General features: G+C 59.7%; 53 protein-coding genes, 2 pseudogenes and 1 riboswitch (2 of these 56 only partly in view). Of the genes and pseudogenes, 26 read left to right on the top strand and 29 right to left on the bottom strand.

Annotated elements, in window-relative coordinates:
• The 7 genes in view from FHX08_RS18445 to FHX08_RS18415 are tightly spaced (at most 52 nt apart) and all read left to right on the top strand, a layout consistent with a single transcriptional unit that may run on beyond the window.
• A protein-coding gene (locus FHX08_RS18445) for a dihydrodipicolinate synthase family protein (protein ID WP_184327516.1) crosses the window boundary here: on the top strand, window positions 1–738 show its 3' portion. 147 nt of this gene lie to the left of the window's left edge; 738 of the gene's 885 nt are visible here — the last part of the coding sequence; its start codon lies beyond the left edge, outside the window; it ends in the stop codon at window positions 736–738.
• A gap of 23 nt (window positions 739–761) precedes the next feature.
• Window positions 762–1421 carry a GntR family transcriptional regulator gene (locus FHX08_RS18440; protein WP_184327514.1) on the top strand — a complete coding sequence of 220 codons (660 nt, stop codon included), beginning with the start codon at window positions 762–764 and terminating at the stop codon, window positions 1419–1421.
• 52 nt (window positions 1422–1473) lie between these two features.
• Window positions 1474–2805: an ABC transporter substrate-binding protein gene (locus FHX08_RS18435; protein WP_132654834.1), complete on the top strand. Its 1332-nt coding sequence runs from the start codon at window positions 1474–1476 to the stop codon at window positions 2803–2805.
• Complete coding sequence (locus FHX08_RS18430) at window positions 2805–3743, top strand: carbohydrate ABC transporter permease (RefSeq protein ID WP_132654832.1); 939 nt, start codon at window positions 2805–2807, stop codon at window positions 3741–3743. Before FHX08_RS18435 ends, FHX08_RS18430 begins: the two co-directional genes overlap by 1 nt.
• Window positions 3743–4564 carry a carbohydrate ABC transporter permease gene (locus FHX08_RS18425; RefSeq protein ID WP_132654830.1) on the top strand — a complete coding sequence of 274 codons (822 nt, stop codon included), beginning with the start codon at window positions 3743–3745 and terminating at the stop codon, window positions 4562–4564. The genes FHX08_RS18430 and FHX08_RS18425 overlap by 1 nt, the downstream gene beginning before the upstream one ends.
• Window positions 4565–4590: 26 nt before the next feature.
• A complete protein-coding gene (locus FHX08_RS18420; RefSeq protein ID WP_132654828.1) occupies window positions 4591–5646 on the top strand; it encodes an ABC transporter ATP-binding protein in 1056 nt (351 codons plus the stop codon).
• Window positions 5647–5648: 2 nt separating this feature from the next.
• A complete protein-coding gene (locus FHX08_RS18415; protein WP_132654826.1) occupies window positions 5649–6590 on the top strand; it encodes a PfkB family carbohydrate kinase in 942 nt (313 codons plus the stop codon).
• 43 nt (window positions 6591–6633) lie between these two features.
• On the opposite strand, the gene FHX08_RS18410 is transcribed toward FHX08_RS18415, so the two are convergent.
• Complete coding sequence (locus FHX08_RS18410; protein WP_132654824.1) at window positions 6634–7305, bottom strand: GntR family transcriptional regulator; 672 nt, start codon at window positions 7303–7305, stop codon at window positions 6634–6636.
• A 26-nt stretch (window positions 7306–7331) separates the two neighbouring features.
• Complete coding sequence (locus FHX08_RS18405; protein WP_132654822.1) at window positions 7332–8357, bottom strand: Gfo/Idh/MocA family protein; 1026 nt, start codon at window positions 8355–8357, stop codon at window positions 7332–7334.
• Window positions 8358–8579: 222 nt separating this feature from the next.
• Here FHX08_RS18405 and FHX08_RS18400 point away from each other — a divergent pair, with 222 nt between their 5' ends.
• From FHX08_RS18400 to FHX08_RS18385, 4 genes are all read left to right on the top strand, one after another.
• Complete coding sequence (locus tag FHX08_RS18400; RefSeq protein WP_132654820.1) at window positions 8580–10292, top strand: IlvD/Edd family dehydratase; 1713 nt, start codon at window positions 8580–8582, stop codon at window positions 10290–10292.
• Window positions 10289–11161 carry an amidohydrolase family protein gene (locus tag FHX08_RS18395; protein ID WP_132654818.1) on the top strand — a complete coding sequence of 291 codons (873 nt, stop codon included), beginning with the start codon at window positions 10289–10291 and terminating at the stop codon, window positions 11159–11161. Before FHX08_RS18400 ends, FHX08_RS18395 begins: the two co-directional genes overlap by 4 nt.
• Before the next feature lie 149 nt (window positions 11162–11310).
• Complete coding sequence (locus FHX08_RS18390) at window positions 11311–11661, top strand: MbcA/ParS/Xre antitoxin family protein (protein ID WP_132654816.1); 351 nt, start codon at window positions 11311–11313, stop codon at window positions 11659–11661.
• A gap of 5 nt (window positions 11662–11666) precedes the next feature.
• On the top strand, window positions 11667–12161 hold the full coding sequence (locus FHX08_RS18385; RefSeq protein ID WP_184327512.1) for an RES family NAD+ phosphorylase: 495 nt from the start codon (window positions 11667–11669) through the stop codon (window positions 12159–12161).
• 53 nt (window positions 12162–12214) lie between these two features.
• On the opposite strand, the gene FHX08_RS18380 is transcribed toward FHX08_RS18385, so the two are convergent.
• The 6 genes from FHX08_RS18380 to FHX08_RS18355 all read right to left on the bottom strand — a co-directional run bounded on the left by FHX08_RS18380 (window position 12215) and on the right by FHX08_RS18355 (window position 21319).
• Window positions 12215–13582 carry an alpha-glucosidase/alpha-galactosidase gene (locus tag FHX08_RS18380; RefSeq protein WP_132654812.1) on the bottom strand — a complete coding sequence of 456 codons (1368 nt, stop codon included), beginning with the start codon at window positions 13580–13582 and terminating at the stop codon, window positions 12215–12217.
• Window positions 13583–13602: 20 nt separating this feature from the next.
• A complete protein-coding gene (locus FHX08_RS18375; protein WP_132654810.1) occupies window positions 13603–15270 on the bottom strand; it encodes an ABC transporter ATP-binding protein in 1668 nt (555 codons plus the stop codon).
• A gap of 10 nt (window positions 15271–15280) precedes the next feature.
• Window positions 15281–16414: an ABC transporter permease gene (locus FHX08_RS18370; protein ID WP_132654808.1), complete on the bottom strand. Its 1134-nt coding sequence runs from the start codon at window positions 16412–16414 to the stop codon at window positions 15281–15283.
• Window position 16415: 1 nt separating this feature from the next.
• A complete protein-coding gene (locus tag FHX08_RS18365; protein WP_132654806.1) occupies window positions 16416–17423 on the bottom strand; it encodes an ABC transporter permease in 1008 nt (335 codons plus the stop codon).
• Between the two features lie 219 nt (window positions 17424–17642).
• On the bottom strand, window positions 17643–19730 hold the full coding sequence (locus FHX08_RS18360) for an ABC transporter substrate-binding protein (RefSeq protein WP_132654804.1): 2088 nt from the start codon (window positions 19728–19730) through the stop codon (window positions 17643–17645).
• A 122-nt stretch (window positions 19731–19852) separates the two neighbouring features.
• Window positions 19853–21319 (bottom strand): alpha-glucosidase/alpha-galactosidase, encoded by a 1467-nt coding sequence (locus FHX08_RS18355; protein ID WP_132654802.1) that lies wholly within the window; start codon window positions 21317–21319, stop codon window positions 19853–19855.
• A gap of 213 nt (window positions 21320–21532) precedes the next feature.
• Between FHX08_RS18355 and FHX08_RS18350 the strand changes: the two genes are divergently transcribed.
• Window positions 21533–22408, top strand: a complete 876-nt coding sequence (locus tag FHX08_RS18350; RefSeq protein WP_184327510.1) for an AraC family transcriptional regulator — start codon at window positions 21533–21535, stop codon at window positions 22406–22408.
• Window positions 22409–22410: 2 nt separating this feature from the next.
• Here the strand turns inward: FHX08_RS18350 and FHX08_RS18345 are convergent, their stop codons facing one another.
• From FHX08_RS18345 to hppD, 5 genes are all read right to left on the bottom strand, one after another.
• Window positions 22411–24525 (bottom strand): carboxy terminal-processing peptidase, encoded by a 2115-nt coding sequence (locus tag FHX08_RS18345; protein WP_184327509.1) that lies wholly within the window; start codon window positions 24523–24525, stop codon window positions 22411–22413.
• Window positions 24526–24764: 239 nt separating this feature from the next.
• On the bottom strand, window positions 24765–25397 hold the full coding sequence (gene maiA, locus FHX08_RS18340; RefSeq protein WP_184327507.1) for a maleylacetoacetate isomerase: 633 nt from the start codon (window positions 25395–25397) through the stop codon (window positions 24765–24767).
• Window positions 25394–26419 carry a fumarylacetoacetate hydrolase family protein gene (locus FHX08_RS18335; RefSeq protein WP_184327506.1) on the bottom strand — a complete coding sequence of 342 codons (1026 nt, stop codon included), beginning with the start codon at window positions 26417–26419 and terminating at the stop codon, window positions 25394–25396. The genes maiA and FHX08_RS18335 overlap by 4 nt, the downstream gene beginning before the upstream one ends.
• A gap of 49 nt (window positions 26420–26468) precedes the next feature.
• The gene (hmgA, locus tag FHX08_RS18330) at window positions 26469–27830 is read right to left on the bottom strand and encodes a homogentisate 1,2-dioxygenase (RefSeq protein WP_184327504.1); all 1362 of its coding nucleotides are present in this window, start codon (window positions 27828–27830) and stop codon (window positions 26469–26471) included.
• Between the two features lie 69 nt (window positions 27831–27899).
• Window positions 27900–29009, bottom strand: a complete 1110-nt coding sequence (hppD, locus tag FHX08_RS18325; RefSeq protein WP_184327502.1) for a 4-hydroxyphenylpyruvate dioxygenase — start codon at window positions 29007–29009, stop codon at window positions 27900–27902.
• Window positions 29010–29136: 127 nt separating this feature from the next.
• Between hppD and FHX08_RS18320 the strand changes: the two genes are divergently transcribed.
• Entirely contained in the window at window positions 29137–29637 is a 501-nt protein-coding gene (locus tag FHX08_RS18320; RefSeq protein ID WP_184327500.1) for an Lrp/AsnC family transcriptional regulator, read from the top strand.
• A 14-nt stretch (window positions 29638–29651) separates the two neighbouring features.
• Here the strand turns inward: FHX08_RS18320 and FHX08_RS18315 are convergent, their stop codons facing one another.
• Entirely contained in the window at window positions 29652–30113 is a 462-nt protein-coding gene (locus FHX08_RS18315) for an Lrp/AsnC family transcriptional regulator (protein WP_184327498.1), read from the bottom strand.
• Between the two features lie 123 nt (window positions 30114–30236).
• Here FHX08_RS18315 and FHX08_RS18310 point away from each other — a divergent pair, with 123 nt between their 5' ends.
• From FHX08_RS18310 to FHX08_RS18285, 6 genes are all read left to right on the top strand, one after another.
• Window positions 30237–31028 carry a phenylalanine 4-monooxygenase gene (locus tag FHX08_RS18310; protein WP_184327496.1) on the top strand — a complete coding sequence of 264 codons (792 nt, stop codon included), beginning with the start codon at window positions 30237–30239 and terminating at the stop codon, window positions 31026–31028.
• 499 nt (window positions 31029–31527) lie between these two features.
• Window positions 31528–32559: a methionine ABC transporter ATP-binding protein gene (locus FHX08_RS18305; RefSeq protein WP_132655433.1), complete on the top strand. Its 1032-nt coding sequence runs from the start codon at window positions 31528–31530 to the stop codon at window positions 32557–32559.
• Window positions 32549–33217: a methionine ABC transporter permease gene (locus FHX08_RS18300; RefSeq protein WP_184327495.1), complete on the top strand. Its 669-nt coding sequence runs from the start codon at window positions 32549–32551 to the stop codon at window positions 33215–33217. Before FHX08_RS18305 ends, FHX08_RS18300 begins: the two co-directional genes overlap by 11 nt.
• 42 nt (window positions 33218–33259) lie before the next feature.
• A complete protein-coding gene (locus FHX08_RS18295) occupies window positions 33260–34036 on the top strand; it encodes a MetQ/NlpA family ABC transporter substrate-binding protein (protein ID WP_184327493.1) in 777 nt (258 codons plus the stop codon).
• 381 nt (window positions 34037–34417) lie between these two features.
• Window positions 34418–35338, top strand: a complete 921-nt coding sequence (locus FHX08_RS18290; RefSeq protein ID WP_184327491.1) for a DnaJ C-terminal domain-containing protein — start codon at window positions 34418–34420, stop codon at window positions 35336–35338.
• A 2-nt stretch (window positions 35339–35340) separates the two neighbouring features.
• On the top strand, window positions 35341–35673 hold the full coding sequence (locus FHX08_RS18285; protein ID WP_184327489.1) for a chaperone modulator CbpM: 333 nt from the start codon (window positions 35341–35343) through the stop codon (window positions 35671–35673).
• Between the two features lie 184 nt (window positions 35674–35857).
• Here FHX08_RS18285 and FHX08_RS18280 read toward each other — a convergent pair whose 3' ends face one another.
• On the bottom strand, window positions 35858–37462 hold the full coding sequence (locus FHX08_RS18280) for a bifunctional aminoglycoside phosphotransferase/ATP-binding protein (RefSeq protein WP_184327487.1): 1605 nt from the start codon (window positions 37460–37462) through the stop codon (window positions 35858–35860).
• A gap of 201 nt (window positions 37463–37663) precedes the next feature.
• Window positions 37664–38647 (bottom strand): zinc-dependent alcohol dehydrogenase family protein, encoded by a 984-nt coding sequence (locus tag FHX08_RS18275; protein WP_132654772.1) that lies wholly within the window; start codon window positions 38645–38647, stop codon window positions 37664–37666.
• 174 nt (window positions 38648–38821) lie between these two features.
• On the opposite strand from FHX08_RS18275, the gene FHX08_RS18270 reads away from it, so the two are divergent.
• A complete protein-coding gene (locus tag FHX08_RS18270; protein WP_184327485.1) occupies window positions 38822–39178 on the top strand; it encodes an SPW repeat protein in 357 nt (118 codons plus the stop codon).
• A gap of 134 nt (window positions 39179–39312) precedes the next feature.
• Here the strand turns inward: FHX08_RS18270 and FHX08_RS18265 are convergent, their stop codons facing one another.
• From FHX08_RS18265 to FHX08_RS18240, 6 genes are all read right to left on the bottom strand, one after another.
• Window positions 39313–40305: an oligopeptide/dipeptide ABC transporter ATP-binding protein gene (locus FHX08_RS18265; RefSeq protein WP_312862154.1), complete on the bottom strand. Its 993-nt coding sequence runs from the start codon at window positions 40303–40305 to the stop codon at window positions 39313–39315.
• A 4-nt stretch (window positions 40306–40309) separates the two neighbouring features.
• Complete coding sequence (locus FHX08_RS18260; protein ID WP_184327481.1) at window positions 40310–41278, bottom strand: ABC transporter ATP-binding protein; 969 nt, start codon at window positions 41276–41278, stop codon at window positions 40310–40312.
• 11 nt (window positions 41279–41289) lie between these two features.
• Entirely contained in the window at window positions 41290–42495 is a 1206-nt protein-coding gene (locus FHX08_RS18255) for an ABC transporter permease (protein WP_184327479.1), read from the bottom strand.
• Window positions 42492–43472, bottom strand: coding sequence for an ABC transporter permease (locus FHX08_RS18250; RefSeq protein ID WP_184327477.1), 981 nt, complete (start codon window positions 43470–43472; stop codon window positions 42492–42494). Before FHX08_RS18250 ends, FHX08_RS18255 begins: the two co-directional genes overlap by 4 nt.
• A complete protein-coding gene (locus tag FHX08_RS18245; protein WP_184327475.1) occupies window positions 43472–44872 on the bottom strand; it encodes an adenylosuccinate lyase family protein in 1401 nt (466 codons plus the stop codon). The genes FHX08_RS18250 and FHX08_RS18245 overlap by 1 nt, the downstream gene beginning before the upstream one ends.
• A 66-nt stretch (window positions 44873–44938) precedes the next feature.
• Window positions 44939–46114, bottom strand: coding sequence for an ABC transporter substrate-binding protein (locus tag FHX08_RS18240; protein WP_312862162.1), 1176 nt, complete (start codon window positions 46112–46114; stop codon window positions 44939–44941).
• Window positions 46115–46206: 92 nt separating this feature from the next.
• On the opposite strand from FHX08_RS18240, the pseudogene FHX08_RS32065 reads away from it, so the two are divergent.
• Window positions 46207–46254 (top strand): annotated as a pseudogene (locus FHX08_RS32065) (hypothetical protein); the annotation flags it as partial.
• 105 nt (window positions 46255–46359) lie between these two features.
• Window positions 46360–46989: a LysR substrate-binding domain-containing protein gene (locus tag FHX08_RS18230; protein ID WP_184327473.1), complete on the top strand. Its 630-nt coding sequence runs from the start codon at window positions 46360–46362 to the stop codon at window positions 46987–46989.
• A gap of 69 nt (window positions 46990–47058) precedes the next feature.
• Here FHX08_RS18230 and FHX08_RS18225 read toward each other — a convergent pair whose 3' ends face one another.
• The 6 genes and pseudogenes from FHX08_RS18225 to FHX08_RS18200 form a co-directional block, all read right to left on the bottom strand.
• Window positions 47059–48675 (bottom strand): ABC transporter substrate-binding protein, encoded by a 1617-nt coding sequence (locus FHX08_RS18225; RefSeq protein ID WP_184327471.1) that lies wholly within the window; start codon window positions 48673–48675, stop codon window positions 47059–47061.
• Window positions 48676–48706: 31 nt separating this feature from the next.
• On the bottom strand, window positions 48707–49819 hold the full coding sequence (locus FHX08_RS18220) for a mandelate racemase/muconate lactonizing enzyme family protein (protein WP_132654756.1): 1113 nt from the start codon (window positions 49817–49819) through the stop codon (window positions 48707–48709).
• Window positions 49820–49841: 22 nt separating this feature from the next.
• Window positions 49842–50038 (bottom strand): annotated as a pseudogene (locus tag FHX08_RS32060) (aldehyde dehydrogenase family protein); the annotation flags it as partial.
• Window positions 49978–50349 carry an aldehyde dehydrogenase family protein gene (locus FHX08_RS18210; RefSeq protein WP_409527413.1) on the bottom strand — a complete coding sequence of 124 codons (372 nt, stop codon included), beginning with the start codon at window positions 50347–50349 and terminating at the stop codon, window positions 49978–49980. The pseudogene FHX08_RS32060 and the gene FHX08_RS18210, both read right to left, overlap by 61 nt.
• An 8-nt stretch (window positions 50350–50357) precedes the next feature.
• Window positions 50358–51608, bottom strand: coding sequence for an iron-containing alcohol dehydrogenase (locus FHX08_RS18205; protein ID WP_132654752.1), 1251 nt, complete (start codon window positions 51606–51608; stop codon window positions 50358–50360).
• A 19-nt stretch (window positions 51609–51627) separates the two neighbouring features.
• On the bottom strand, window positions 51628–52632 hold the full coding sequence (locus FHX08_RS18200; RefSeq protein WP_184327469.1) for an Ldh family oxidoreductase: 1005 nt from the start codon (window positions 52630–52632) through the stop codon (window positions 51628–51630).
• A gap of 83 nt (window positions 52633–52715) precedes the next feature.
• Here FHX08_RS18200 and FHX08_RS18195 point away from each other — a divergent pair, with 83 nt between their 5' ends.
• Complete coding sequence (locus FHX08_RS18195; RefSeq protein ID WP_132654748.1) at window positions 52716–53414, top strand: GntR family transcriptional regulator; 699 nt, start codon at window positions 52716–52718, stop codon at window positions 53412–53414.
• 85 nt (window positions 53415–53499) lie between these two features.
• Here the strand turns inward: FHX08_RS18195 and FHX08_RS18190 are convergent, their stop codons facing one another.
• A complete protein-coding gene (locus FHX08_RS18190; protein WP_132654747.1) occupies window positions 53500–54093 on the bottom strand; it encodes a transglutaminase-like cysteine peptidase in 594 nt (197 codons plus the stop codon).
• Between the two features lie 423 nt (window positions 54094–54516).
• A riboswitch (guanidine-I (ykkC/yxkD leader) is annotated at window positions 54517–54627 on the top strand.
• 74 nt (window positions 54628–54701) lie between these two features.
• Here FHX08_RS18190 and FHX08_RS18185 point away from each other — a divergent pair.
• The 3 genes in view from FHX08_RS18185 to FHX08_RS18175 are tightly spaced (at most 57 nt apart) and all read left to right on the top strand, a layout consistent with a single transcriptional unit that may run on beyond the window.
• Window positions 54702–55775, top strand: coding sequence for a putative urea ABC transporter substrate-binding protein (locus FHX08_RS18185; protein ID WP_132654746.1), 1074 nt, complete (start codon window positions 54702–54704; stop codon window positions 55773–55775).
• 57 nt (window positions 55776–55832) lie between these two features.
• Complete coding sequence (locus FHX08_RS18180; RefSeq protein WP_132654745.1) at window positions 55833–56651, top strand: ABC transporter permease; 819 nt, start codon at window positions 55833–55835, stop codon at window positions 56649–56651.
• On the top strand, window positions 56648–57403 hold the 5' portion of the coding sequence (locus FHX08_RS18175) for an ABC transporter ATP-binding protein (RefSeq protein ID WP_184327467.1). Its footprint extends 69 nt past the window's final position; 756 of the gene's 825 nt are visible here — the first part of the coding sequence; it begins with the start codon at window positions 56648–56650; its stop codon lies beyond the right edge, outside the window. The genes FHX08_RS18180 and FHX08_RS18175 overlap by 4 nt, the downstream gene beginning before the upstream one ends.

Raw genomic sequence — 57403 nt, 5'->3', positions numbered from 1 at the left:
GGCGCTTCCATCGGCAGCCGGGAGCGGGAGCGGATCCTTGACACTTTCATTGCCTCCGGCATCCAGCCCCGACAGATCGTCGTCGGCGTGCTTGTCGATGCTGCCGAAGATGCCGCTCACCAGATCTCACAAGCGCTGTCAAAGGGAGCGCGCAATATCCTGCTCGCCCCGCCTTCCTATTTCAAAAATGTGAGCGACGACGGCATCTTCGCCTGGTTTGCCGACGTATTTGCACGTGTGGGCGACGCCGCACGTGACGTCCTGGTCTACAACATTCCCTCGGTAACGATGGTCGCGTTGAGCATCGACCTGATCAGCCGCCTGCGAAAGACCTTCCCCTCCATCGTCACCGGCGTCAAGGACTCCTCCGGCGACTGGCCCTATACGGAAGCCTTGCTGCGCCAGCACAGCGATCTGATCATCCTGATCGGTGATGAACGGCACCTTGCAAAGGGTGTACGTATGGGCGGCCAGGGCGCAATTTCCGGCATGGCCAATTTTGCACCGCACGAAGTTCGCGCCATGGCCGTCGACGGCAAAGACGATCCGCGAGTGGAAGACTTCGTCGCCGAGCTTCTCAAGCATCCCGTCACGCCGGCCGTGAAAGTCATGGTGTCAAAGATGACGGGCGATGATACATGGCTTGCGGTTCGCCCGCCTCTGACGACAATCCCCGCAGATGGCCAGCGCGAGCTTGTTCTTGCCTTTGACGCACTTTTTCGCACAAAGGCAGCTTAGCGCTTATGTACGAGGAGAACCCGATGGATGGAGCCGACGAGCAGCCGACGCTGAGAGAGAAAGCCTATGAGAGCTTTACCCGGCATCTGCTTGCGCGTGACGTCCGTCCCGGGCAATTCGTCTCCCAGCGCAGGCTTGTCGAATTGACCGGCCTGACGCTCGGCGCCATCCGTGAGCTTATTCCGCGGCTTGAAGCCGAGGGCCTCATCAAGACCGTGCCGCAACGCGGCCTGCAAATTGCCCATATCGATCTCAATCTCATCCGCGAAGCTTTCCAACTTCGGCTTTTTCTCGAAAAAGAAGCCGTCGGGATCTTCACGGAGACGGCCAGCGACGAGACGATCGGGGCACTCCTGAGACAGCATCGCGAGATCGTGGCGGCAATCGAGGGCGGCAACCATTCGCATGAACTGGAAGTCCACGCCCAGGCCGTCGACTGGGGCATGCATGACGCCTTTATCGACGCGCTGGGCAATACCATCATTTCCAACGCCTATCGCGTCAACTCGATCAAGATGCGGCTAATCAGCCAGGAACGTTTCCGCATCGACGGACGCGTCGGTCCCGTCATGGGCGAGCATCTTCGCGTGCTGGAAGCGATCGAGCAGAGAAATACACAAGATGCCGTCGATGCCCTTGCCGCACACATCAACCACGCGCGCAGTCGCGCGCTGAGAATTTAAACTGATGCCTGCGGTGAGGAGATCGCAGGCTACATACCAGGAGGAGAACAGCATGACATCATCATTCATTCGCCCCACGCGCCGAAACTTTCTGGCGGGTTCAGCCGCGATCGGCGCTGCCGGGCTACTCGGCATCAAGCCTGCTTCGGCGGCAGTCGATTGGAAGCGTTTTGCCGGAACGACGCTCGAGGTAAACCTCGTCAAGAGCCCGCGCAGCGAAACGATCCTCAAATATCTGAGCGAATTCGAAGCGCTCACCGGCATCAAGGTCAACGCAGAAGCGACACCCGAGCAGCAGCAGCGCCAGAAGACGACGATCGAGCTTAGCTCCGGCAAGCCGAGCTTCGACGTCGTCCACCTCAGCTACCACGTCCAGAAGCGCCAGTTCGAGAAGGGCGGCTGGCTTGCCGATATCAGCGGTTTCGTCAAGGATCCGTCGCTGACCGACCCGTCGTTGGTCGAGAGCGACTTTGCGGAAGCCGGCTTGCAGTTCGCCAAGGATTCGCAAGGGGTACTGCGCTCGCTTCCCTTCTCGGTGGACTACTGGATTGTCTACTGGAACAAGGAACTGTTCGAGAAGAAGGGTCTCTCCTACCCCTCAACCTTCGACGAGATGGCCAGTGCAGCTGAAGCACTGACTGATAAGTCCTCCAATACCTACGGCTTCGTCGCTCGTGGCCTGAAGAATGCAAACGTGCCCGTCTGGACGACCTTGCTGCTCGGTTATGGCTCGACGCCGCTTGGCCCTGACGGAAAGCTGCGCACGACATCGGACGAAGCCATCCAGGCCGCCACAATGTATCAGCGCCTGATGACGAAGGCCGCCCCCGTCGGCGTTTCCGGCTTCAACTGGGCGGAAGCACAGTCGGCCTTCCTGCAGGGCAAGGTCGGCATGTGGCTCGACGGCGTCGGCTTTGCTCCGCCGATCGAAAATCCCGAAAAGTCCCGTGTCGTTGGCAAGGTCGGCTACGGCATCATGCCGAAGGGACCGAAGGCGCAGGCTGCCGCGACGACCGGCGACGGCATTGGCGTGACCGCTGCCAGCAAGAACAAGGAAGCAGCCTATCTCTTCTGCCAGTGGGTCATTTCTCACGACATGGGTGCGCGCCTCCTGCAGGCCGGCGCCGGCGTTCCCTTCCGCAATTCGGTCCTCGAAGATGCAAAGGTTCGCGAAGGCGTCACCATGCCGAGCACCTGGGTCGATGCCGTTGCCGGCTCGGCCAAGGTTTCGCAGCTCGCCCTGCCGGTCATCATTCCGGTCACCGAGTTCCGCGACATCTATGGTGTCGGCCTGACCAACATGATCGGCGGCGCCGATCCGGCAGCGGAACTGAAGAACGCCACGGCGCAGTTCGAACCGGTCCTGGCCCGAAGCGAGGGATAATGGCATCCGTGAGCATGGACACCCCGCGATCGAAAAGCATCGCAAATGGGAGGGGCAAGCCTGGCAGGCTTGCTCCGAACTACTGGCCCTTCGTTGTCCCGGCGCTGGTCGTCATCGCCGCGGTCATCGTTTTTCCCTGGGTGTTTACGCTCTGGATGAGCGTCAACAGCTGGACGCTGGGCCAGCCGGTGGTTTTTGCCGGACTGGACAATTACGCCCGGCTGCTGGTGGACATGCGCTTCTGGGAGTCACTGTGGCACACGGCGCTCTACACGTTTCTTGCCGTCGTCGCTCCGCTGTTTCTGGGCACCCTCGCCGCCTTGATCTTCGACGCGCAGTTTCCCTTTCGTGGGCTGCTGCGCGGCATTTTTGTCATGCCGATGATGGCGACACCCGTCGCCATCGCGCTCGTCTGGACCATGATGTTCCACCCGCAGCTCGGCGTGCTCAACTACCTGCTCTCTTTGATCGGCATCGGGCCGCAGGAATGGATCTACAACCAGAACAGCGTCATTCCCTCGCTGGTGCTGGTCGAGACCTGGCAGTGGACGCCGCTGATCATGCTGATCGTTCTGGGCGGCTTGGCGGCCGTTCCGCGCGAACCCTATGAAAGTGCGGAGATCGACGGCGCAAATGCCTGGCAGAAGTTCCGCTACCTGACCCTGCCGATGATCGCGCCCTTCCTGATGATCGGCGTCATCATCAGAAGCATCGATGCGGTCAAAAGCTTCGACATCATCTATGCGATGACACAGGGTGGCCCGGGAACGGCCTCCGAAACGATCAACATCTACCTCTATAACACAGCCTTTTCCTACTATGACATCGGCTATGGATCGGCGATGGCGGTCGTCTTCTTCGTCATCATCGTCGCGCTTTCCTTCGTGCTGATGATGGTACGCCAACGCGCCAACTGGTCGGACACGGAGACACGCTGATGAAACGCAAGACAATCGACCGTATCGGCCTGCTGTTTGTCGCCCTCGTCATGGTCTCCCCGGTCATCCTGTTTTTCCTCTGGATGATCTCGCTCTCGCTGAAATACGAAATCGATAACGGTGCCTACCCGCCGATCTTCATTCCCGAGCGTTTCGCTTGGTCGAACTACATGAAGGTCTTCGAGGAAAACAATTTTTTCCTCTATTTCTGGAATTCGATCCTCGTGACCGGCGGCGCTACCCTGCTCGCGCTGCTGATCGGCGTGCCTGCCGGTTACGGCATTGCGCGGTTGAAGGCTGAGCGTTCCGCCATGGTCATCATGATCGCCCGCATGACACCCGGCCTATCGTTCCTCATTCCGCTTTTCCTGCTGTTCCAATGGCTCGATCTTCTCGGCACGCTCTGGCCGCAGATCATCATCCACCTGGTGGTGACCGTACCGATCGTCGTCTGGATCATGATCGGCTATTTCGAAACGACGCCAATGGAGCTTGAGGAAGCAGCCAGTATCGATGGGGCGACGTCCTGGCAGGTGTTTCGCCTGGTGGCGCTGCCGATCGCAAAACCGGGCATCGTGGTTGCCTTCATCCTGTCGGTCATCTTCTCCTGGAATAATTTCGTATTCGGCATCGTGCTGGCGAGCCGTGAAACCAGAACCCTGCCGGTCGCCGTCTACAACATGCTTTCGTTTGAACAGGTCAGCTGGGGGCCGCTTGCTGCGGCTGCACTTATCGTCACGCTACCCGTACTCGTGCTGACGATATTTGCGCAAAAGCAGATCGTCGCTGGCTTGACCGCTGGCGCCGTCAAGGGCGGCTAAGCCGAGCACTGAAAGGACAATCAAAAATGGCTAATGTGAACATTCGAAACGTCCAGAAGCGCTTCGGTGCCGTTAACGTGATCAGGGATATCAGCGTCGATATCGCCGACGGAGAATTTGTCGTCCTCGTCGGTCCGTCCGGCTGCGGCAAGTCTACTCTTCTGCGCATGATCGCAGGACTTGAGGAAATGAGCGATGGCGAAATCCGGATCGGCACCCGCGATGTCAGCAATCTGCGAGCCCGCGACCGGGATATTGCGATGGTCTTCCAGAACTACGCGCTCTATCCGCATATGAGCGTCGCCGACAATATGGGCTTTGCCCTGAAATTGAAGAAGGCCGATACATCGGAAATCTCCGAACGGGTCAATAAGGCCGCAAACATTCTTGGCCTCGAAAAACTGCTCGATCGCTATCCGAAGCAGCTTTCGGGCGGGCAGCGTCAGCGCGTTGCCATGGGCCGTGCATTGGTGCGCGATCCGCAGGTCTTCCTGTTCGACGAACCGCTTTCCAATCTCGATGCCAAGCTGCGCGTACAGATGCGCGCCGAGATCAAATCGCTGCACCAGCGCATCAAGACCACGACGATCTATGTCACCCATGACCAGATTGAAGCGATGACGATGGCCGACAAGATCGTGGTCTTGCATGATGGTGTGATCGAGCAGGTCGGGGCTCCGCTGGATCTCTATGACCGGCCCGCCAATCTCTTCGTTGCCGGCTTCATCGGCTCGCCATCGATGAATTTCATCGACGGCAGGATCGAGGAGGGTGTTTTCCGCACGGAAAAGGGTCTGATCTTGCCGCTGCCCAATAATATCAAGAGCGCACCGACTGCCGGGCCACTCGTATACGGCATTCGCCCCGAACATATCCGCGCGAACCAGGGCGGAATTGCCGGCCGCGCCGAGATCGTCGAGGGAACCGGATCGGAGATCTTCGCCAAGCTCGACTGCAGCGGCGAGCAGATTTCCTGCCTCTTTCGAGAGCGACTGGCCATTGCCTATGGCGATACGGTCTCGATTTCCATCGATCCGGAAAGCGCCCACCTCTTCGATAAATCGACTGGCCAGCGCATTTGAATATGACCTCACCCACTGCGGATTGCAGGCCGCGCCACGTCCTGTGCGTCGGTGCGGCCGTGCTCGATACGCTGTTTCGCGTCAAGGCAATTCCGCAGGTACCGGGGAAGGTTCTGCCCTACGACATGTTGCAGGTGGCCGAGGGCATGGCATCAAGCGCGGCCTTTGCCATTATCCGCCTCGGCGGCATGGCAAGCCTATGGGGTGCCGTCGGCGACGACCAGGCCGGAGAGCAGATCCTGACCGAGTTGCAGCGAGCTGGTATCGATGTCAGTGGCAGCGCCCGGGTGGCCGGTGCCCGCTCCGCCGTTTCGACGATCCTCATCGACGATGATGGCGAACGGTTGATTGTTCCGTTCTATGACCCACGCCTGCACGAGAACGTCAGGGAAGTAACGGCCGACGATCTCACCGCATTCGATTCCGTCATGGTGGATGTGCGTTGGCCGGCTCTCGCCCTTAAAGTGCTGCGGACCGCAAGGACAGCGGGCAAGCCCGCGATCCTAGACGGCGATGTCGCACCGCCTCACATTATCGACATGCTGGCCAAAGAGGCCGACCACATCATCTTTTCAGAACCGGCAGCTCATAGCCTTTCGCAGATCAGTGATCCGGCCGGCATGGTCTCGTTTCTGAAGCGGCAATATCGGCAAGCACTGGTCGTCGTCACGGCCGGAGAGCGTGGCAGCTACTGGTGGGATGAAGAGATGGGCACCGTCGCCCATATGCCGGCTTTTCGGATAAAGACGATCGACACACTCGCGGCTGGAGATATTTTCCACGGTGCCTATGCACTGGCGATCTCGGAGGGCTTGGCGACCGATGCTGCGATCCGGATGGCCTCGGCCGCCGCGGCGCTGAAATGCTCTGTCTTCGGCGGGCGGCTCGGCGCACCGGATCGCATCGCGGTTTCGGCCCTTTTGGACGAAGCTGCATGCAGATAATCGGCGGCCGCCGACACGATCGCCGGCCAAGCCGTCTAGGGCCTCAATTCTCGCTTACATAGGCGAGATAACGCTTCTTGCTCGGCTGCAGATGATCGACACAGAGCTGCGCCAGAACCCAATTGTCCCGGCCCTTCAGCATCTCGATCATCAGCCGATGATGTTCATGCGAGATCTGCAGGGATTCCTTGCTCGACATAGAGTTGGCGCGCACCGGCAGGCTGAGGCGCATATAAAGTTCGATCGATTGCACGAGATAGGAATTGCCGCAGGCGCCGAAAAGCGTCAGGTGGAATCGGTCATTCGTCTCGTGCACGCCGCGTAGGTAGCCGGCTTCGACGTGACGGCCGTGCTCTTCATGCAGGGCCGTCAGATCGGCGATCAGTTTGTCGGGTGCGGGCAAGGGAATCCAGAGAGCAGCCTGCCGCTGCAGCAGTTCGCGCACATCATAGATCTCCTGCACCTGGCGAGGGGTCAGCGAGCGCACAGTGGCACCCTTGTTGCGCTCGCGCACGACGATGCCCATCGTTTCCAGCTGGACGATCGCCTGGCGGGCGAAATGACGGGTGACGTGGAAGCGCGCCAGCAAGGTATCTTCAGTCAGACGTGTACCAGGCGCCAGCCGTCCGAAGATGATGTCTTCTTCAAGCGCGCGTGCGATGCTCAGATCGTCATGTTCGATCTGGTCTTCCCTGATGTCATCGAGCGTCTGCATCAATAGTCCTCCGACGGCGAGCCATCTTATCTTGGTTTGCGTTGAGCGTCGAACCGGCTTCGCCGATAGATCTCTTCGACCAGCGCCAGTGTCTTCATGTTATCATCGGGCACCGTCTCCATCTTTACGCGACCGTCCAGCCCATCGAGGAAATGCGCGATTGTCGCGTCATAAGCCTCCTGATAGACGGTATCCGCATCGAACTCTTCCTCGCGACGAACAAGGCCCGTCGCCGACAAACGGCTTCCCTCCAGCTCCAGCGTTGCCTGCGCCCCGAAGATCCGCAGATGATCACGCGGCGCCGGCGGCGCACCATGCACCGCGAGATTGGCGTTTACAGTGATGATCACGCCGTCGTCCAGACGGCGCAGAACGACGGCAGCGACATCTTCGGCAATGATGTCGTCGTTGCTGCGCTCGAGCCGTGCCGCAATCACCTCCATCTCGCCAAGCAGGTACCGGAGCGTATCCAAGTGATGGATCATTATTTCCATGACCAGCAGACGCTGCTGCCTACGGAAAAACGGCTGGCGGATCAGAGCCGGCCTGTCCCCTTCGGCATCAGCGATCATGCCGCTCGAGAAGAACTCAAACTGCACCTGCCTGATCTCACCAGCCAATCCCTCCTGAAGCCACGCCTTGAGCCGCCGGTAATAGGCGCGGAACCGCCAGTTCTCATGCACCATCAAGCGGGTTGACTTGGGCAGGCCTGCGATGAGAGCGGCAGCCTGATCATAATCGGGTGCCAGCGGCTTCTGACAAAGAATATCGACACCATTGGCTGCCGCCAGTTGCACAAGCTCCACATGAGCCTCACGTGGGGCGCAGATATCGACGGCGTCGAGTGTTTCTTCGGCGAACATCGCCTCCGCGCTGGGGTAGCTGCGAGCAATGCCAAAATTCTGGCTTTTGGCCTCAAGTGCTCGCGCGGAAGGATCAGCAATCGCCACGATGTCGGCGCGTGCGGACTGCTTCTTCCATGCCGGTAGGTGATACTCGCTGACCCAACCGGCGCCAATCATCCCTACTCGTCTTCGCCTGATCTCTGCCATGCCTCACCTCATCTCATTTTATCGATAATCTAGACGCCGCCTCGCCGAATGCCAATGCACAAGCTCGTGCAAAAATAGAAATTATCACGATTTATCTTAGGTTTTTTCCGTAAGATACGACAATCAAGGTGATGGACACGGGTGGGGACGCATCTTCTTTATTGACAATCATGCATATCCCACTAGGCTTGATCTCGAATTAAGAGAGACGAGGGAGGAACAATGTCGAGCGGTCTTCGTCGCAAGCTGACGAGTTACGGCGATCAGGGTTTTTCCCTTTTCCTCAGAAAGGCGTTCATCAAGGCGATGGGCTATTCAGACGATGCTCTGGATCGGCCGATCGTGGGAATTGCCAATACCTACAGCGATTTCAACCCATGCCATGGCAATGTCCCACAGCTGATCGAAGCGGCCAAGCGCGGTGTTATGCTGGCTGGCGCCATGCCGATGGTCTTCCCGACCATTTCCATCCACGAGAGCTTCGCCTCGCCGACCTCGATGTATTTGCGCAATCTGATGGCGATGGAAACCGAGGAGATGATCCGCGCCCAGCCGATGGATGCCGTCATCCTCATCGGTGGCTGCGACAAGACGCTGCCGGCGCAGATCATGGCCGCCGCGAGCAGCGAGATCCCGGCAATCTTCCTGCCGACCGGACCGATGGCCGTCGGCCACCACAAGGGCGAAAGGCTTGGCGCCTGCACCGATTGTCGGCGTTTCTGGGGTCGCTTCCGCGCCGGCGAAATCGACGAGGCCGAAATTATCGACGTCAACAATAAGCTAGCGAGCTCAATCGGCACCTGCACGGTCATGGGAACGGCAAGCACCATGGCCAACCTGACAGAAGTGATGGGCCTCTGCCTTCCTCGGGCAGGATCGGCACCTGCTGCTGAATCCGAGCGTGTGCGTTTGGCAGAGGAAACCGGTCGCGTTGCTGCCGGACTTGCATCGAACCCGGCTGCTCCGACCGTGCGCGATATCCTGACGCCAGCCGCGATCCGCAACGGCCTCGTCGCCCTACAGGCGATGGGCGGCTCGACCAATGCCGTCGTCCACCTTGCCGCCATTACCGGGCGACTTGGCATTCGCCTCGACATGGCCGAACTCGACAGGCTCGGCAAGATCATCCCGCTGCTCGTCGACCTTCAGCCCTCCGGCCAGCATTACATGGAGCAGTTCCACGAGGCCGGCGGCGTGCAAACGCTGCTGAAGGCGGTACGCCACGAAATCGACGGCGGCCAGCGGACTGTCTATGGCAAAACGATCGGCGAGGTGATCGATGCGGCACCCGACGAGCCCGGCCAGACCATCATCCGCACGGTCGAAAGACCACTGAAGCCCATCGGCACGATCGCCGTGCTCCAGGGCAATCTCGCGCCGCGCGGCGCCGTGATCAAACAATCGGCTGCGTCAAAGGATCTGTTGCAGCATGAAGGGCGCGCGGTTGTCTTCGATTCCGTCCAGGACATGACCTTGCGGATCGACAGCGACGATCTCGATGTCAGCGCTGACGATATTCTCGTCCTGCGCAATGCCGGCCCAAAGGGGGCGCCGGGTATGCCGGAAGCCGGCTATCTGCCGATCCCGCGCAAACTCGCCCGCCAGGGCGTCAAGGATATGGTGCGCATCTCCGATGCCCGCATGAGCGGCACTGCCTTCGGCACCATCGTGCTGCATATTGCCCCCGAGGCCGCCGCCGGCGGGCCGCTGGCAATCGTCAGAACCGGTGACCGTATCCGCCTCGACGTCAAGGAACGACGCATAGACCTTACCATCGATCAGGCAGAATTTGACCGGCGGATGACGGAACTCGGAAATATATCGGCAGCCGAACCGGCACGCGGTTATGCGAAGCTCTATCACGCGCGCGTGCTGCAGGCTGATGAAGGCGTCGACTTCGATTTCCTCCAGCATGAGGATCTGGAGGCGAAATGAGCATGGTGGATAGCGATGCCCCGCTCTGCCTGCCGCGCTTGCCATTGACGCGCCTACCGGCGAACCCATTGCCGCAAGACACGATCGACACGCATTTTCATGTCTTCCGATCCGGAGCGCCGCTTAATACGCCGCGCAGCTATACGCCCGATATTGCGACAACTGCCGACTGGATCGCCTTTGCCGACCGGCTCGATATCGGCAGGGGTATCCTTGTCCAGCCAAGTGTCTACGGGCTCGACAACCAGGTTCTGATCGAAGCACTCACCGCCTTCCCGGATCGCCTCCGTGGTATCGTCGTCATCGATCCCGAGACAACACCTGGCGAGATCGCCCGTCTTGACCGGCTCGGTGTGCGCGGCGTGCGCATCAACACCCGCAACAAGGGCGGTCTGCCGCTTGCGGCCGCTGAGGTATTGGCGGCTGCAATCGGCGATTTCGGCTGGTCGCTGCAGCTTCAAGTCAGTCCGGAGCAAATTGGTGATCTTGCCGGGTGGCTGCCCCATCTCGGTATCAGGTTCGTCATCGACCATCTGGGCTTCATCCCCCTCGCTGACGGCGCATGGCGGAACTATGTTCCGGCCTTCCAGCGGCTGGCGGATAGTCCCGGTGGCTACATCAAGCTCACGGCACCTTATAGGCTGACGCGCGAGCGCCGTTATGCAGGTTTTGCCGAGGTGGTGCGCGCACTCGCAGCCAGCCATCCGGAAAAGCTGCTTTGGGGCAGCGATTGGCCTCATACCGAACTCTGGAATGATATGCCCGACGATGCCGACCTGATCGACGGAATCCAGGAGGCGATCGGCGAGACCACGCTCGCCCGCAAGATCTTCATCGACAATGCCGAAAGGCTGTTCTTTGACCGGTAGGCTGGAAGTGCGTTGATGATGGCAAGCAGCGCCTATGTGACTGCGGGTTGCCAAGAAGGCCTACGTGTCGGCGGATGCCAGGCGTGGCATTGAATGCCGCTCATTTCGACGCTATATAACGTCAGTATTAACGACACTGAGATGGAATCATGGGCCTCGCACAATACGCAGATGGCGGTCTGTTTGCGCCACGCAAAATCGCCGATGCCTTCCGCACGACGAGCGAAGAGATCGCTCGTACTGCCGGTCTCGGCAAGGATGCGATCCAACGCAAGGATCGTCTGCGCTCCGACAAGACGCAGCGACGCCTGCGTGAAATGATCGAGGTCGTCAACAAGGTCGAACCGCGCTTCGGCTCGGCGCTGATGGCCTATGCCTGGTATCGTTCCGAGCCTCTGTCCGGCTTTTCGGGCCAGACGGCTATGCAGCTCGTCCGCGACGGACGGGCAGATGAGGTCATGGATTATATCGACGCGATCGATGCCGGTATTCACGCCTAGTGCCTATGCGGTATGAAGGCAAACTCTACCGTGCCCTGAACCCGATCTATGCGCGTGAGCCGCTCTCCGGGCGGGGAGCAGAACTCTACGGCGGCCGGTTCAATCCCAAGGGAATGCCGGCGCTTTATACATCCCTGTCCGTTCTGACTGCGCTCAGGGAAGCCAATCAGGTCGGCAGCCTGCAACCGACGACCCTTGTCTCCTACGAAGCTCAAATCGAGCGCATCTTCGACAGCAGGGACGAGGCTGCGCTAAAAGCCGAAGGGATCGATGCCGAAGCGATGGCCGCAGCGAGCTGGCGCGATGAGATGAAGGCAAGCGGAGAGGCACGAACACAAACCTTTTCCCGTAAACTCGTGTCTGATGGCTATCATGGCCTCCTCGTCAGGAGTTTTGCTCCTGCGGCGAGAAGCGACGATCTCAATCTCGTGCTCTGGCGATGGAGCGACACTGCTCCTTGCCGCCTAACATTGATCGATGACGAAGGCAGATTGTCGTAGCCTTAAGCGTGATCGGCGCCGACTTATCCGCCGGCGCTGATCGCGTCTGGGTCTCAGGCGGCGCGAACCTTGTTCGGCCGTGCCCATTCCGGCAGCCAGTCGCCGTGGGTGGCGAGCAATTCGTCCACCAGCGACCAGATCTGGTCGAGATCGAGTTCGGCGGCCGTATGCGGATCCATCATCGCGGCATGGTAGATATGCTCGGGATTTTCCGTCATCAGTGCCTGGACCGTCAGCTCCTGGACATTGATGTTGGTGCGGATCAGGGCGGTCAACTGCGGCGGCAGGTCGCCGATATAGGTCGGTTGGATGCCGGAGGCATCAACGAGGCAGGGCACTTCGGCAGCGCAATTTGATGGCAGCGAGGTGATGCAGCCATTGTTGCGGACGTTGCCGTAGATAACCGAGGGCTCGCCGGTCCAGACGGAATTGATGATCGAGGAGGCATATTCCTTCGATTCCTTGACTTCGATCTTGTCTGCGGACCGATAGGCTTCCGCCTGGCCTTTCCAGCGGGCGATCTGTTCAATGCAGCGCTTCGGATATTCGTCGAGAGGAATGCCGAACTTCTCGATCAGGTCCTCGCGGCCTTCCTTGATGAAGTAAGGCGTGTATTCGGCAAAATGCTCCGAGCTTTCGGTGACGAAATAGCCGAGGCGCGTCAGCATTTCATAACGCACCTTGTTCGGGCAACGCGGATTCCAGCCAGGCTTCGGCGCACGTCCCTCGCGATAGGCGCGCACGAGATCGGGATAGAGGTTCTTATAGGAACCATCCGGCTGGCGATGCTCGAACTTCAGGTAGAAGGCCATATGGTTGATGCCGGCCGAGCGGTAGCGGATCTCTTCATAGGGGATGTCGAGATCATGGGCGAGCTCCATCGCCGTGCCCTGAACTGAATGGCAGAGGCCGACCTGCTTGATATCGGGATATTTCTCCGCGATCGCCCAGGTATTGATCGCCATCGGGTTTACATATTGCAGCATGATGGCGTTCGGGCAGACGGCGCGCATATCCTCGCAGATTTTCCAAAGATGCGGCACAGTGCGCAGGCCACGCATGATACCGCCGACGCCCAGCGTATCGGCGATCGTCTGGCGCAAGCCGTATTTCTTCGGCACCTCGAAATCGGTCACCGTACAGGGCTCGTAGCCGCCGATCTGGAAGGCGACGACGACGAAATCGGCGCCAGACAGCGCCTTGCGCTGATCGGAGTAGGTCTCAGCCTTCGCTTTCACGCCAAGTGTCGAGATCAGCTTGTTGACGACGATGGCGCTTTCTTCAAGCCGCTGCGGATTGATGTCCATCAGCGCGATCGTGGCGCCCGACAGCGCTGGACGCTGCAGAATATCGCCGACGATATTCTTCATGAAAACGGTGGAGCCAGCTCCGATGAACGCTATTCTGGGATTTGCCATTATGAACCTCCGGCATTCTGAAATTAGGCTACCTCGAAAGCGGCTCTGACGAGCCGTTCGGTGTAGGGTGTCTTGGGATTGGAAAGGACTTCGTTGACAGGCCCCTCTTCCATGATCTTGCCGTGCTGCATGACGATTACACGGTGGCAGAGGGCGCGCACGACCTTCAGGTCATGCGAAATGAAAAGGTAGCTGAGACCCCGCTCGTCCTGCAGCTTGCGCAGGAGTTCGATGATCTGCGCTTGGATGGAGAGATCGAGCGCCGAGGTCGGCTCGTCGAGCAGGATAAATTCCGGCTCCAGAGCGATCGCTCGTGCGATGGCGATGCGCTGGCGCTGACCGCCGGAAAATTCATGGGGAAAGCGTGAGAGGATATTGCCCGGCATGCCGGCAGCAATCAGCGCCTCGCGAACGCGGTCCAGCCGCTCGCCCCTGGTGGCGCCAAGCTTATTGACAACAAGCCCCTCCTCGATGATCTGGCCGATCGTCATGCGCGGGTTGAGGGAGGCGAAGGGATCCTGAAAGACCACCTGCATGCGCGAGCGCAAAGGTCGCATTTCGGCCCGCGACTTGCCGTGGATCGGCTGCCGGTCGAAATAGATCTCGCCGTTGTCAGTGTCACTGAGCCTCAGCAGAGCCTGGCCGAAGGTCGTCTTGCCCGAACCCGATTCGCCGACGAGACCCAGCGTCTCGTGACGCCTGAGTGTCAGATTGAGGCTGTCGACAGCGACCAGCTCGCGCAATTGCGGCTTGAAGAAACCGCCATGGCGCATCATGAAGGAGACGCGTACGCCGCGGGCATCTAGAATAATATCTGATCCCTCAGGCAGCGGATTGGCCTGGCCGCGCGGCTCGGATGCCAGCAAATGCTTGGTATAGGGATGCTGCGGATTGGCGAAGAGCTGTTCAGTGACGTTATGCTCGCGCATCTCGCCGTGCTGCATCACATAGACATAGTCGGAGAATTTGCGCACGACCGTCAGGTCGTGGGTAATGAGGATCACCGCCATCCGTAATTCGGTCTGAAGGTTGCGAATGAGGTTGAGGATCTGCGCCTGGACGGTCACGTCGAGCGCCGTCGTCGGCTCGTCGGCGATCAGCACGTCGGGATCGTTGGCGAGCGCCATGGCGATCATCACGCGCTGACGCTGGCCGCCCGAAAGCTGATGCGGATATTGCCGCAGCCGTGCCTCGGGATCGGGAATCTGCACCTGCTTCAGCAGTTCCAGCGCCTTAGCGTCGGCCTGCTTGCGGCTCATCTTGCGGTGAACGCGGATCGCTTCGACGATCTGGCTGCCGATCGTATAGATCGGGTTCAGCGAGCTCATGGGCTCCTGAAAGATCATCGAGATGCGGTCGCCACGCAGTTTGCGGCGCGCCCTCTCGGAAAATTTCAGGATATTGTTGCCGTCATATTCGACGCTTGAGCGCGGCGAAATCACCGCCCGCTTGGACAAGAGGCCCATCACAGTGCGCGCCGTCACCGACTTGCCGGAGCCGGATTCGCCGACGATGGCGATCGTTTCGCCGCGATAAAGCTGGAAGGAAATATCCTTCACAGCTTCGACGGTGCCATGTTCGACCTTGAAGTTCACGCCGATATTGCGCGCATCGATAACAGGGGCTTCCTTGCGGCCGTCATGGTCGTGACGGACGGGCGGGGCGAAGGAACTGACGAGAGCAAGAGCCATCTTCATCACCTCAGTAGGGGTCGACCGCATCACGCAGACCATCGCCCAGCGCATTGAAGGCGAAGACGGTGATCAGCACGAAAGCGACGGGCGTCAGAATCCAGGGATAGGTTCCGATGACGGAATAGTTGGCCGTGTCCTGCAGCATCAGCCCCCAGGAGATCAGCGGCGGCTTTACGGCAAAGCCGAGGAAGCCGAGGAAGGATTCCAGCAGCACAACGCTTGGAATATGGATCGTAACGGCAACGATCACATGGCTCATCACGTTCGGGAAAATATGCTGAAAAATGATGCGCCGATCGGTTGCCCCGACGGCCATTGCAGCCCGCACATATTCGATACGCGCCAGCGCCAGCGTCTTGCCGCGCACCTCGCGTGACATCTGCGCCCAACCAAGCGCCGACATGACGAAGATCACGAAGGCGAGGAAGACATTCGTGGGCGCCGTGATCGGGATCAAAGATGTCAGCGCCAGATAAAGCGGCAGCTGGGGGAAGGCGAGCACCAGCTCGACGAAACGCTGGACCCAGACGTCGAAAGCGCCGCCATAATAGCCAGAGACCATACCGACGGTCGTCCCGACGATGGTGACGATGAAGACGACGGTCAGCGCGATCATCAGCGAGATGCGTGAGCCGATAATGGCGCGCGACAGCACATCGCGACCAAATTTATCCGTGCCGAGGAAGTGCACCGGCTGGCCGTCCACGGAACCGAAGAAGTGTCGATTGGCCGGGATGAGGCCTAGCAGGTTATAGTCCGACCCTTTCACGAAGAAACCTAGGGAGCGCGGATTGTCGTAGTCAAGGCCGACGATCGGCTGGAAAGTGACGGGATCGAGTTCTTCGGAATCGGCCAGCGCGTAGATCCGCGGCCAGACGAAATTGCCTTCCTTGTCATGGATGCTGATCAGTTGCGGCGGTGCGAAGCCGACATCGGTCGCCTTCGGATCCATTGGCGCAAAGAAATCGGCAAAGACCGCCATGATGATCAGCAGGCCGACGAGGACAAGGCCGATCATGCCGGTCCAGGAGCGTCGCAGCCGGCGCCAGACGAGCGCCATATAGCTCTCGTTGCCGTGACCGGCATTCCTGACGGTTTCCTCATGCGGTGGCTGCGGCGTGGAAGAGTCGAAGGCAAACATATCAGGCTCCTCCATATTGACGGACCCGCGGATCGAGCATGGCAAGCAGCATATCGGCGATGATATTGCCGACGATCAGTGTTGCAGACAGCACCAGCATGAACGTTGCAGTGACATAGACGTCACCGATCGCCATAGAGCCGACGATCGCCGGACCGACGGTCGGTAGCGCAAAGATAATCGCGGTCTCGATCTCGCCGGTCAGCATATAGGGAAGCACGACACCCTGATACATGACGAGCGGATGCAGCGCGTTGGGAACGGCGTGGCGCATGACAACCGCGCCCCCCGAAAGCCCCTTGGCGCGCGCTGTCTCGACATATTGAGCGTTCAGCGTATCGAGCAGGTTGCCGCGCATGACGCGCATGTTATAGGCGAGCCCGCCGAAGGTGGCGATCGCTACGACCGGCCAGACGTGGCTCACGAGATCCATGAATTTCGCCCAGGACCATGGCGCTCCGCCATATTGCGGCGAGAAGAAGCTGCCGATTTCCGTCACATTGAACTGGAAGACGAGCAGGTAGACGATGATCAGCGCCATGAGAAAGCGCGGTACCGTCATGCCGAGGAAAGAGATGCCGGAGAGCAGGCTGTCGATCCAGCTATATTGGCGGGTCGCCGCCCAGATGCCGAAGGTGATGCCGAGGATAGACGCAAAAATGTGGCAGACCAGCGCGAGCGCCAGCGTGCGCGGCAGGCGCTCGCCGACCACGTCGGCAACCGGCTTGTTGTAGAACATGCTGTAGCCGAAATCGCCTTTGGTTACGATGCCCGTGATCCAGTTGACGTATTGGACGACAAGCGGCTGATCGAGGCCGTGTTCGACACGGTAGGCCTGGGCCTGGGCATCGGCTTGCGCAAAGGAAGCCCCGCCCTGATTGATCAACTGCGAACGGATGTAATCAGCATAATCTCCGGGCGGTGCCTGGATGATGGCGAAGGTCACCACGCTCAGGATGAAGAGGACGGGGATCGCCGAGGCGATACGCATGAGCAGGAATCGTAACATCAGACGGTTCGCTTCTCCTTGCCGCCAGTCGCTCGTCTCAGCGCGGCCGGCTTGTTAATTATGACCGGCCGCGCGCAGCACGCGCGACCGGAAGCTCTTGTCGTTCGGGAGGGAGCTCCTCGAGCATCTCCATTTTTCGAGCCATGGAGATGCTCTATCTCTTTGTTTTCACGCAATCCCGCACGCAAAACCGCTGTGCACTTTTGCTGGGAATTGCTCTTAGTTTATCGGACCCTTGTCCCCGGGCTTACCGGGAAGCTGTTGAGGGAAGAGTTCGTACTTGCCCTGCTTGTCGGCAGCCACCCACACACGCTCGCGGATGATGGAATCCTCGGCCCAATTGAACATCATGATCGGCGTACCCTCGGGAATGTTCGAGAAGCGCTTGTTGATGATGAGCGCGCCCGGATATTCGGTCAGGCCGACGGTATCGACATGTTCGGTCGCCGTCTTCTGGTACTGCTTCATGAGCGCAACGCGTTCCTCATTGTCCTGGCTCGTGCGGAACTTGTTGACGATATCGGCAAGCTCCTTTTCGTAAGGCAGGAGGTCGAGCTGATTATCCTTGCCGGCACGGTGGTGCCAGCTGGTGCGCGGGCCGACAGCGGCAAGCTGTTCGGTGTTCTGCACCACTGAGGCGAGCTCGGTTGTGTTGCGCTGGATCAGCCAGTCGAACTGGCCGGCATAATGCGCGTTGTCGCGCTTCGGGCCATCAAGGGCATTGATGATGATCTTGATGCCGAGCTTCTCCATCTGACCGACGACACCCTCGGCAAGACTCTTGTCCGTCGTGTAGTCGTTGTTGACGAGAAGCACGATTTCGACGTCCTTGCCGCCTGCGGTTCCGGCCGGGAAGTTCACGAAACCATCGCCATCGGTATCCTTCAGGCCGACCTTGGCAAGCAGCGCCTTGGCACCCTTTAGGTCGAAGGGATAATAGACGGTCGAGTTGCGATCATAGAAACTCGTCCCGGATGAGAGGCCACCTGCATAGATCGCCGTGAACGGTCCCTTGACGAGGGAGTCGCCGATCGCCTTGCGGTCGACTGCCATGGTCACCGCCTTGCGGAAGTCCTCGTTTCGGTTGAGTTCGCGAATGGCCTGACCGCGGGCGTCGGGATCACCCCAGCCATTGCCCGAGAGGTTCATGCGCAGGTTATAGCCGATAAGGCGCGGGCCGAAGGCGAGACGCGCAGGAGCGGTCTTTTCGGCAGCACGCTTCAGCGAGGCCACGAAATTTTCCGGCTGCTCGAGGTTCGAGAAATCGGCAGAACCGGCAACCGCCTGCACGTCACGGTCGGCCCAGGTGGAGAGCTTGTAGTGCAGCTCGTTGAGATAAGGCAGCTGGTTGCCCTTCTCGTCGACCTTCCAATAATAGGGATTGCGGCGCATGACGATGATGTCGTCGGGCCGATATTCGACCGGCACCCAGGCGCCCATGACCGGCATATTCATGAATTCCGGCGGGAAAGCGTTCTTGAACTGATCGTAGGTGTTCTTGGAATATTTCGGGTGCTGGGGCTTCAGGATATGCGACGGACCCGGGCAGAAGTTCGGATAGGCCATCGTATAGAGATACTGCTTCGGGAAGGCTTCCTTGAAGGTCCATTCGACCGTGTAGTCATCGATCTTCGTAAGGGTCGTTCCCTCGCCGAAAGCTTCCGGCGATGCGCCGCCGCCGAGCGGCGAAACGTTCGGGTCGATGACTTCGTCTTCCCAATAGAACATGAGGTCATCGGCATTAAAGGGCGCGCCGTCGGACCACTTGGCGCCTTCGATCAGGTGCATGGTCAGCTTGTGGCCGTCCTGCGACCACTCCCAGCCCTTGGCAAGGTTGGGCAACGGCTCGGTATCCTTGGCCTCCACCTGGAAGAGCGGTGCTGTGCGCGTCAGGCATTCGGAGAGGCCGATGTCGATGCCGCCCCAGCCCTGCGTCTGGCCGGCGCCGTAGTTCCAGCCCTCCGGCCGGCCGCCGATGACATGGCGCATCACGTCGCCATAGACGCCGGGACCATCAGGCATGTTCTCGGTCTTGAAGACCATCGGTTCCTTAGGCAGGCGATCCTTGACCGCCGGCAGCTTGCCGGTATCGACGAAATTCTTCGTCACCCAGTCCGGCTCATGGTATTCGGGCAGCGCCTTGAACTCCAGGATGGAATCGCGGGACACATATTTGATCTTGCCTTCCGCCGGGAAGGCCGGCGGAGCCGGCGGTACCGTCGGCTCGGACGCATAGGCATGCAGCGCCGCGACTGAAACGCCAAGCGCCAGTCCCGCCAAGATGCCGATCTTACGGAATTTCGTCATCGTCTCTCCCTCTTGTTCCGGAGCGCTTGCTCGCGTCTCCGCTTCTCCTCAAACGACGATGAAGGAAGCTTCAGCGCGATGGTCTTCCTCCCGAAGGACCGCCGCAGCTTCTTTCATCTAATTCAAACAGCCTGCTTCAGCGCCGCCTTTTCGACGCGAAGCTCCTCGATGGAGCGGACGTGGCGACGCGCGGCCCCTTCCCACTCCCTCGTCTTCACCTTCGCGTTCGCCAGCCGCTCCTTGGCAGCCGGAACGGCATCAGCATATTGCGGCAGCCAGCGGGCCTGGGCGACGACCATTTCGTCCACCATCTGCCAAACTTCTTCGGGCGTCGAAACCGCACCAACCAGCGGGTCGTGCAGGACCGCAAGCTTCAGAAGATCGATATCGCCCGAAATAGCCGCATGAACCGACATGCGCTGGACATTGATCGATGAGATGCAGGTCGCCGCACAGGCTTCTGGAATGGTGATGCCGGAGACCATGTTGATGCCGAAGCGATCGACGAAGCCGGGCGACTCGATGATCGCGTCTGACGGCAAGTTGGTGATGACACCGGTATTCTTGACGTTGAAATGTCCGCGATAGACGCGACCGGTTTCCAGCGCCTCGAGGATATGGCTTGCATGCTCGTTGGATCGCTTGGCCGGATCGATGGGCTTTTCGGCCGAGGCGAGGAATTGCGGGAATTCCGTCTCGAACCAGTTGCGGGTCTCGGTCGAGTGGCGCAGATAACCGCCGGTTTCGCCGTGGATCCAGTCAGACATGTCGATCCACTTGGTGATTTCGTCAGGCCGCTTGCGATACCAGGGCAGGTATTCGGAGAGATGGCCGTTGCTTTCGGTCGAGTAGACACCGAAACGCTTCAGGACGTCGATGCGCAGCTTCTCCTGCTGCGAATAGACCGGATGGGCCTCGAAGGCTGCGACCAGCTCATCCTTGCCGATCTTGCGGCCATTGAGACGCAGATCGACGAACCAGGTCTGGTGATTGATGCCGGAGCAGATGTAGTCCAGTTCGTTTGGTGACTTGGCTCCGAGCACTTCGGCAATCTGTTCGGCGCCGTGCTGGACCCCGTGGCAGAGGCCGACCGTATCGATCTTGCCGTATTCGATGGCCGCCCAGGTGTTCATCGCCATCGGATTGGCGTAGTTCAGGAATTTCGCACCGGGTGCCGCGACCTCGCGGATATCTTTGCAGAAATCGAGGATGACCGGAATATTGCGCTGGCCGTAGAGAATGCCACCGGCGCAGATCGTATCGCCGACGCACTGGTCGATACCATATTTCAGGGGAATTCTGATGTCGTCGGCATAGGCTTCCAGCCCGCCGACGCGCACGCAGCTGATGACATAACGGGCACCTTCCAACGCCTTGCGGCGATCTGTCGTCGCCGTCACCTTTGTCGGCAGCTTGTTCGACTCGACGATCTTGTCGAGGATCGCCTTGATCATCTGGAGGTTATGCTCGCTGAGGTCAGTCAGCGCGAATTCGATGTCCTTGAATTCCGGCACGCAGAGAATGTCCGTGAACAGCTTCTTGGTGAAACCGACACTGCCTGCCCCGATGATAGCGATTTTGAAACTCATATCCTTCACCTCGATCCGATCAAATGCTAGGGAGAAAGACAACAAAGGAGGGCCGGACGGCATGCTAGCACATGTCGGCTAAAAATACCGGAAATGGTGCCTGTATTCCTCCCGGCCATTCTTTCGACCGCGATCTCTTCCTCTTGTGAGAGGGGATTATGCGCATATTCGAAGGAGCGGCCAGAGAAGGATTATGCTTTCGAGGGTAATTTTGTGCTGCAGGATTTGATCGCCAACGGACAGTCGATGAGGACAGTTTCGCTGCCGCGCGGGCGCCAGCGGCTGCATGCCATGCCGACAAGCGCCGGCTACGAGGTGCGCGAAGACGAAACCTATGACTGGGACGGCAGAAAGCGCGGCCAGACCCCTTTCACGGTGCTGCAGCACACGATCAGCGGCACCGGCCGCCTGCGCTACCAGAACCGCAATTACAAGCTCCAGAGCGGTGACACGATGATGGTGCTGGTGCCGCACAACCACCGCTACTGGCTGGAAAAGGGCGAGCGCTGGGAATATTTCTGGATCTCGATGAATGGCGAGGAGACGCTGCGCATCCATAAGATGGTGCTGGCGCTCGCTGGCCCCGTGCTGAAGCTGCAGCCACAGACCATCGACCGTCTGGCCGATTGCAGCCTGCGCCTCGTCAAGGGCGCAAACACTCCCGGTTCTGCCTCGGCAATCGCTTATGAAGCCGCAATGGCGCTTTACGACGATATTTTTGGCGCGCCGGCCTTCATGGCCGAACAGAGCGCCATGCAGCCGGTGATCGACCACATTAACGCCAATCTGGAAAAACCGCTGCCGGTCAATGATCTTGCGGCGATCGTCGGCCTGAGCCGCGCTCATTTCTCCCGCAGCTTTGCCGAAAGCGAGGGCGTGCCGCCGGCCGAATATGTGCTGCAGCAGCGCCTGCAGCGCGCCGCAAAACTATTGACCAAGGCTGATTTTCTGCCGGTCAAGGAAGTCTCGATCATGTGCGGCTTCGAAGACGCCAACTACTTCGCCAAGGTTTTCCGGCGCGTCTATGGCATCACTCCGACCGAATTCCGAACGACCGGCATGTATGCGAGCATCGGCCGCAGCCGGTAGGGTTACTTTCCATTCGTGCTTCCTGATTGTTTGGTGGCTGCCTTGGTGCCTTCCCGCAAATCCGCCTCGTCAGCAAGAATGGCGGCGGACTCGTTCAGCAAGACGTCTTTTGCATTCTTGCGGGCATTTTCAATGGCAATATCAGCGCTCAGACTGCGCTCGTCTGACTGCAGACCGTCATCTCCGCCGGTATCTTCGCCATCGCTTGATTGCGCTCGAGACTTGAGGCGCTGTGCTCGGGCAGCCGCTTCTTTGCGGCGCTCGGCTTCATTGAGGGAGATAACCCCTTTCTCACGCTGCGCCTTCAGGTCGGCAATGTCCTTTACCAGGCGTTGGAAATCCGGGTCGCTCGCAACCCGCGCATCGTGGCGGCTTTGCAATGCCGGCAACAAAGTCGAGACAGTGTCGGCGGGGGTGTAGCTGGCGGGCTTGATCTGCGCCCACGGCAGGGCATTGTCATAACTGGTCTCGCCGAGGCTCGTCGGATCGGAAAGTCCCGGCAAGCTGATATCCGGCGTTACCCCGCGCAGTTGCGTCGTACCACCATTGACGCGGAAAAACTGCGCAATCGTCACCTTCAGTTCGCCGAATTCGGGTTTGCTGTTGCGAACCACCTGGTCGAGATCGACCACGGTCTGAACCGTACCCTTCCCGAAACTGGGTTCGCCGATGATCACACCTCGGCCGTAATCCTGGATGGCCGCGGCAAAAATTTCCGAAGCCGACGCTGAGCCGCGATTGATCAGGACACCCAGCGGGCCCGTCCAGACAGGCGCCGAAAGGTCAGCGCTTCTGACCTCGACCTTGCCGTCGCTGCTGCGCTGCTGAACGACGGGGCCATTGCCGATGAACAGGCCGGTCAAATCAATTGCCTCGTCCAATGAACCGCCGCCATTGTTGCGAATATCGATGAGAACGCTATCGACCTTTTCCTGCTTCAGTTCGTCGAGAAGCTTTGCGACGTCGCGACTTGCACTTTTGTAGTCCTTGTCCCCTTTGCGTCGGGCTTCAAAATCCTCATAGAATACCGGCAGAGTAATCACCCCGATTTTGCGTGTGGCGTCACCCACTTTTACGGATAGCACTGTTTTGCTGGCAGCCTGCTTTTCGAGACTGATTTTATCGCGCACCAGGCTGATGATGCGATGAGCGCCATCCGCTCCGGCATCGGCCGGCAGGATGTCCAGACGCACGACGGAACCTTTCTTTCCGCGTATCAGCTGCACGACCTCATCGAGACGCGTACCCACCACCTCTTTGACCGGCCCATTCTTGCCTTGGGCAACGCCGGTAATGCGGTCTCCGACTGCGAGCTTGCCGGATAACTGTGCCGGCCCGCCGGGCACGAGCTCACGGATCGTCGTGTAACCGTCGCGGTCCTGCAGCACCGCGCCGATACCAAACAGCGAAAGCTTCATCGAGATATTGAAATCGGCCGAAGCAGCTGCGCCAAAATAGTCGGTGTGCGGGTCGACCGACGTTGCATAGGCGTCCATGAACGACTGGAAAACATCGTCGCTTTTATATTTGTAAACGCCATCGAGAGTATTTGCATAGCGTTTGTCGAGCGTTTGACGAATATCCGCGTCGGTCCTGCCGCCCAATTTCAACCGCAACCAATCGTTTTTGACGCGCTTGCGCCAAAGCTCATCGCTCTCGGCCTCCGACTTCGGCCACGGCTCTTTGTCGCGCAGCACGGAGTAAGTTTCCTGCGTGCTGAAATCGAAGCCCTGCTTAAGCAGGTCGCGCGCATAGGTCATGCGGTCGATAACGCGCTGTTCGTACACATTGAAGATCGCAAATGGGATCTTCAAGTCCTGCCGTTCGATGGCATCGTCGATCTCGTTGCGGTCAGACATGAATCTGTCGATATCCGCTTGCAGGAAGAGCATGCGATCCGGATCAAGTGATTTGATGAACCGATCCATGATCTTGGCCGACATGGCATCGTCGAGAGGAATGGACTTGTAGCTGTAACGCGTGAGAAATTGCGCACTCAGCTCAGCAGCCTGCGCCTGTCGCTTCAACGGCGCCAGAGCAGGCGGTGATGCGACTTCAGCATAAGCGCACTGTGCGATTGCAAGAAATGCACCAAGAAAAACGTAGGGTATGCGCATTCAGCCGTGATCCAATTTTCAATGCCGGTGGTCGATGTGAGATCTAGGTGGAGCAATTATGGTTTTTTGGCAACCAAATGGTTCATCTGTGCCGATTCTTCTCGGCCTCATTGGTTACAAATTGGAAAACCTTCGATCGTCCGCCAGATCTCACTCGCAAGGTCCGGACGCCAGGATCATGAAGTGGGCTGTCACCGAATCCACATTGGCACTTCGTTTCTCGTCGAGGCTCGGATCCATTACGGTTTCACCCTGTCGGGATGCGCCTCCTGGAAGGCCGCTAGCTCGGCACATCTGGCGTCGACGGCGACGATGCGCCTGAAATCGGTCATATCGACTCCCCAGCGGCGGGCATTATAGACTTGTGGAACAAGACAGAGATCCGCCATTGTCAGCGCATCCCCAAGGCTGAACTCTCCTTCGAATTTGCCGATCATGGCTTCGAGTTTACGAAGTCCGTCCGTGATGAAGTGTTTCATCCATTCCTCGCGAGCGTCAGCCTTGTCAGTTATGCTCGTAAGATGCATCACGACATGCATGTTGCATATCGGGTGGATATCCATGGCGACCGCATATGCGACGGCGCGAACTTTCTGACGAGCGGCAATATCCGCTGGCAGCAATCCGCATTCCGGCCGAACCTCGGCCAGATATTCGATGATTGCCAGTGACTCGGTCAAAATTCTACCGTCGATCACCAATGTCGGCACGAGCCCCTGCGGATTGAGCGCCAGATATTCAGGTTTCTTATGCGCTCCCTCCAGCAGGTTGACGGGAATTATCTTATAGTCGATCGCCAGGAGATTGAGCGCGATGCGGACGCGATAACTCGCCGATGACCTCCAGTAGTCGTAAAGAACGACCTCGCTCATCGCAGCCCGGCCCCCTTGTATCTTTCGACCGTCTGCTCGATCGCCCCGAAGATTGAATGACCGGCATGATCTTTCATCTCGATGCGGACCTGATCCCCGAACTTCATGAACGGAGTCTTTGGCAATCCAGTTTCTATCATCTCAATCATCCGTATTTCAGCGATGCATGAATAGCCTTCCCCTCCGTCTTCGATCGCCCTACCCGGACCGCCGTCCAGCTTGTTGGAGACCGTTCCCGATCCGATGATCGTCCCGGCCGCCAGATTGCGAGTTTTGGCGGCATGGGCGATCAGCTGGCCAAAATCAAACGCCATGTCGACACCGGCGTTCGCCTTACCGAATGCCTTGCCGTTCAAGCTCACAAGCAGCGGAAGATGCACCTTGCCCCCGTCCCACGCCTTCCCCAATTCGTCTGGCGTTACCGCGACCGGAGAAAATGCCGATGACGGCTTGGACTGAAAGAAACCAAATCCCTTGGCCAATTCGTCCGGTATGAGACCGCGCAGCGATACATCGTTGACGAGCATCACCAGCCGAATGGCGCTACGCGCCGTGTCCAGATCGGAGCCGATGGCAACATCGCCGGTGATGACGGCAACCTCGCCCTCCATGTCGATCCCGTAAGCCTCGTCAGCCACCACGATCGGGTCGCGAGGCGCAAGGAACCCGTCGGAACCACCTTGATACATTAGCGGATCGGACCAGAAGCTCGCCGGCATCTCGGCGCCCCGTGCCCTGCGAACCAGTTCAACGTGGTTGAGATAGGCCGAACCGTCGGCCCATTGGTAGGCGCGCGGCAATGGCGACGCGGCATTGTGTTCGTGAAACCGGATCGTCGGCTGGGCTCCAGTCTCGACGCCTTCGGCAATCAACGCGAGCCTCGGGGCGACGTGCTCCCAATCATCGAGAGCAGCCTGCAACGTGCAGGCAATGTGAGTGACTTCGGAGCAGCGGGTGAGGTCGCGGGAGACGACAACGAGCCGGCCGTCTCTCGTGGAGTCTTTCAACGTCGCAAGCTTCATGTTCCTTCCCCGTGCCAGAAGATGCTTGGCCGATCATCACTTGATGCCATCATTTGATACCAGGGGTTCCGTCGAACTTGCGTTCCAGGCCGTCCCAACACTCCAGGTAATTGTCCTGCAGCGTTTCAAGCTCGGCTGCGTATTTCGTCAGTTGCTGCGGGTACCGGGTCTCGAACATGAAAGCCATGGTATTATCCAGCTTCACGGGTTTGAGCTCGGAATTGGATGCCTTTTCGAAGGCGAGCGCGTCCGGCCCGTGGGGAAGCATCATATTGTGCAGGCTCATGCCGCCCGGCACGAAGCCCTCCTCCTTGGCGTCATACTGGCCATGGATCAGGCCCATGAACTCGCTCATGATATTGCGGTGATACCAGGGCGGGCGGAATGTGTGTTCGGCGATAAGCCAACGCGGCGGAAAGATCACGAAGTCGACATTCGCGGTCCCTGCATCTTCAGTCGGCGCGGTCAGCACGGAAAAAATCGACGGATCGGGATGATCGAAGCGGATTGCGCCGACTGGCGCAAAGGTCCGCAAGTCGTATTTGAAGGGGGCGTAATTGCCATGCCAGGCCACCACATCGAGCGGCGAGTGGCCGATATCAGTGACGTAGAATTTTCCGCACCACTTTACATGCACGCGGCACGGCTTTTCCTTGTCCTCAAAAGCCGCCACAGGTGTCTTGAAGTCGCGCGGGTTTGCCAGGCAGTTCGCTCCGATGGGTCCGCGTTCCGGCAGCGTGAATTTCGCGCCGTAGTTTTCGCACATATATCCGCGCCAAAAAGTCTGCTCGCCGCTGCGCAGGACCTTAAACATCATGCCGCGGGGGATCAGGCATATTTCCAGGGGCTCGACATCCATGATGCCCATTTCGGTGAACACTTTGATGGCACCGAGCTGCGGCACGATCAGCAATTCGCCGTCGGCGTTGAAGAAATAATCGTCGACCATGTCCTCATTGAAGACGTAGGCGTGTGCGGCCATGCCCGCCTGGGTCGTGACATCGCCCGCCGTCGTCATCGTCCGCACCCCCTGAAGAAACGTCAGCGTCTCCGTGGGCGTGGGGATGGGATTCCAGCGAAGCTGCCCAAGGGGAAGCGAATGTTCGTCAAGACAAGGTGCGGTCTTCCAGTGCGGATAGAAGGCATTCGAGAAGCGGCTTGTGTGACGCACGCTCGGGCGAATGCGATAAAGCCAAGACCTTTCATTCGTGCCGCGCGGTGCAGTGAAAGGGGAGCCGGAAAGCTGCTCGGCATAAAGACCGTAGTTGCATTTCTGAGGGCTGTTCTGCCCTTGCGGCAAAGCGCCGGGAAGGGACTCGGTTTCGAAGTCATTGCCGAAGCCCGGCATATATTTCAGTTTATTTGCCGTCAAGGCTTCACCATCCGATGGCTGGATCGATGTCTGGTCCATGCTCAGCTCCTCCCCGAAAACTCTGCGGTACCCGCGCGTCGCTCAGACGCGCGAGATCGCTCCGAAAGTTTACTCCGCTGCAGTGCCGATGACACCACGTTTGATCTGATCGGCCTCGATCGACTCGAAGAGGGCACGGAAGTTACCCTCTCCGAAACCCTCGTCGCCCTTGCGCTGGATGAACTCGAAGAAAATTGGCCCGATGACGGTTTTCGAGAAGATCTGGAGCAGGATTTTCGTCATGCCGCCGTTCACCACGCCTTCGCCGTCGATGAGGATGCCGTGCTTCTTCATGCGGTCGACAGGTTCGCTATGGCCGTTCACGCGTTCATAGGACATGTCGTAATATGTCTCCGGAGGACCAGGCATGAACCGCAGGCCATTGTCGGCGAGCCTGTCGGTCGCCTCGTAGATATCTTCCGTCCCAACGGCGATGTGCTGGATGCCCTCGCCCCTGTATTTCTTCAGATATTCCTCGATCTGGCTGGTGTCGTCTTTCGATTCATTCAACGGAATACGGATCTTGCCACAGGGCGATGTGATGGCGCGGCTCACCAGCCCGGTGATACGCCCATCAATGTCGAAGAAATGGATCTGCTTGAAATTGAACAGGTTTCGGTAGAAATCCCACCACTTATCCATGTTGCCGCGAAACACGTTGTGAGTGAGATGGTCGAGATAGTAGAAACCGATCCCCTCTGGATGCGGGTTGCGCTCCCCGAGCCAGTCGAACTCGGCATCGTATGCCGATCCTTTTGCCCCATAGGTCTCGACGAAATAGAGCAGTGAACCGCCAATGCCGATGATCGCTGGCACATCGAGCGCCTTGTCATTCCCTTCATAGGGGACAGCGCCTTTTGACACGGCGTGGTCGAAGGCGTGTTTGGCGTCGACAACGCGCCATGCCATCGACGGAGCGCAAGGACCATGTTCTGCGACGAAACGGGCGGCATGGCTGCCTGGCTCGGCGTTCAGGATATAGTTGATGTCGCCCTGACGCCAGACGGTGATGTCTTTCGTCTTATGCCTTGCGACTGGGACATAACCCATGCGTGCGAAGAGCTCGCGCAGCGTCTCGGGTTCAGGATGGGCGAATTCAACGAACTCGAATCCGTCGGTGCCGGCCGGGTTGTCGGCGGTAATTTCCGAGGGTGGCGCATCATGCGGAAAAGGGCCCATTTTCTCCTCCTGGGAACTGGACTTTGATATGCAAAGTGTGGCCCAAAACGCGTGCAAAGTTCTTGCATTCTTCATGCTGATGGAGAAGATTATGCACGGTTCGTGAGGATTTTGGAGATTTCGCGCAATGGATGAGCAGCTCGACAAACTGGATTTGCGCCTGCTCCAGGAGCTTCAAAAAGACGGGCGATTGACGAACAACGAACTGGGGGAGCGGATCGCGCTTTCACCCTCGCAATGCTCGCGCCGGCGCACGCGACTGGAGGCCGAGGGATATATTCGCAGCTACCGGGCCTATCTGGATCAACAGAAGTTGGGGCTGGATATGCTGGTGGTCATTTCCGTGACGCTTGCGACCCACAACAGGGATAATGCGCGCAGATTTTCGCAGCTGATCAACGGTTTGCCGGAAGTTCTCGAAGCCTATGCGCTGACCGGTGAAATGGACTATCACCTGAAGGTCGCGACCCGCGGGCTCTCCGACCTCTCCAAATTCGTCAACGACGTTTTATTGCCCCACGAGTCGGTACAGCACGTCAAGACGTCGATCGTGCTCGATACGCTGAAGACCTTCGAAGGGTTTCCGATACACATGCCGAGCAGCTGGCATGGCGACAGCACGCGGTGACCCGGCACCAAGTCTCAGAGCGGCAGTTCGGTCGAGAATTTCAGCTCGCGCAGCACAAAGCTGGATACGACCGTGCGCACATGCGGATTGCGCATGAGATAGCGGGTCATGAAGGCTTCGTAGCTTTCCACGTCCTTGGCCCTTATCTTCAGCATGTAATCGAAGGCGCCTGACAAGGCGTAGCACTCCATGATCTCCGGCCGCTCCAGCACCACCGACGCGAAAGAGGCAACCGCTTCTTCGTGATGATCTTCCAGCGTCACATGCGCGATGACACAGAGCTTGAGATCAAGTTTTCCGGGATCAAGCAACGTTACGCGTTTTCGGATGACGCCATCGGCTTCCAGCTCCTGGATCTTCCGCCACGCCGAGCTCTGCGACATGCCGGCTTTTTCCGCGAGGTCTGCCAGCGAAAGGCTGCCGTCGGCCTGAATGAGCCGCAGAAGCGTACGGCGAAAATTCCCAGGTTCTTTCATCTTTTGCATCATATCAGGGAATATTTCTCACTATTATGGCAATAGTCGCCTGGAAAGAAAAGAAAATCCTCCAAATTCGGATCATAATGGCAGGAATATCGCTGTGCCTGGGAGGATCAGCCTATGACCAAGGAAAGCACCTACACCGCCAAACTGCCCGGTCTGGATGGTTTGTATTCCTACACTCCCGAAGAAGATGCGATTTGGGGCGAGCTGTACCGGCGTCAGATGAAACTTCTCGCCGATACGGCCTGTCGCGAATATCTTGACGGCGTCAAAATGCTAGGGCTGAAGCCAGACAAAGTGCCTCAGCTTCTCGATGTGAACCGGCGTCTAAATGAAACCACCGGCTTCGGCGTCGAGGGCGTTCCGGCGCTTATTCCGCCCTCGCGCTTTTATGAACTCCTGTCGCAGGGCAAATTTCCGCTTGCAACGTTCCTCCGCCGCCGCGAGCATATCGACTATATCGAGGAACCGGACCTGTTTCACGAGGTTTTCGGGCATTGCCCCATGCTGACCAACCAGAGTTACGCCAATTTCGTCCGGCATTTCGGCGAAACTGCCGTCCGCCTTGGTAAGGGTTACTCATGGCATCTGTTCCGGATCTTTTGGTTCACCGTCGAATTTGGCCTGATCAATACGCCGCGGGGCCGCCGCTGCTTCGGCGCGGGCATCGTCTCATCGCCAAGCGAGGCGAAGGCGGCAACAGAAGGCACGGCGTGCGAATTCAGACCGTTCGATCTATTGACCGTGCTGAGGACGCCGTACCGGATCGATATTCTCCAGCCAATCTACTATGTCATCGATAGCTTCGCGGATCTTGAAGCGATCGTGGAGCAGGATATCGAGGGCACGATTCTGAAGGCGAAATCGCTGGGTGATTTTGCCCCCGCTTTCGAGGCCAAAGCTTCCTGAATCGCCGGATGATCGACCGCCTGAGCAGGACCGAGCCGGACTACCACCGGATTGGTTCATGGAGCCATAAACCCTTTGCCGCCAGTGCAGCGGCATACCTTGCAGGGGGCACAGTGAACGTCACCGAACCAATGACGCTCACGTTGAGCCGCGACAACAAGTAGGAATATTTTTCCTGCGGCACCGCACGAGCGGATAAATATCCCTGGGCAGCAGCAGGTGGCTGCGGGATAAGTGTCATCGACAAGAGAGGCCGATCGCCTCTCGCGATCGCTTGCAGTGAAAGCTCTCTCCTATGCGCCGGACCTCTGTTTGTCTTCGAATGTGCGGCCTGATTGGCTAATCCGTGCATTTGCGGTTATAGAGCCGCCAGTTTATGAAGACGAACGCTTAAGAGCATAGCATGACAACGCAACATCCGGGCCAACAAGCGGCTGCCAGCACCGCGGCAAACGGTCAGTTCGGAAGCGATCCGGCGGGCGCGATACATTCGGTGCCGATGGTGGCTTTCCAAGGCGCCGGAAAGCGCTACGGGCCTGCCGGCGAAGGAGGCTTCACAGCCGTCGAGAGCGTCGATCTCACCGTTGGCCGCGGCGCCATCACCGGCATTATCGGGCGCTCGGGCGCTGGCAAATCGACTCTGATCCGCATGGTCAACGGGCTTGAGACCGTAACGTCGGGCAAGGTGCTCGTTGATGGTGTGGACGTGGGGGCGCTCGGCGAGGACGGATTGCGGAGCCTGCGCCGCCAGATCGGCATGATATTCCAGCACTTCAACCTTCTGTCGTCACGCACGGCTTTCGACAATGTGGCGCTGCCGCTGGAGATCGCCGGCGTCGATAAAAAGACGATCCGCACCAAGGTCGGGCCGCTGCTTGATCTCGTCGGTCTCGGCAACAAGGCCGGCAGCTACCCGTCGGAGCTTTCCGGCGGCCAAAAGCAGCGTATCGGCATTGCCCGCGCGCTGGCCACCGATCCGAAACTGCTGCTATCCGACGAAGCGACCTCGGCGCTTGATCCGGAGACGACGCAGTCGATTCTTGAACTCCTGAAGCGGATCAATGCCGAACTCGGTCTCACAGTTCTCCTGATCACGCACGAGATGGAAGTCGTAAAAACCATCGCCAGCCACGTAGCCGTCATCGACGCCGGCCGGATCGTCGAATCCGGCCGCACCTTCGATGTCTACACGCACCCACAGCACGACACGACGCGAACGTTGCTCGCCTCGGCCCTGAAGCTGCCGCAATGGCTGCGCTCCACCGTCAAGCCGCAGCCGTCTGCCGGCGCCCGGGTGCTAGTCCGGCTGGTGTTTTTCGGGGATACAGCTTTCAAGCCGCTCACCGGTCGGCTGGTCGCCGAACTCGACTCCGACCTCAATATCCTCGCTGGCGCGATCGAGGAGATAGCAGGCGAGCCATTCGGTTCGCTTGTCGTCTCCTATTCGGCTGAGCCGGATGTCGTGGCGCGCGCCAATCGCTTCTACGCCGAAACAGGTCTCGCCACGGAGGTGCTCGGTTATGTCGCCTGATATGCTCTTCAACCTGCTCTCCAAGGCGCTGATGCAGACCCTGCAGATGGTCTTCGTCGCCGGTATCGTCGGCTCTATCATCGGACTGCCGATCGGCGTATTTCTTGCCACCAGCGGCAGAGGCGAGCTTTTTCCGGCGCCCACCACCAATCGCATACTCGGCCTTATTATCAATGCGGCGCGCTCGACACCGTTCATCATCCTGGTCGTTGCCATCGTACCGCTGACACGGCTTTTGACCGGTACGTCGATCGGGACCTGGGCCGCGATCGTGCCGCTCACTATCGCCACCATCCCGTTCTTCGCGCGCCTAGTCGAATCCGCGATCCGCGAGGTCGACAAGGGCCTGATCGAAGCCGCCCGCGCCATGGGGGCGACACCGTTCCAGATCGTCTTCAAGGTGCTGCTCGCCGAGGCGCGGCCGAGCATCGTCATGGCGCTAACGATGACGATCGTCAGCCTGATCGGCTACTCGGCCATGGTCGGGGCTGTCGGCGGCGGTGGTCTGGGTGACCTCGGCATCCGCTTCGGCTACCAGCGCTTCAATCCCGAGATGATGGTGCTCGTCGTCATCGTGCTGATCGTGCTTGTGCAGGCGGTTCAAAGCGCCGGCGACGGGCTTGCCCGGCGCTTCGACAAGCGCAACCGGAAGACCTGATCTCTTACATGCATACCCGATAGACATACCAAGGAGATACCAATGAAGAAGTTCATCATCGCAGCCGCGATTGCGGTCTTTGCTGCTGGCTCGGCCTTCGCCGAAGACATCAAGGTCGGCGTCACGCCGGGCGAGCACGCCCAGATCATGGAAAAGGTTGCCGAAATCGCCAAGACCAAGGGGCTCAACATCGAGATCGTCGAATTTTCTGACTATGTCGTACCGAACCAGGCGCTCGCCGATGGCGACATTCAAGCCAACTCGTTCCAGCACCAGCCCTATCTCGACAATCAGATCGCCGATCGCAAGTTCGACCTCGTCACCATCGGCACGACCATCACCACCCCGATGGGCGTCTACTCCAAGAAGGTGAAGAGCCTCGATGAGTTGAAAGAAGGCGCGACCGTCGCCATCCCGAACGACCCGACCAATGGCGGCCGCGCACTTCTGGTTCTCGCTAGCAAGGGCCTGATCAAGTTCAAGGAAAACCCGGGCATCAAGGTGACTGTCGCCGATATCGTCGAGAACCCGAAGAACATCGAGTTCGCCGAGATCGATGCCGCGCAGCTGCCGCGTTCGCTTGAAGATGTCGATGCCGCCGTCATCAACACCAACTATGCCATGGAAGCCGGCCTGCATCCGAAGACCGACGCTATCGCCATCGAAAGTGAAAAGTCGCCTTACGCTAACGTCATCGTCGTTCGCGCTGCCGACAAGGACGCGCCCTGGGCCAAGACGCTGGTCGAATCCTATCACGATGAAAGCATCCGAAAGTTCATCAACGAGCAATTCAAGGGTGCCTTGATCCCGTCCTGGTAAGGCCGCTACACGCAGTAATGACACGGAACGGTCCGGCCCTGCCGGGCCGTTTTTTGTTGATCGGCGGCTGGAATCGATACGGTTTAAGCCACTGGATTGAATGGCTGGGCGTCCGTGGCGTGAGGCGCCTGAGCCGCAACTCTCAATTTCATCGATATCCGTCCCATTCGCCTCTTTTCGTTGGCTGGTAGAAGTCGGGACGTCGGGATTGCTAGCGGGGCTGTTTCTCATCCGCTTCAACCAACGTTTCGAAGCTGCCGTCCTTTCTAATTATGGAGAATGACAAGACAATCCCGCTCTCCTCTCCCCGAGGCGGGATCGGCAACCTATATCAGCGCCAAATCATTGCGCAGTATTTGCTGCCCTTACACGGAGACCTGTATGAGCCAAGACCCATACGAGCTTCTGGGCGTGAAACGGGATGCGACCCAGAAGGAAATTCAGAGTGCATTCCGCAAGCTCGCCAAGAAGCTCCATCCCGACCTGAACCCCGGCGACAAGAAGGCCGAGGCGAAGTTCAAGGACATTTCTACCGCTTATGAAATCCTGGGCGACGAAGAAAAGCGCGGTCGCTTCGATCGTGGCGAGATCGACATCACCGGAGCCGAGCAGCCGCCCCGCAGCTATTATCGCGACTATGCCTCGGCGAGCGGCCCGGGCGACGCCTACCATAACGGCGCCGGCTTTGCCGATTTCGGCGAAGCCGACGATCTCTTCGCAAGCTTCTTCTCGCGCCGTGCCGCGGGTGGCGGTAGGCAGTTCCGCTCCCGTGGCCAGGACATGCACTTCTCGATGGACGTCGATTTCCTCGATGCCGTCAACGGGACGAAGACGCAGGTGAAGTTGCCGGACGGACCGGCGCTCGATGTGCAGATCCCGCCCGGCTCGCGTGACGGCCAAACGCTGCGTCTGCGCGGTAAGGGCGAGCCCGGTGTCGGCGGCGGCCCCGCCGGTGATGCGCTGATCGATATCCGCGTACGCCCGCACCGCTTCTTCACCCGCACCGGCGACGATATCCGCCTCGACCTGCCCGTGACGCTTGCCGAAGCGGTGCTCGGCGGCAAGGTGCGTGTGCCAACGCCCTCCGGCCCCGTCAATCTGACGCTGCCGCCCAATTCCAGCAGCGGTAAGGTCCTGCGCCTGAAAGGCAAGGGTGTTCCAAAGCGCGGTGGCGACGCCGGCGATGTCTATGTCACGTTGAAGATCATGCTGCCCGATCAGCCGGACGAGCAGCTGGCTGCCTTCGTCAGGAACTGGGCGGGCGCAAACGCGCATGATCCCAGGAGCAAGATGGAGATCTGACCATGGACGATCATGAATTCCGTCTCCACCTGAAAATCGAAGTGAGGGAACTCGACCTTTGGGTAGAGCAGGGCTGGCTAGTTCCTGCAATGCGTGAGGGCCGGCGCCGGTTCGGCGATGCCGATCTCGCCCGCGCCCGTCTCATCCTCGATCTGACGCACCGCATGGGCGTCAACGAGGCCGGCGTCGATCTCATCATGGACCTGGTCGATCAGTTGCACGGTATGCGCGGCACCATGCGCCAGCTCGTGACGGCGATCAACAGGCAGGATGCGAAGATCCGGCAGCGACTGCTTGGCGCACTGGGCGAACTCGACGATATCGGCCGCTTATAGATCAGGTACGGCTTTCACTAATTTCGTCCGGCACTCGCTTGTGCACGTTTCCTGGTCTCTAACGACAATGCTCCGCAAGGGCAAGACTGAGATGCCGCACGACCCGTGACGGACCGGTGACCTGTGGCAAGGCAAGCTGTTCGGGCACCTCAATTCGCCACGACATGCTTGCCTGTGCAGGCCTTCACCGCTGCCAGTCACGGAGCCGCATTTGGATGGCTTGAAGAAGCGGCCGGGCTTCGGCATTCGCAGAAGCGGGCTCCGAACCTTTCTCCCCGATGAGATGGATGATCTCATCGGCGATCCTTTCCGCATGCCGGGTGGCGTCGAGGCGCGGCCACGCAACGGCTCCCGTATCATGCGCAAGCTGATGCGCCAGAATATCAACCGTCGCGTCGGAGGGGCCGCCGATGCGGGTCGCAACGCGCCGCAGCAGCAATGCCGGATCAGCTTCGAGCCAGAAGGCCGAGAAGGGATGGTGGCATTCTTCTGCCGCTACCTCGATCATCCGCCGGTTGGCCGGTTTGTCGAAGACCGCATCGGCCACCGCGGAGCCGCCTTCTGCAAGGATGAGGCGAGCTCGCCAGGCCATCTCCTCATAGACCTTTGCGGAGATCTCGGGCCGATATGCAGCCTGCGGCAGCCTCGTCTCGGCCGGAACGCCATGCATTGCCTTGCGAATGCGATCGCTTTCGATGATCCGCGCGCCCGGCGCCTGGCCGATGCGCGGCGCCAGCGCCTCCGCAAGCGTCGTCTTTCCCGATCCGCTGAGGCCGCCAATAGCCACGAGCCGTCCCGCCGCCGGCTGCAGCAAGGAGCGGGCAAGCTCAAAATAGGAGCGCGCCTCGCCGGCCAGCATCGCCGCCCGTTCACCCGCGTCTTCCGCCTGGGTGGCGGTCACATGCGCCCGCACAGCCGCGCGCACGGCGATGAAGAAAGGCAGCGCGGCAAAGCCGGCTTCCTCGTCCATCTCGTCGAGATAACGGTTCATCACCAGATTTGCGTATTCGGGATGCCCGCGATGCCAGAGATCCATCAACAGGAAGGCAAGGTCGTAAAGGATATCGGTCGTCGCGATCTGATCGTTGAACTCGATACAATCGAACAGGCAGGGTTCGCCATCGAGCAGGAAGATATTGCGAAGATGAAGATCGCCATGACAACGCCGAACCTTGCCCGCCTGTTCCCGCTGGTCCAGCAATTCCGCCAGTTGCGCCAGACGGCGATCGAAGGCCGCTGTCAGTTCGCGAACCTCTTCGGCAGAAAAAACATGGCTGGTCGCAAAGCCGGCCTCGTTGACCTTCAAAACGGCAGCCATATTGGCCGCGCCTGAGCTGTCATGGATGATCGGGGCGAGACGGTGGAACCGGACGATCGCCTTCGCCAGCGAGCTCACCATCGATGCCGTCAGTCCGCCTGACGTGGCGACACGGTCGAGCAACAGCGACTGATCGAAACGCTGCATCTCCACGAGAGCATCGACCAATTGCCCCTGGCCGTCGAGCGCAAGATTGCCGTCCCCTTCCTGCGTGATCGTCCTGACGCCGAGATAGATGCCGGGCGCGGTTGGAGTATTCAACTCGATTTCCTTGCGGCATGCGGCGAGGCGTATCTCCGGAGAGGAGAAATCGGCATAGGGCAGCTTCACGGCGCGCTTCATCTTGTACGCCCGCTCCCCGGCCAGGAATATCCGCGATATATGCGTCTCGATCGTTTCGACAGGCGCAGCATTTCGGGACAACGTGTCCCTGAGAAAGGAAATGGTTGCCGACTGGCCTTCGGTGATCATCTGCAGACCTTTCAGTTCCCCTGGCTTCGTCAGTATTGCGATCCTCCCATGACAACGCATTGACCCGCATCAATGATCGGATCGATGCCGCAGAATAGGGAAGAATCGACAGCGTGGCGCTGGCGGGGAGATGATGATGGGCCTGTCTTTATCAAGACGATCGAAACCGGATCCGATACCGCCCCATCCCGATAGCGCCACTCAAGGCTTCAGGACAGCCGCGCCGCTCAGACGGCCGGCGCGTAGATCGTCAAGCGCCGCATTGGCATGCGCAAGCGGATAGGTTTTCGTGTGGGTTCGGACACCTGCCTGATAGGCAACGGGGAAGAATTCCTCGGCGTCCTTCCTCGTTAGATTGGCGACCGAAACCACCGCTCGCTCCCCCCAGATCAGCGAATAGGGCATTGCGGGCAGGTCGCTCATGTGGATGCCGCCGCAGACGACCCGGCCTCCCTTCCGCACCGCCTTCAATGCGGCAGGCACGAGTTCGCCGACGGGCGCAAAAATGATGGCCGCATCGAGCGCTACAGGCGGCAGTTCATGCGAGCCTCCTGCCCAGACGGCGCCGAGTTCGAACGCGAAGCGTTGCGCTGTCTCATCGCCCGGGCGAGAGAACGCGTAGACCTCGCGGCCCTGCCAACGGCAGATCTGCGCGATGATATGCGCGGCCGCGCCGAACCCGTAGAGCCCTATCCTCTTGCCGTCACCTGCCTTCTTCAGCGAACGCCAGCCGATGAGGCCCGCGCAGAGGAGCGGCGCAAGCGCAACCGGATCGGCCGAACTGTCGAGTACAAAGGCATAGTCGGCATCCGCAACGACATGGGTGGCAAAGCCCCCGTCACGCGTGTAACCGGTAAACTGTGGCTCGTCGCAGAGGTTTTCCTCTCCGCTCCGGCAGAAGGAGCAGCAACCGCATGTGTGACCGAGCCAGGGCACGCCGACCCTTTGCCCGATGCGCGACGGCCCGACCCCCTCCCCGACCGCCTCGACGATGCCGACGGTCTCATGGCCGGGAATGAGCGGAAGCTTCGGATTGGGGAGATCGCCATCGCAGACATGAAGGTCCGTCCTGCACACGGCGCAGGCCTCGACCCTCATCATCAATTGCCCCGCTGCGGGCACGGGATCAGGCCGATCCATCGCACGCAGGGGCGTCCCGATCGCTTCCAGGACCATTGCCTTCATGAGCTGCTCCTCATCGTCAGGATGTCATGATCTTGAAATCACGACAAACGGTCATTGACGGTTGTCAAAAACAGGCCATGTGCGCCCATGGGAATTCGTCTCCGCGAGGATTTGATCCGACGCAATGGGGCCGCCAGCTGTGATTGGCTTTCGTGAAATCAGGGAGATCGAGAAATGGAACGTCGTCGCTGGCAAGACCACAGCGCCTTCATCATCGCTGTATGGCTTATCGCCTCCCCCTGGGCACTTGGAAGCTTCAGTCCGGACTCTGTACCGCTCGGCACTGACGCCTGGAACGTCCTCATCTGCGGCATCGCCGTCGCCATCCTCAGCGCTGCAGCACTCGCCTCCTACCGTCTGTGGGAGGAGTGGGTGAATCTCTTGATCGGTATCTGGCTCATTGTTTCGCCATGGATATTCCACGACGCCGCAAAACCGCTCTTCGTCTGGAATGCACTGATCTGCGGCATCTTTCTTGTGGTTCTCGGCATATCCGTTCTTCGCAGCACGAAAGCGCGAGAAGGCCGCTGAAGAACCCTTACTGCTGTGATCGGACCATCAGACGATGTCGATACTGATCATGGCGGCGCTTTCGGCGACTCAGTCTGGCGCTCAACGTCTGACCCCACCAGTGCTGCCGGATGCCCGTGATTTTTCGGGCCTCTTCAACCCGGCTCGATGTTCAGGCACGCATGCATATGCCCCGGTGCTACCTCACGCAATTCCGGTCGCCTGGAGCAGCATTGGTCCGTCGCCATCGGACAGCGCGGATGGAAATGGCAACCGGAGGGGGGATTAAGCGGCGACGGGATTTCACCGTTGATTGGCATGAACTGACGGCGCTGGAGAGAAATCTTCGGCATACCGTCGAGCAGCATGCGCGTATAGGGATGCGTCGGGGCGGCGAAGAGCTGCTCGGTTTCCGCAAGTTCCACAACACGGCCAAGATACATGACGGCGACGCGGTCGCAGAGATGGCGGATGACGCCGAGGTCGTGGCTGATGAAGATCATGGCGAGACCGCTGTCACGCTTGATGTCCATCAGCAGATTGATGATCTGAGCCTGCACCGAAACGTCGAGAGCCGCCACTGCCTCGTCGCATATCAGCATATCCGGCTTGACGGCGAGCGCCCGTGCAATGCCGACGCGCTGGCGCTGGCCGCCGGAAAACTGGTGCGGATAGCGGTTGATGCTATCGGCCGGCAGACCGACGCGAGCGAGGATGTCGATGACGTAGTCGCGCATCTTCGAGCGCCGCACCAGGCCATGCAACACGGCCGCCTCGCCGACGATCTCGCCCACCCGCAAGCGCGGATTGAGCGAGGAGAGCGGGTCCTGGAAGACCATCTGAATCTTCAGTGCGTCCTTTTTGCGAGCAAGGAAGCTCTCATAGACCTCGCCTCGAAATCGCCGCTCGCCTGAGGAAATCGGCAGGATGCCAGCGATCATACGCGCCAAAGTCGATTTCCCGCAACCGGACTCACCGACGACGCCGAGCGTTTCACCGGCCTTCAGCGACAGCGAGACATTATCGACGGCACGCAGGGCGGCGGGCGGATGGATGTGAGCAAGCCTGTCCGCCAGTTTCTGCAGGGCGCTGCGCCCCACCGTGAAGCTGCGCGACAAATCCCTCGCCTCGAAAATGGTCTCTTTCACGCTTTCAGTCCTCGAATGGATGGTAGCACCAGATGCGGTGCGTGGCAGATGCCTCCGTCGCCGACACCGGCTCATTGCAGACCGCTGTGGCACGCTCGCAGCGGCTCGCGAAGGGACAGCCCTTTCCGAGCGTCAGCAGCGAAGGCATGTTGCCCGGGATCTGCTTCAGCTTTTCGCCCGGCACGTTGCGCGAGGGCACGGAATCGAGGAGCTTGCGGGTATAGGGATGGCGCGCCGCCCCGATGATTTCCTCCGTCGTGCCCACTTCCATCGTCGCGCCGGCATACATGACCATGATCCGGTCGGCGAGTTCGGAAAGCGTCGAGAGATCATGAGTGATCCAGATCATGCCAAGGCCACGCTCGTCGATCTGGCGGCGGATGTGGTAGATGATCTGCGCCTGGATGGTGACGTCGAGCGCCGTCGTCGGCTCGTCGGCGATGATCATGTCGGGATTCATCAAGAGAGCAGTGGCAATGACGACGCGCTGGCGCATGCCGCCGGACATTTCGTGCGGATAGGCATTCAGCCGCTCTTCAGGAGAGGGAATGCCGACCGCTTTCAGCACCTCGATGCAACGGTCGTGCATTTCCCTGCGGGAAACGTTTTCGTGCTCGCCGATTGCCTCATACATCTGGTCCCGCACGCGCATCAGCGGGTTCAGCGTCATCAATGGATTCTGGAAGACCATGGCGATCTTCCGGCCGCGATAGGGGCGCATCTCCTCAAAACTGAGCGCGGTCAGCTCCTCGCCGTCAAGCATGATCGAGCCGGAGACGATACGGCCGGGCTCGTCGATCTGGCCCATGATCGACATGCCGGTCACCGATTTGCCTGAGCCGGATTCGCCGACGATGCCGAGCACTTCGCCGCGGCCGAGATTAAAGGAAATGTCGCGCACCGACTTGATCACGCCCTGACGGGTGAAGAACCAGGTATTGAGGCGGTCGACCTGAAAGAAGGGTTTTGTCATCTCCGGCTCCTCTAGTGGTCGAGTCGCGGATTGTTGAGATCGCGCAGCCGATCGCCGAGCAGGTTCATGGCGACGATCATCACCAGCAAGGCAACACCCGGATAGATGCTGATCCAGTATTTATGCGAGAAGATGAATTCATAGCCGCTGGCAATCAGCATGCCGAGCGAGGGGCGGCTCAGGGGCAGGCCGACGCCGAGGAAACTCAGCGAGGATTCCAGCGAGATCGCAGCGGCGATATTCAACGTGAAGAGCACGATGATCTGCGGCATGCAGTTCGGCAGCACGTGACGCAGCATGATACGCATCGGCGAAAGGCGCAGACAGCGGGCCGCCTCGACATATTCCTTGCCGAGCTCACTCATGGCGAAGGAGCGTGCGGTGCGCGCATAGTAAGACCATTGCACAATGACGATGGCGAGCACCACCTTGCTGACGCCGTTACCGAGGATGGCGAGGATCGCCAGACCGACGAGCAGTGCCGGCAGGCCGAGCATGAAGTCGACGGCGCGCATGATGAGCGCGTCTGTCACTCCGCCCCGCCAGGCAGAAAGCAACCCGAGACCGGTACCGATCACCAAAGCGGAGCCCGCCGCCACGAGACCGACGAAGACGCTGATGCGGATGCCGTAAAGGATCGCCGAAAGCATATCGCGGCCGAAGCTGTCGGTACCGAGGCGGAAGACGAAGCCGGTTTCCTGATCCATCGACTTCGCGATGGCGACGAAGCTGAAATTCGTCGGAAGCGTTCCGGTCAGCCTGACCTTGCCGCCCTCGGGATTGGTAACCGTCCACCAGGGCTGGACGATGTGTTTCTTGCCGCCCTCGATTGTCACACCCGCCGGCAGGTTGCGGATCTGCAGGCTGGCGAGCGGCGTGCCTTCCGGTTGGATGCCGACGCTCAGACAGTTCTCGCCGCAGGACGTCGTGACGATCGTCTCGCGGGTCTGGGCCGTCGCGGCGGGCTGGGCCGAGATCGCGGCTCCTTCAATACGGAAATCGGCGCGGATCTCTTCACCGGGCAACACGTGTTTGGAGCCGGCAGGCTTCAGCGCATCCGAAAGCTGCAGCTTGGTCAGGTCGTAAGGATCGGTGGGTGAAATCAGCGGCGCAAAGAGTGCGCAGAACACGAAGACGAGACAGATGAGAAGGCTGATGACGGCACTGCGGCTTTCTGCAAAACGCTGCGCGAAGTCCCTGAAACCGGTAGTGCTCATGATGCGCGCCTCAGAACGGATTTGACGCGCGGATCGATCGCCATATGCAGGACATCGACGATGAAATTGATGGCGATGAAGAGTAGCGCCGTATAGGTGAGCTGCGCGACGATTAGCGGTCGGTCGAGAACCTTGATCGAGTTGATGAGAAGTTTGCCGAGCCCCGGCCACGAAAAGACTGTTTCGGTGATGACGCCATAGGCGAGTAGATTGCCGAGTTCGATGCCGGTGACGGTGATCAGCGGCACCAGCGCATTGCGCAGGATATGGCCGACGACAACCTTGCGGGTGCGCACGCCCTTGGCATAAGCGAACTTGATGAAATCGAGGCGCGAGATTTCCATCGTTGCAGCGCGCGTGACACGCATCAGGAGCGACATCTTCAGAAGCGCCAGGCTGAAGGCAGGCATGACGATGTGCGACCAGCCATCGAGCGTCCAGAGACTGGTGGTGATGCCGAGATGGGTGGCGACCTGTCCCCTGTCGCCGACGGGCAGGATTGGGAGTGCAATGCCGAAGGCGACGATCAGCAGCATGCCTTGCCAAAAGGTGGGAATGCTGACGCCGATCAGCGAGAAGGCCATGATACCGCGGCCGATCGGCGATTGTGGTCTCAGCCCCGCATAAAGCCCGGCAGGCACAGAAATCGCGATCGCGATAATGAAGGCGACCGCGCCGAGTTCCAGACTTGCCGGCAGGCGCTGCAGGATGATGCTGACCGCCGGCTCCTTATAGACGAAGGAGGCGCCCCAGTCGCCATGGGCGGCATTGTTCAGAAAGACGAGATATTGCTGCCAGAGCGGCTTGTCGAGGCCGAGCGCGGTGATCGCCGCAAGCCGGTCCGCCTCGGAGGCCTCCGAGGAGATCAGGATATCGGCCGGATTGCCGATCATCCAGACACCGACGAAAAGCACGACCGACAGAACAAGGACGACGATTATACTTTGCAGCAGGCGTTGCAGCACGAAGGGGAGCATCAGCGGTCGGCCCTCAGGTAGACGTTGATGTTGCGCGCTTCGGCCGTCGGGATCGCCTCCGCGATATCAGCGGCCAGTGATCCATAATACTGCGCATATTCGGCGCAGATGCCGCTGATGCTGCCCTTTTCGAGTCGGCCTTCGATATCCGAGGCGAGCTGCGCGCCACCCGGCAGATGCGCAAGCTCCTCCAGGAACGGCGACTTCCCATCGGCCGCAGCGATCGCGGCGTCATGCACCAGCTCGTGGCCCCGATGCTTGCCGAGCGTTTTGCCGAGCTGCATCATGGCATATTCGCCGAAGATCGAACCATGCGACAGGTCGAGATTGGCCCGCATCCGTGCCGTATCGACATGGAGGTCACGCACCAGAAGTTCGGTCCGCACGAGGATTTCGGAAATGGCGTTGATGACCTCGGCCAGTCCGTCCTCGAACATCTGATTGGCGCTTCCGTCCGACTCGAAGGGGCGGTGTGCTGTCGCCATCAGCATGCCGGCGCAGGAATAGAGCCTGTTGCTGTTGGCGACGATGCCGTAGCAGAGGATGGGGTTGATCTTCTGCGGCATGGTGGAGGAGCCGATGGTGCCTTCGATACGACCCTCATGCAACTCTCCGTATTCTTCCGATGCGCTCTGATAGACCTCCTCGGCGATCTTATGGCAGACGGAGGCCGCAAGGCTCAGTGCATTGACATATTCGCACATATGCGTGCGGATCGCCCGCGAGGGAATTGCCATCTCCCCCATGCCGAGCAAGGCAGCGACACGCGACTGGAAGGCAGGGCCTTCACGGCCGAGCGCCGAGAAGCAGCCGACCGCGCCGCCAGTCATGACCACGAAAGCCCGCTTTTCGGCTTCCTTCAGCCGGTCCGCGGCCTGCAGGAATTCCTCGATCCAGACGGCGACCTTGAAGCCGAAGGTGATTGGCACGGCGTGGCGGTAATGGGTCCGCCCTGCCATGACAGTATTGGCGTGGTTGCGCGCATGGCGTCCGAGATGACGCAGGATATCGGCGAGCAGTCCGTCAAGCACCGTCTGCGCACGCTTGGCGACCAGGAGCAGACCTGTCTGGATGACGTTCTGCGTCGTGATACCCCAGTGGACGTAACCGCCGTGCTCGGGTCCGCAGAGCCTGACGAGTTCGTTGATGAGCGGCATCAACGGATGTCGGGTTGTGCGGTAGGAGACTTCGAACCTCTGCATGTCGAGACGTTCACAGCGGCAATGGTCGGCGATAACAGTGGCCGAGGCCGCCGGTATCATGCCGAGCTCCCCCTGAGCGAGCGCCACGGCCTTCTCGACATCAAGGAAAGCCTGGTAGAGCGCAGGTGCCGCAAAGGCTTCCCGCAGTCCTCGATAGTCGTATTGCGACGCGAGCGCGTCGTTGAATTCAGTACCCATTTGGCTTCGAACTCTCGTGAGGAAGGAGCAAGGCGGAACGAAGCCGCCTTGCCAAGTTGCCGCGCGTTATTCGGGACGCGCTGTATAGAAAATGTTGGTCAGGTTTGCATTGGCATCGAAATGCACGCCGTTGCGCACGCCCCAGACGCCGAACTCGTGATAGAGCGGCACCAAAGCCTCGTCCTTGCGGGATTGGGCGACGGCGGAACGGAGCAATTCCTCTCGCTTGGCGTCGTCGAGCGTCGACTGCGCCTCTTCCAGGAACTTGTCGGTCACCGGGCTCGAATAGCGGCCACGATTGGCGCCACCCCAGCCGCGATCCGGATTGCGGGTGCCGACGACATTGATCATCTGGCTGAGGCCCTCGCCGGTATCGGCGGCAGCGCCCGCGAGGTAGAGGCTGAATTCGTAAGCGCTCGCCTTGGTGAAGTAGATACTGAGCGGGAAAGTCTCGAGCGTCACGTTGAGTCCGATCTGCGAAAGCATGGCCGTGACTGCCTGGGCCACCTGCGCGCCGTTGACGTAACGGTCGCTGGGCGCGCTCAGCGTCAGCGAGAAGCCGTTCGGATAGCCGGCCTCCGCGAGCAGGCGCTTTGCCTCCTGCGGATCGTAGGGGTAGGGTTCGAGCGTCGGATTATGTCCGAAGATGCCGTCGACGATGATCTGGCTCGCTGGCTGCGCCATGCCGCCCATGATCTTCTCGGCGATCTCGTCGCGGTTGATGGCGAGGCTCAGCGCCCGGCGCACGCGCGGATCGAGGAAAGGATTCTTGCCATTCGTGCCGGAAACTTTCGGCGTCGGTTCCTGGCCCTGGTCTGGCAGCAGGAAGATTAACAACGTCGAAGGCATGGAGGAAAGATGCAGCTTGTCGGAGGACTGGATACTGTCGATGCTATTGATCGGCACGGCATTGATGACGTCCACCGAGCCACCGAGTAGTGCAGCGATGCGGGCACTGTTATCGGGCAGCGATTTGACCAGCACGGTATCGTAGGCGGCGGGCGTGCCGTAATATTGTTCGTTGCGCTCCAGCGCGATCTCGACATCGGGTGTGAACGTCTTGACCTTGTAATGGCCAATACCGGGCGAGACTTTGCCATTGTTGAAGCCGGCCGTATCCAGCCAGTTGTCATTGCCGCAAGTCTTGTCGTCATAGGCCAGCGTACGGCCCGTGGGGTTTTCGACGATGCCGATATTGCTGAGGCTGCGCAGAAGGTTCGGATCGGGCTTCTTGGTGTCGATCTCAATCTTTCCGTCGCCGATATCCTTGATGCCCGCGATCGTGGCGATGAAACTGGAAAAGAGACCGGGGCAAGGCGGCTGACGAACTCTGCCTGACGGCCGGCGCCGTCAGTCGGCAGATCCAGAATCTCGAAACCTTTCTCGGCTGCGATCTCTTCGAGCGGTCGCATCGGCGCATTTCGTTTACGCCTGCCGGTGAGGTCTACTGGGCGAAAATTCATGGCTCGCTCGATGCGATCCGCGGTGTGACGAGCGATCTTGCCGTCGGCATTGAACGGCGGCCGCTGGTAATCGGCAGCCCGCGCGTCTTTTTGCAAAAATGTATCATGCCGGCGCTCGGCACACTTTACGCCTGCAGCCCTGATATCGTGGTGAAATTCGTCACCGGCGCTCAAGAGATCGAGAGCGTTGACGGCACCATTCATGTCGGCGAAGCGGTCAGCCGCAAGGGCTTCGTCTGTGAAATGCTCGGCGACGCCGACCTGACACCGGTCTGTAGCCCCTCGTATCTGCGCCGCGCCCCGAAACTCGAAACACCTGACGATCTGGAGTGCCATACACTTTTACGCTCGGCCGAATTCACCCGCAACTGGGAACGCTGGCTCGGCCCCCGCGCGCCAAGGATCTTCGCCCATACGCGCTTCATTGACATGGAAAGCTCCGGGCTTGAACCGACCGCCGCCGTCGAAGGTCTCGGTATCGCCATCGTGCGCCGTCGGCTGGTCGAGCAGGAGCTCGCCCACGGCCAGCTCGTCGTCCTCTTCGAAAACGAAACGGTACACGAACACTACTTCTTCCTGTTCGCCGAATCGAAGCTTCGATCCAGAACGTTCCGCCTCTTCCGCAACTGGCTTGGAGAGGAGCTGATGGAGTAGCGGTGCACCGTCTGCCGTACGCCGGCTAGCGACCGCCACCGATCCTCAACCAAACAGGACGATCCCGCCTCAGCCGACGCGTTTGGCTTTTGCGAGCGACCAATAGGCCGGTCCCGACTCGACCTTGTAGCCGATATCGACCCGCGGGTTCCTGGCGATCACGTAGGACAGCGCGATGACGCCAAGCAGCGGCAGGTCCGTCAGCACCTTCTTCTCCGCCTCCTGAATGAGGGCGATGCGCTTGTCGAAGTCCGGCTCGTTCTGCGCTTTGGCAAGGAGGTCGTCGATCCCGGGAATAGCGACGCCGTAGTGGCTGTAATTGCCGCCACCCTTGCCGTCGGTCTTGACCTCCGCGGAAGCGGCGAGCTGGGATGCGAGCGTCAGCGTTGGAACCGGCGGGAAGCTCGAGGAATAAAGCGCGAGCGCGTTCTTGTCCTGGCGATTGTCGGAGTGGAACGTGGTGTGATCGATGATCTTCAGGTCGAGCGTAATACCCGAGGTGCGCAACTGCTCCTGGATCATCAGCATGATCGAGGCATAGTCTTCCCGCTGGCTGACATAGCAGGGAATGGTAACGCCGTTGGGAAAGCCCGCCTCGGCAAGCAGTGCCTTGGCCTTTGCCGGATCCGGTTTGTATTGCAGTTCCACAGGTAGATCCGCCACCTTTACCGAGCCTGCAAATTGCGAGGCGATAATCCCGACCATAGGGCTTGCGATGCCCTGGAAAGCGGCGGCAATCGCCGCATTGTCGATGCCATAGCGGATCGCTTGACGGACCTTCAGATTGTCCAGCGGCTTGCGCGTCAGATTGATGTTCAGCGTGTTGTGCGAGCCAGGAGCCGTCGCGTCGAAGATGGTGTCAGCCGACCGCTGCTTCATCGTCTCGATCCATCCCGGCGCGCGCACGCCTTCGATCATGTCGACCTGACCGGCCGCGAAAGCGAGCGTTCGTGCGGTCGTATCGGCGATGAAGGTAATGCGAAGATTGGGGGTCGCCGGCGGTCCGTCGAAGTGTTCAGGAAAGGCAGTGAGAAGAAGGCCGTCATTGGCATCAAAGGTTTGAAGCTGATACGGCCCAGTACCGATCGCGTCGGTATTGAACCGCTCCCCTTTTTCCTCGAATGCCTTCTTCGATAAAATCGAGACGCTGAGTGTGGAAGCGCAGCTTCCATTGAAGAGCGGGTCAGGGCTCTTCAGGGTGAAGCGGACGGTCATGGGATCGACGGCTTCGCAGCTGGCGATATTGGCGTAGATCACCTTGTTTGCCGTCACCTGCTTGGGGTCGAGCTGCCGCTGGAAAGTGAAGACCACATCGTCGGCCGTGACCTCGCCGTAGTTCTTGTGGAATTTGACGCCCTTGCGGATCTTGTACGTCCATGTCTTGGCATCGGCCGACGATTCCCAACTCTCAGCAATGCTCGGCAGGAATTCATCCGGCTTGACGGCCCAACGACCCTCCGGTGGCTTCACCAGCGTGTCGAAGAGCTGGTTGACCGCCCAGTTGTCACCACCGTTCAGGCCAGTCTGTTGTGGATTGAGGCCGACCGGTGCGCGGGATGCGAGCGCGATCGAAATCGTGTCCATATCGCCGGCTCGGGCTCTGCCCAGACCGATCGTCGAAGCGACGGCGGCCGTCGTGACGGCCAGTCCGGATTGAACCAGAAATTCTCTACGTGACGAGCTCATTTCCTTCCTCCCAAGGATAGTGTTGCTGCGGCTAATGCTGAATTGCGATTTTGCGCCGCTCCATTTCAGCGGCATCGAATTCCATACCGAGGCCCGGTGCCTGCGGCAGTTCGAACCGGCCGTTCTTCGGCTCCGATGGATTGACAAATACGGGAGCTCCTCTCTCCCAGTTATCCGCCAGTTCAACCGGCTTGGCTAAATGCATGATGGTGCTGAGAACGTGAATATTGGCGAGATGGCCGACGGTCGGCTGCGTCTGGTGCGGCACGAGCTCGACGCCGGCGGCATGTGCGATGGCTGCACATTTCATGATGCCGGTAATACCGCCCATCTTGACGATGTCGGGCTGGACCATACGGACACCTGCATCGATGAGATCGCGCAGGGCCTGCAACGTGTAGGTCTGTTCTCCGGCCGAGACGGTAATGTCGAGCCGTTGCGCGACCTCACCCATGGCGCGGACGTTATAGTGCTGCACCGGCTCCTCAAACCAGGTGTAGCCCAGATCCTCCAAGACGCGGCCGACGCGCATGGCGCCGCCGACGGAATAGCCATTATTGGCGTCGAAGCCGAGAACGAAATCATCACCGAGCAGCTTGCGCACGGCTTTTGCCTTGGCGATGTCGCCGGGGATATCGACATCTTGACGGCTACGGTCGCCGTCCCAGCGGATCTTGACGGCAGCTGGATTTTCCTTGGCGACGCGCCTTTCGACGATGCGGACAACCTCGTCGACCGTTCTTGCCGCGTTACCGCCGATCGATGAATAGCAGGTAAGGCTGGTTTTCCAGGCACCGCCGAGCAACTTATAGACAGGCTGCTTGAACAGCTTTCCCTTCAGATCCCAAAGAGCAATATCAAGAGCGGCAAGAGCCGCAGTGGTAATACCTTCCGGTCCGAGCTTCACGCAGCGATGAAAAAGCTGATCGAGCAGAACCGCATGATCGAGAACATCTTTGCCCACCAGAAACGGCGCCATGTCCCGGGCGATGACGACCAGCGAGGCATAGCCCCCCTGCATGGGCGAGGCTTCGCCGAGGCCAAATTCGCCATCCTCCGTCTCGATGCGGACGAACGCGCTCTTCGATGAGCCGGCACCTTCGCCAAGCGTTATCTGAAAAGGTTCAACTTTGGTAATCTTCAATGTTCTTCCTCCCTAATGCGGCCTACCAGGTGGCCGCGATATATTTGGTCTCCGAAGATTCCAGGATGCCGTGATGAGCGCCTTCGCGCCCGAGGCCGCTCTGCTTGACGCCGCCGAATGGCGCGGCGGGTCCGAGACGATGCCGCGGTTGAGGCCGATCATGCCAGCCTCCAGTCGCTTCGAAACGCGCAGGCCGCGGGCGAGATCGCGTGTATAGACATTAGGCTGATGAGCTCGGCAAGCATGTCCTTGCCTTCGATCATCAACTCGAAGCAACGGCGCAGGATCTCCGACTTCCTGCGCGGAGCCGTCGCTGCCCAGGCCGGTCCAGCCTCGTAAGCGGCACTCACAGCATCGAGCGCATCCTCGATCGAGGCGTCCGCCACAGCGGCGATCACCACACCGGTCGAGGGGTCGAAGACATCGAGACGCTTGCCGGACGAACCGTCCCGCGATTTGCCGCCGATGAAAAGATCGGTCGGAACAGATTTGAGATCGAAACCGACCTGCGGGGTAATCTTCTGCGTCATTGTCATCGTCAGTTTATCTTTCGTGCACCTGCGTTGGCTCTCAGGCGGGCCCGATCGCCTGTGAAGGCAGCGTTCACCAGGATCGCCATCGTCGTCAGGTCGAGAGGACGCGGATTGTTCTTGATCAGCCGGGCGCTGCTCATGGCCTGTTCAGCCACCTGGGGCAGTTGCGCCACGACGATGCCTAGATCGGCAATGGTTTTCGGGATACCGATGGACGCGAAGATGGTGGCGACAGCATCGATCGTGGCGTCAGCCCTTTCGGAGATGGACTTGTCCGCAAGCTCCAGCCCCATCGCCTGGCCGATCTCGGCAAGCTCCAGTTCGCAATAGCTGCGGTTGAATTCCATCACATAGGGCATCATTACGGCCACCCCTGCTCCATGTGCGGTATGCGTCATCGCGCCTACGGGATATTGCACGGCATGCGCCGCCGCCGTCCCGGCCGTGCCGAAGGCAAGCCCGGCGGCGGTGGCTCCTAACATCAGGCGTTCGCGGGCTTCCCGGTCATTGCCGTTCTCACACGCGCGCTTCAGGCTGGCGGAAATGTGGGAGATCGCCATCAGCGCATAGGCGTCGCTCAAGGCATTTTTGCCGAGGAAGACATGCTCGTGGACGATGCTTGCCGTCGGCTGGCGACGGATCGTCGTATAGGCTTCGATTGCATGCGTCAGCGCATCCGCGCCGGAGACGGCAGTCAGGACGGGCGGGCAAGAATAGGTCAGTTCGGGGTCACAGATCGCGGTATGGCAGATCAGGTGCGGGCTGGCGATACCAACCTTGATCGCCCGGTCCGGGTCGGTGATCACAGCGACCGGCGTCACTTCCGAACCGGTTCCCGACGTGGTCGGCAGCAGAATGAGCGGCAGGACGGGCCCAGGAACCTTGAATTCGCCGTAGTAGTCCGAGGCCTTGCCGGGATGGGCGAGCAGCAGGGCCGCGACCTTGGCTGCATCGAGGCAACTGCCGCCGCCGATTCCGATGACAAGATCGACGCCGAAGGCCTTGCCGGTTTCGACACCCTTGGCGATACATTCGAGCGGCAGTTCGGCAATCGTGCCGTCGAAGATGCTGAACTCGACGCCTGCGGCCTTCAGCCCATCCATGAGCCTGCGGAAATCGGCGTCTTCACTCAAGCGGGCATCCGTAACGACGAGCGCACGGCGGCCGAGCCTGGCCGCATAGCCTGGAAGTGCGCCGCGCTGACCCGCCCCGAAGACGAGATTGCGCGGTGTGCGCATGGCTCCAAATAGCGACAAATCCAAACCTCCTGAATTTCTATGCCGCGGCCTTGACGCCGGCCAATACCTGTAGGCGTTCCCAGACCTCGTCCGCGATCGGGACGCCTTCGCTCAAGCGCTTGTCGCGGCAGGCGCGGCCACGCTCGCCCGGGACGAGCACCTCGGAAAAGCCTTCCGCCGGCAGTGCATTGCGAATGTCTTGAAGATATGCCTGCAGGTCGCGGCGCGGGCCGTCGATGACGATGAAGAGATCGCCCTTGTTGCAGACGCTGGTATCGTCAAGCGTGCCACGGACGTCACGGCCGAGCGCGGCACACGTCAGGCTGCTGACCATAAGCTCGAAGCCGAGGCCGAGCGCATAGCCCTTGGCCTGTCCGAAGGGCGCGATCGAGCCGTTCTTTGCCGCATTGGCATCGGTCGTCGGATTGCCGTCGGCATCGAGCGCCCAATGGGGCGGAATCGCTTGCCCGCGGCTGGCGTGATCGTGGATCTCGCCCATAGAGACTAAGCTGGTTGCGGTGTCCATCATGAATGGCTGACCGCCGGTCGGGACGCCGATGGAGATAGGATTGGTGCCGAGCATGGCCTTGCGGGCACCCCATGGATGCACCAGCGCCTCGCTGGTCGAAAGCGCGATGATGGTGAAGCCGTCCGTGGCGATACGTTCGGCGTACCAGCCAAGCATGCCGATATGATTGGAATTGCGGATGGCGCCAATGGCGACGCCGGTCTCCGTCGCCCTCGTCTTTAAGGCCTCCAGCGCCGCATTGGCGATCACAGGCCCAAGGCCCCGTTCGCCGTTAACTGCGAGGAAGGCGCTTCCCCGCCATTCGTGGCTGCCGCGCGCCTTCGGATTGGTCACGCCATTCTGGATACGCCGGATGATACGGTCGAGCCGCAACAGCCCATGGGACGATACGCCGCGCAATTCCGCTTCCATCAGCAGATCGCGCTGTTGGATCGCATGGTCACTAGGGACGCCAGCCCTCTCAAGAGCACAGTCAGCAAGATTCGCGAGACGGGCGGCATCAACAACAGTCACGACGTAAAATCCGATCGGATATCTGATTGCAGCGAGGCCACTATGCTGATAGGAGGATTTGGCGTCAAGGGAGCATATCGAGAATGGCAAAAGAGATTAACGGCTCAATTCGAAACGAGACCGGCCTGCTGCGTCGCCCGCCGCGCCTTGGAGACGAGGTCTACAGCGCCATCTATGCGCAGCTGATGTCGCTCAAGATTCCACCCGGAGGCCGTATATCCGTCGATAACCTCGTTCGCGAGCTCGGGGTTTCGCAGACGCCGATCCGCGAAGCGCTTTCGCGGCTGGAAGCTCAAGGCCTCGTCGTCAAGACGCATCTGATCGGCTACAGTGCGGCCCCGCAGATGGATCGCTACCGATTGCAGGAACTTTACGAACTGCGGCTGCTCGTCGAACCTTTCGCCGCAGCTCGCGCCGCCGAAATGATGAGTGAGGAGATGATTGCCTCTCTCGAAGCCATCGATGGCGAAATGCGTAGCATCCGGCAAGAGGATGCGCGGCTAGCCTATGGTCGGTTCGCCCAGAGCGACGGCGCCTTTCACGACATGATCGCACTCGGCAGCGGGAACGGCCTCATCCACGAAACGCTGACGCGCCTGCACACGCATGTGCATCTGTTCCGCCTTTATTTTCATTCGCGCGCGACATCCGACGCGAACGATGAACATGCCCGCATCATTCTCGCCATCAAGCAACGGGATTCGGCTGCGTCCGAAGCAGCGATGCGCGACCATATCGAACGGTCGCGCAAGCGCTTCATGGTCATCTTTACCGGAGAATAGGGCCGCCTTGCTGTCTTGCACGGCTCGATGAGCTCGAACGCGATGTCACCGAACGAAGCCGGCATCGGAAACCGGTCCGCTGGATCTAAAGTTCGAACCATACGCGCGGGTCTTCGCCAGACTGGATCATCAGCCAGCGAAGATCGGCATCCTTCCAGTCCCTGATTTCATTCGTACGGTTGTCAAGCACCAGGTCGCCACGGTCGGTCCTGACGACCAGGACCGCGTGGCCTTTGCCGCTGGACGTCTTGGTGACGGCAATGCGCAATGCTTTCGACGGCCAGCCCAGCGCGATCAGGTGGTCACGCTTTGTCAGCGCATAATCCTCGCAATCGCCGGACTCGACGTTCTCCTGCCAGACATCGCCCTGATCGGACTGCTCGTCGACCGGACGAATCGAGCCGTTGACCGAGGCGTTAACAGCGTGAAGCTGCTTGTCTGCAAAAGGGCTCAGCAGGATTTGCGAAGCTTTACCGCGAACAGAGCACTCATCCGGATGTCGGGCACAAAACATTACGTGCGCAAAGGGCGCGGCAGTCCGGCGTCCTTCGGAAATATAAAGGAATATTGGTGCCGACTTGAAGCTACGGGCAACACCGCCGGGACCGTCCGCTTCTACAGTCTGGGCAGCAAGCAGCGATGCAAGCACGAGAACGAAAGACAGCTTATGGCGAGACATTTGCAACCTCCATGCGCTACCTCATCGACCGATGTTCGAGTCAACTGGCGTCGGTGACGAAACCATTGGGCAGTCGTCATTCGAAAGCTGGCCCGATGATCGCTGATCCCATCCGAAGCCGCACCGACGACCGCCTCGGAAATGCAACTATTCGATCATATTCCACGATTCAACAATTTAAACTAGACTGTCGCAGCCATTTCAATAGGAGCGCCGCACTATCCGAAGATGGGCAACCTGCGCGACTTTCTGGGTCCGCGGGTATTCAGGCCAATGCTCGACATAGGTCCAATTCTATTTCCAGATGCACATTCATTGAGCAACTGGATGCACTTTTTAAGCAACGCTCCGCAGGAAACGTAACTTTATCATTAAAAATCAACCGGATGTAAGATCTGGCATAGCGCTTGCTTCGATATGAACAGAGTTGGTGGCTAGGGTTCCGGCGCTTTCTGAAGCGCGGCTGGTCCGAGAGCCATCACCGGCGGGGGAGAAATCCTGTCGGGTGCACGGCGGGACAAAAGCCCGGGAGACCTCGTAAGCCAAGGGATTGGCGGCACGATGGTCATTGCCGATCCCTTTTGAAGAAAAGCAAAAGGGGAATTTCAATGCAGACTTTTTCGAAGATCCTTTCCATCACCGCCCTTTCGGCGTCGCTGGCGCTGGGTTTCAGCTCCATCGCCACGGCCGAGCAGAAGAGCGAATTCAAGGTCGCCTGGTCCATATATGTCGGCTGGATGCCCTGGGGCTATGCCGCAGATCACGGCATCGTCAAGAAATGGGCCGACAAATACGGCATCAAGATCGATGTCACACAGTTCAATGACTACGTGGAGTCGATGAACCAGTACACGGCGGGAGCCTTCGATGCCGTGACGCTGACCAACATGGATGGCCTGTCGATCCCGGCCGCCGGCGGCGTCGATACAACAGCGGTGATCGTCGGCGACTTCTCGAACGGCAATGATGCGGTCATCCTGAAGGACAAGACTGCCCTTGCCGATCTCAAGGGCCAGAACGTCAACCTCGTCGAATTCTCCGTCTCGCACTACCTGCTCGCCCGCGCGCTCGAAAGCATCAAGCTGACGGAGCGTGACGTTAAGGTGGTCAACACCTCCGACGCCGACATGGTCGCGGCCTACAAGACACCAGACGTTACCGCCGTCGTCACCTGGAACCCGCTGGTCTCCACCATCCTCGAAGACCCCACGGCCAAGAAGGTTTTTGACAGTTCGCAGGTGCCGGGCGAAATCATCGACCTGATGGTCGCCAATAGCGGCGTATTGAAAGACAATCCGAACTTCGGCAAGGCGCTTGCCGGCATCTGGTACGAGACGGCCGCCCTGCTGCGCGCCGAAACCGCCGAGGGCAAGGCAGCCCGCGAGGCCATGGGTTCGGCATCCGGCACCGATCTTGCCGGCTTTGACGCTCAACTCGCCGCCACCAAGCTTTTCGACAAGCCGGCAGATGCCGTTGCCTTCACCGCCTCGCCGAGCCTGCCGAAGACTATGGATCTGGTGCGCAACTTTCTCTTCGAAAAAGGGCTGCTCGGCAACGGTGCGCCGTCAGCCGATGTCATCGGCATCGAAATGCCTGATGGCAAGGTTCTTGGCGATACCGGCAATGTGAAGCTGCGCTTCACCGAGACCTACATGAAGGCCGCCGCCGACGGTTCGCTCTAATCGCAGGGAGGCGTGGTTTACCGCCGCCTCCCCTCCTTCACCAGCGGAGCATTTCCCATGCGTTGGATCAACACGAGGCCGAGCCGCGGGGCACAGTTAGCCTTGATGATGCTGCCCTTCGTGCTGCTTGCCCTTGCCTATGCCTTCGGCTCGGCCACACGACTGGCTGCGAACGCCAATGACAAGCTTCTGCCGAGCCTTGCCGGCTTTGCCGATGCGATCAATCGTCTGGCCTTCGTCGCCGATCCGCGCACCGGCGAATTCCTGCTCTGGTCGGACACGGGCGCAAGCCTGATCCGCCTGCTCTCCGGCCTCGGCATCTCGACAATGATTGCACTCGTCATCGGCATGCTGATTGGCATGCTGCCCTATCTCAGGGCGCTTCTTGCCCCTTTCATTGCCGTCATCTCCATGGTGCCGCCGCTGGCGCTCTTGCCGATCCTCTTCATCATCATGGGGCTCGGCGAAACCTCGAAAATCACCCTCATCGTCATTGGTGTCGCGCCGACGATGATCCGTGATCTCGCACTGAAGGCTCTGGAATTGCCGCGCGAGCAGATCGTCAAGGCCGAGACGCTCGGCGGCTCCTCCTGGCAGATCGGCCTGCGTGTCGTGCTGCCGCAGATCCTGCCGCGGCTGATCACCTGCCTAAAACTGCAGCTCGGCCCCGCATGGCTGTTCCTGATTGCGGCCGAGGCGATCTCCTCGGAATCCGGCCTCGGCTACCGCATCTTTCTCGTCCGCCGCTATCTCTCGATGGACATCATCTTTCCCTATGTCGTCTGGATCACCCTGCTTGCCGTCGTCATGAACGCCCTCCTCGACCGCCTGCGCATCGCCGTCTTCCCGTGGTCGGAACTGGAGAAGCAAGGATGAGCGAGCTGAAGATCGAAAGGGTCTGGAAGGAATATGGCGACCAGATCGTGCTCGAGGACCTGTCGCTGACCGTCGCCTCGCGCGCCTTTCTCGCCCTTGTCGGCCCGTCGGGCTGCGGCAAAAGCACCTTCCTGCGCATGCTGCTCGGCCAGGAGCGGCCGACCAGGGGCAAGATCCTGCTCGACGGTGAGCCGCTGCCGCCTGAGCCGGGAGCGGATCGCGGCGTCGTCTTCCAACGCTATTCCGTCTTTCCGCATCTGACGGTGCTCGGCAATGTGCTGCTCGGCAAGGAACTATCCGCCGCGCGCTACAAGGCCAGGCTCTTCGGCGCTGCGCGCCGCAACGCCATTGCGGAAGCGCGAGAGCTGATCGCCGAGGTCGGGCTCGCCGGTTCGGAGAGCAAATATCCGGCTCAGCTCTCCGGCGGCATGCAGCAGCGCCTGGCGCTCGCCCAAGAGCTCATCATGAAGCCGAAGGTGCTGCTTCTCGACGAACCCTTTGGTGCGCTCGATCCCGGCATTCGCGCCGAAATCCACACGCTGATGAAGCGGCTCTGGCACGAAACGCAGATGACAGTCGTCATGGTCACGCACGACATGCGCGAAGCCTTCACGCTGGCAAGCCGCGTCGTCGCCTTCGAACGGCGCCGCGACCGACCGGAAGAAAAAGAGCGCTACGGCGCCACTATCACCAAGGACATTTCCATCTGGCCGCCGCGCCTTGCCGGCGAACCATCGATGTTCAGCCCCGAC

Source organism: Rhizobium sp. BK529, from assembly GCF_014194105.1.
Classification (GTDB): domain Bacteria; phylum Pseudomonadota; class Alphaproteobacteria; order Rhizobiales; family Rhizobiaceae; genus Rhizobium.
Note: the sequence above shows the minus strand (reverse complement) of the source record. Positions and strands in the feature narration are given on the sequence as shown.

Coding starts and splice junctions, on each gene's coding strand:
- FHX08_RS18385 (WP_184327512.1), top strand. CDS start 11,667: ATGCGGTATGAAGGCAAACTCTACCGTGCCCTGAACCCGATCTATGCG.
- hppD (WP_184327502.1), bottom strand. CDS start 29,009: ATGGGCCCTTTTCCGCATGATGCGCCACCCTCGGAAATTACCGCCGAC.
- FHX08_RS18305 (WP_132655433.1), top strand. CDS start 31,528: ATGGTGGCTTTCCAAGGCGCCGGAAAGCGCTACGGGCCTGCCGGCGAA.
- FHX08_RS18225 (WP_184327471.1), bottom strand. CDS start 48,675: ATGAGCTCGTCACGTAGAGAATTTCTGGTTCAATCCGGACTGGCCGTC.
- FHX08_RS18390 (WP_132654816.1), top strand. CDS start 11,311: ATGGGCCTCGCACAATACGCAGATGGCGGTCTGTTTGCGCCACGCAAA.
- FHX08_RS18430 (WP_132654832.1), top strand. CDS start 2,805: ATGGCATCCGTGAGCATGGACACCCCGCGATCGAAAAGCATCGCAAAT.
- FHX08_RS18285 (WP_184327489.1), top strand. CDS start 35,341: ATGGACGATCATGAATTCCGTCTCCACCTGAAAATCGAAGTGAGGGAA.
- FHX08_RS18320 (WP_184327500.1), top strand. CDS start 29,137: ATGGATGAGCAGCTCGACAAACTGGATTTGCGCCTGCTCCAGGAGCTT.
- FHX08_RS18420 (WP_132654828.1), top strand. CDS start 4,591: ATGGCTAATGTGAACATTCGAAACGTCCAGAAGCGCTTCGGTGCCGTT.
- FHX08_RS18295 (WP_184327493.1), top strand. CDS start 33,260: ATGAAGAAGTTCATCATCGCAGCCGCGATTGCGGTCTTTGCTGCTGGC.
- maiA (WP_184327507.1), bottom strand. CDS start 25,397: ATGAGCGAGGTCGTTCTTTACGACTACTGGAGGTCATCGGCGAGTTAT.
- FHX08_RS18260 (WP_184327481.1), bottom strand. CDS start 41,278: ATGACAAAACCCTTCTTTCAGGTCGACCGCCTCAATACCTGGTTCTTC.
- FHX08_RS18290 (WP_184327491.1), top strand. CDS start 34,418: ATGAGCCAAGACCCATACGAGCTTCTGGGCGTGAAACGGGATGCGACC.
- FHX08_RS18255 (WP_184327479.1), bottom strand. CDS start 42,495: ATGAGCACTACCGGTTTCAGGGACTTCGCGCAGCGTTTTGCAGAAAGC.
- FHX08_RS18360 (WP_132654804.1), bottom strand. CDS start 19,730: ATGACGAAATTCCGTAAGATCGGCATCTTGGCGGGACTGGCGCTTGGC.
- FHX08_RS18435 (WP_132654834.1), top strand. CDS start 1,474: ATGACATCATCATTCATTCGCCCCACGCGCCGAAACTTTCTGGCGGGT.
- FHX08_RS18190 (WP_132654747.1), bottom strand. CDS start 54,093: ATGTCTCGCCATAAGCTGTCTTTCGTTCTCGTGCTTGCATCGCTGCTT.
- FHX08_RS18415 (WP_132654826.1), top strand. CDS start 5,649: ATGACCTCACCCACTGCGGATTGCAGGCCGCGCCACGTCCTGTGCGTC.
- FHX08_RS18245 (WP_184327475.1), bottom strand. CDS start 44,872: ATGGGTACTGAATTCAACGACGCGCTCGCGTCGCAATACGACTATCGA.
- FHX08_RS18280 (WP_184327487.1), bottom strand. CDS start 37,462: ATGATCACCGAAGGCCAGTCGGCAACCATTTCCTTTCTCAGGGACACG.
- FHX08_RS18210 (WP_409527413.1), bottom strand. CDS start 50,349: ATGACGCAGAAGATTACCCCGCAGGTCGGTTTCGATCTCAAATCTGTT.
- FHX08_RS18315 (WP_184327498.1), bottom strand. CDS start 30,113: ATGAAAGAACCTGGGAATTTTCGCCGTACGCTTCTGCGGCTCATTCAG.
- FHX08_RS18250 (WP_184327477.1), bottom strand. CDS start 43,472: ATGCTCCCCTTCGTGCTGCAACGCCTGCTGCAAAGTATAATCGTCGTC.
- FHX08_RS18180 (WP_132654745.1), top strand. CDS start 55,833: ATGCGTTGGATCAACACGAGGCCGAGCCGCGGGGCACAGTTAGCCTTG.
- FHX08_RS18345 (WP_184327509.1), bottom strand. CDS start 24,525: ATGCGCATACCCTACGTTTTTCTTGGTGCATTTCTTGCAATCGCACAG.
- hmgA (WP_184327504.1), bottom strand. CDS start 27,830: ATGGACCAGACATCGATCCAGCCATCGGATGGTGAAGCCTTGACGGCA.
- FHX08_RS18355 (WP_132654802.1), bottom strand. CDS start 21,319: ATGAGTTTCAAAATCGCTATCATCGGGGCAGGCAGTGTCGGTTTCACC.
- FHX08_RS18270 (WP_184327485.1), top strand. CDS start 38,822: ATGGAACGTCGTCGCTGGCAAGACCACAGCGCCTTCATCATCGCTGTA.
- FHX08_RS18405 (WP_132654822.1), bottom strand. CDS start 8,357: ATGGCAGAGATCAGGCGAAGACGAGTAGGGATGATTGGCGCCGGTTGG.
- FHX08_RS18375 (WP_132654810.1), bottom strand. CDS start 15,270: ATGGCTCTTGCTCTCGTCAGTTCCTTCGCCCCGCCCGTCCGTCACGAC.
- FHX08_RS18440 (WP_184327514.1), top strand. CDS start 762: ATGGATGGAGCCGACGAGCAGCCGACGCTGAGAGAGAAAGCCTATGAG.
- FHX08_RS18370 (WP_132654808.1), bottom strand. CDS start 16,414: ATGTTTGCCTTCGACTCTTCCACGCCGCAGCCACCGCATGAGGAAACC.
- FHX08_RS18400 (WP_132654820.1), top strand. CDS start 8,580: ATGTCGAGCGGTCTTCGTCGCAAGCTGACGAGTTACGGCGATCAGGGT.
- FHX08_RS18310 (WP_184327496.1), top strand. CDS start 30,237: ATGACCAAGGAAAGCACCTACACCGCCAAACTGCCCGGTCTGGATGGT.
- FHX08_RS18425 (WP_132654830.1), top strand. CDS start 3,743: ATGAAACGCAAGACAATCGACCGTATCGGCCTGCTGTTTGTCGCCCTC.
- FHX08_RS18410 (WP_132654824.1), bottom strand. CDS start 7,305: ATGCAGACGCTCGATGACATCAGGGAAGACCAGATCGAACATGACGAT.
- FHX08_RS18365 (WP_132654806.1), bottom strand. CDS start 17,423: ATGTTACGATTCCTGCTCATGCGTATCGCCTCGGCGATCCCCGTCCTC.
- FHX08_RS18185 (WP_132654746.1), top strand. CDS start 54,702: ATGCAGACTTTTTCGAAGATCCTTTCCATCACCGCCCTTTCGGCGTCG.
- FHX08_RS18300 (WP_184327495.1), top strand. CDS start 32,549: ATGTCGCCTGATATGCTCTTCAACCTGCTCTCCAAGGCGCTGATGCAG.
- FHX08_RS18395 (WP_132654818.1), top strand. CDS start 10,289: ATGAGCATGGTGGATAGCGATGCCCCGCTCTGCCTGCCGCGCTTGCCA.
- FHX08_RS18195 (WP_132654748.1), top strand. CDS start 52,716: ATGGCAAAAGAGATTAACGGCTCAATTCGAAACGAGACCGGCCTGCTG.
- FHX08_RS18335 (WP_184327506.1), bottom strand. CDS start 26,419: ATGAAGCTTGCGACGTTGAAAGACTCCACGAGAGACGGCCGGCTCGTT.
- FHX08_RS18275 (WP_132654772.1), bottom strand. CDS start 38,647: ATGAAGGCAATGGTCCTGGAAGCGATCGGGACGCCCCTGCGTGCGATG.